General features: G+C 72.1%; 53 protein-coding genes and 2 pseudogenes (2 of these 55 cut by a window edge). 28 read left to right on the top strand and 27 right to left on the bottom strand.

The genetic code is table 11. The annotated features are described in order from the left end of the window. Positions 1–897, top strand: partial view of a UDP-N-acetylmuramoyl-L-alanyl-D-glutamate--2,6-diaminopimelate ligase gene (locus N7925_RS02425; protein ID WP_265597825.1) — the 3' portion only. It extends 579 nt beyond the left edge of the window; 897 of the gene's 1,476 nt are visible here — the last part of the coding sequence; its start codon lies beyond the left edge, outside the window; it ends in the stop codon at positions 895–897. A 227-nt stretch (positions 898–1,124) separates the two neighbouring features. Then, positions 1,125–2,675, top strand: a complete 1,551-nt coding sequence (locus N7925_RS02420; RefSeq protein WP_274342864.1) for a carboxylesterase/lipase family protein — start codon at positions 1,125–1,127, stop codon at positions 2,673–2,675. Between the two features lie 32 nt (positions 2,676–2,707). On the opposite strand, the gene N7925_RS02415 is transcribed toward N7925_RS02420, so the two are convergent. Continuing rightward, positions 2,708–3,526, bottom strand: coding sequence for an ABC transporter ATP-binding protein (locus N7925_RS02415; RefSeq protein ID WP_265597823.1), 819 nt, complete (start codon positions 3,524–3,526; stop codon positions 2,708–2,710). A 163-nt stretch (positions 3,527–3,689) separates the two neighbouring features. Further along, positions 3,690–4,052 carry a hypothetical protein gene (locus N7925_RS02410; RefSeq protein ID WP_274342863.1) on the bottom strand — a complete coding sequence of 121 codons (363 nt, stop codon included), beginning with the start codon at positions 4,050–4,052 and terminating at the stop codon, positions 3,690–3,692. Between the two features lie 110 nt (positions 4,053–4,162). Here N7925_RS02410 and sigJ point away from each other — a divergent pair, with 110 nt between their 5' ends. After that, a complete protein-coding gene (sigJ, locus tag N7925_RS02405; RefSeq protein WP_274346383.1) occupies positions 4,163–5,062 on the top strand; it encodes an RNA polymerase sigma factor SigJ in 900 nt (299 codons plus the stop codon). A gap of 9 nt (positions 5,063–5,071) precedes the next feature. On the opposite strand, the gene N7925_RS02400 is transcribed toward sigJ, so the two are convergent. Beyond that, on the bottom strand, positions 5,072–5,647 hold the full coding sequence (locus N7925_RS02400; RefSeq protein WP_274342862.1) for a GNAT family N-acetyltransferase: 576 nt from the start codon (positions 5,645–5,647) through the stop codon (positions 5,072–5,074). Positions 5,648–5,743: 96 nt separating this feature from the next. Continuing rightward, positions 5,744–6,784 (bottom strand): SCO7460 family lipoprotein, encoded by a 1,041-nt coding sequence (locus N7925_RS02395; RefSeq protein WP_274342861.1) that lies wholly within the window; start codon positions 6,782–6,784, stop codon positions 5,744–5,746. A 274-nt stretch (positions 6,785–7,058) separates the two neighbouring features. Here N7925_RS02395 and N7925_RS02390 point away from each other — a divergent pair, with 274 nt between their 5' ends. The 3 genes from N7925_RS02390 (at position 7,059) to N7925_RS02380 (ending at position 10,807) form a co-directional block, all read left to right on the top strand. Further along, entirely contained in the window at positions 7,059–8,204 is a 1,146-nt protein-coding gene (locus N7925_RS02390) for a S1 family peptidase (protein WP_265597820.1), read from the top strand. Between the two features lie 405 nt (positions 8,205–8,609). Further along, positions 8,610–9,734, top strand: coding sequence for a DUF1996 domain-containing protein (locus tag N7925_RS02385; protein WP_274342860.1), 1,125 nt, complete (start codon positions 8,610–8,612; stop codon positions 9,732–9,734). 311 nt (positions 9,735–10,045) lie between these two features. Continuing rightward, positions 10,046–10,807 (top strand): isocitrate lyase/PEP mutase family protein, encoded by a 762-nt coding sequence (locus N7925_RS02380; protein ID WP_274342859.1) that lies wholly within the window; start codon positions 10,046–10,048, stop codon positions 10,805–10,807. 541 nt (positions 10,808–11,348) lie between these two features. On the opposite strand, the gene N7925_RS02375 is transcribed toward N7925_RS02380, so the two are convergent. The 4 genes from N7925_RS02375 to N7925_RS02360 are packed head-to-tail and all read right to left on the bottom strand — an operon-like array spanning position 11,349 to position 15,976. Next, the gene (locus N7925_RS02375) at positions 11,349–12,707 is read right to left on the bottom strand and encodes a GH1 family beta-glucosidase (RefSeq protein ID WP_274342858.1); all 1,359 of its coding nucleotides are present in this window, start codon (positions 12,705–12,707) and stop codon (positions 11,349–11,351) included. Between the two features lie 47 nt (positions 12,708–12,754). Next, on the bottom strand, positions 12,755–13,648 hold the full coding sequence (locus tag N7925_RS02370) for a carbohydrate ABC transporter permease (protein WP_274342857.1): 894 nt from the start codon (positions 13,646–13,648) through the stop codon (positions 12,755–12,757). After that, a complete protein-coding gene (locus N7925_RS02365) occupies positions 13,641–14,654 on the bottom strand; it encodes a carbohydrate ABC transporter permease (RefSeq protein WP_265597815.1) in 1,014 nt (337 codons plus the stop codon). The genes N7925_RS02370 and N7925_RS02365 overlap by 8 nt, the downstream gene beginning before the upstream one ends. An 11-nt stretch (positions 14,655–14,665) precedes the next feature. Continuing rightward, the gene (locus N7925_RS02360) at positions 14,666–15,976 is read right to left on the bottom strand and encodes an ABC transporter substrate-binding protein (RefSeq protein ID WP_274342856.1); all 1,311 of its coding nucleotides are present in this window, start codon (positions 15,974–15,976) and stop codon (positions 14,666–14,668) included. A gap of 142 nt (positions 15,977–16,118) precedes the next feature. On the opposite strand from N7925_RS02360, the gene N7925_RS02355 reads away from it, so the two are divergent. Further along, positions 16,119–17,453 (top strand): ROK family transcriptional regulator, encoded by a 1,335-nt coding sequence (locus N7925_RS02355; protein ID WP_265597813.1) that lies wholly within the window; start codon positions 16,119–16,121, stop codon positions 17,451–17,453. Between the two features lie 179 nt (positions 17,454–17,632). Here the strand turns inward: N7925_RS02355 and N7925_RS02350 are convergent, their stop codons facing one another. Together N7925_RS02350 and N7925_RS02345 are read right to left on the bottom strand one after the other, a co-directional pair. Next, positions 17,633–17,803 (bottom strand): hypothetical protein, encoded by a 171-nt coding sequence (locus N7925_RS02350; RefSeq protein WP_274342855.1) that lies wholly within the window; start codon positions 17,801–17,803, stop codon positions 17,633–17,635. Positions 17,804–17,865: 62 nt separating this feature from the next. After that, a complete protein-coding gene (locus N7925_RS02345) occupies positions 17,866–19,020 on the bottom strand; it encodes a LacI family DNA-binding transcriptional regulator (protein WP_274342854.1) in 1,155 nt (384 codons plus the stop codon). Between the two features lie 263 nt (positions 19,021–19,283). On the opposite strand from N7925_RS02345, the gene N7925_RS02340 reads away from it, so the two are divergent. Continuing rightward, positions 19,284–20,651 (top strand): transglycosylase family protein, encoded by a 1,368-nt coding sequence (locus tag N7925_RS02340; RefSeq protein WP_265597810.1) that lies wholly within the window; start codon positions 19,284–19,286, stop codon positions 20,649–20,651. Here the strand turns inward: N7925_RS02340 and N7925_RS02335 are convergent. Beyond that, a complete protein-coding gene (locus N7925_RS02335) occupies positions 20,621–21,703 on the bottom strand; it encodes a DMT family transporter (protein ID WP_274342853.1) in 1,083 nt (360 codons plus the stop codon). The genes N7925_RS02340 and N7925_RS02335 overlap by 31 nt on opposite strands. Positions 21,704–21,935: 232 nt before the next feature. Here N7925_RS02335 and N7925_RS02330 point away from each other — a divergent pair, with 232 nt between their 5' ends. Beyond that, the gene (locus N7925_RS02330; protein WP_274342852.1) at positions 21,936–22,640 is read left to right on the top strand and encodes a (2Fe-2S)-binding protein; all 705 of its coding nucleotides are present in this window, start codon (positions 21,936–21,938) and stop codon (positions 22,638–22,640) included. A 28-nt stretch (positions 22,641–22,668) separates the two neighbouring features. Here the strand turns inward: N7925_RS02330 and N7925_RS02325 are convergent, their stop codons facing one another. Both N7925_RS02325 and N7925_RS02320 read right to left on the bottom strand, forming a co-directional pair. Further along, positions 22,669–23,031, bottom strand: coding sequence for an STAS domain-containing protein (locus N7925_RS02325; RefSeq protein WP_265603724.1), 363 nt, complete (start codon positions 23,029–23,031; stop codon positions 22,669–22,671). A gap of 222 nt (positions 23,032–23,253) precedes the next feature. Further along, positions 23,254–23,769, bottom strand: coding sequence for a MarR family winged helix-turn-helix transcriptional regulator (locus N7925_RS02320; RefSeq protein ID WP_265597808.1), 516 nt, complete (start codon positions 23,767–23,769; stop codon positions 23,254–23,256). Between the two features lie 86 nt (positions 23,770–23,855). On the opposite strand from N7925_RS02320, the gene N7925_RS02315 reads away from it, so the two are divergent. Beyond that, positions 23,856–25,037 (top strand): PP2C family protein-serine/threonine phosphatase, encoded by a 1,182-nt coding sequence (locus N7925_RS02315; protein WP_265597807.1) that lies wholly within the window; start codon positions 23,856–23,858, stop codon positions 25,035–25,037. Positions 25,038–25,222: 185 nt separating this feature from the next. Continuing rightward, positions 25,223–25,633 (top strand): RidA family protein, encoded by a 411-nt coding sequence (locus tag N7925_RS02310; RefSeq protein WP_274342851.1) that lies wholly within the window; start codon positions 25,223–25,225, stop codon positions 25,631–25,633. Between the two features lie 28 nt (positions 25,634–25,661). Here N7925_RS02310 and N7925_RS02305 read toward each other — a convergent pair whose 3' ends face one another. The 5 genes from N7925_RS02305 to N7925_RS02285 form a co-directional block, all read right to left on the bottom strand. Further along, positions 25,662–26,117 (bottom strand): ATP-binding protein, encoded by a 456-nt coding sequence (locus N7925_RS02305; RefSeq protein ID WP_265603723.1) that lies wholly within the window; start codon positions 26,115–26,117, stop codon positions 25,662–25,664. A gap of 96 nt (positions 26,118–26,213) precedes the next feature. After that, positions 26,214–26,657: a response regulator gene (locus tag N7925_RS02300; protein ID WP_069736306.1), complete on the bottom strand. Its 444-nt coding sequence runs from the start codon at positions 26,655–26,657 to the stop codon at positions 26,214–26,216. Continuing rightward, complete coding sequence (locus tag N7925_RS02295) at positions 26,654–28,273, bottom strand: sensor histidine kinase (RefSeq protein WP_265597805.1); 1,620 nt, start codon at positions 28,271–28,273, stop codon at positions 26,654–26,656. Before N7925_RS02295 ends, N7925_RS02300 begins: the two co-directional genes overlap by 4 nt. Position 28,274: 1 nt before the next feature. Then, positions 28,275–29,510, bottom strand: a complete 1,236-nt coding sequence (locus N7925_RS02290; protein ID WP_265603722.1) for a PP2C family protein-serine/threonine phosphatase — start codon at positions 29,508–29,510, stop codon at positions 28,275–28,277. Positions 29,511–29,626: 116 nt separating this feature from the next. Continuing rightward, entirely contained in the window at positions 29,627–30,523 is an 897-nt protein-coding gene (locus tag N7925_RS02285) for an RNA polymerase sigma factor SigF (RefSeq protein WP_265597804.1), read from the bottom strand. 278 nt (positions 30,524–30,801) lie between these two features. On the opposite strand from N7925_RS02285, the gene N7925_RS02280 reads away from it, so the two are divergent. Then, positions 30,802–32,286: an SDR family NAD(P)-dependent oxidoreductase gene (locus N7925_RS02280; RefSeq protein ID WP_265597803.1), complete on the top strand. Its 1,485-nt coding sequence runs from the start codon at positions 30,802–30,804 to the stop codon at positions 32,284–32,286. A gap of 357 nt (positions 32,287–32,643) precedes the next feature. After that, positions 32,644–32,820 (top strand): hypothetical protein, encoded by a 177-nt coding sequence (locus N7925_RS02275; RefSeq protein ID WP_164610478.1) that lies wholly within the window; start codon positions 32,644–32,646, stop codon positions 32,818–32,820. Between the two features lie 4 nt (positions 32,821–32,824). Here N7925_RS02275 and N7925_RS02270 read toward each other — a convergent pair whose 3' ends face one another. The 3 genes from N7925_RS02270 to N7925_RS02260 are packed head-to-tail and all read right to left on the bottom strand — an operon-like array spanning position 32,825 to position 35,704. Then, positions 32,825–34,279, bottom strand: a complete 1,455-nt coding sequence (locus tag N7925_RS02270; RefSeq protein ID WP_274342850.1) for a lipase maturation factor family protein — start codon at positions 34,277–34,279, stop codon at positions 32,825–32,827. 55 nt (positions 34,280–34,334) lie between these two features. After that, entirely contained in the window at positions 34,335–34,847 is a 513-nt protein-coding gene (locus tag N7925_RS02265) for a DUF1990 family protein (RefSeq protein WP_274342849.1), read from the bottom strand. After that, positions 34,844–35,704 (bottom strand): YndJ family protein, encoded by an 861-nt coding sequence (locus tag N7925_RS02260; protein ID WP_274342848.1) that lies wholly within the window; start codon positions 35,702–35,704, stop codon positions 34,844–34,846. The genes N7925_RS02265 and N7925_RS02260 overlap by 4 nt, the downstream gene beginning before the upstream one ends. Positions 35,705–35,881: 177 nt before the next feature. Between N7925_RS02260 and N7925_RS02255 the strand changes: the two genes are divergently transcribed. The 8 genes and pseudogenes from N7925_RS02255 to N7925_RS02220 all read left to right on the top strand — a co-directional run bounded on the left by N7925_RS02255 (position 35,882) and on the right by N7925_RS02220 (position 45,127). After that, the gene (locus N7925_RS02255; RefSeq protein WP_274342847.1) at positions 35,882–37,009 is read left to right on the top strand and encodes a DUF6777 domain-containing protein; all 1,128 of its coding nucleotides are present in this window, start codon (positions 35,882–35,884) and stop codon (positions 37,007–37,009) included. Between the two features lie 126 nt (positions 37,010–37,135). Beyond that, positions 37,136–39,199, top strand: coding sequence for a SpoIIE family protein phosphatase (locus tag N7925_RS02250; RefSeq protein ID WP_265597798.1), 2,064 nt, complete (start codon positions 37,136–37,138; stop codon positions 39,197–39,199). Between the two features lie 101 nt (positions 39,200–39,300). Then, a pseudogene (locus N7925_RS02245) lies at positions 39,301–40,260 on the top strand (WS/DGAT domain-containing protein); the annotation flags it as partial. 36 nt (positions 40,261–40,296) lie between these two features. After that, the gene (locus N7925_RS02240; protein ID WP_274342846.1) at positions 40,297–41,157 is read left to right on the top strand and encodes an Fpg/Nei family DNA glycosylase; all 861 of its coding nucleotides are present in this window, start codon (positions 40,297–40,299) and stop codon (positions 41,155–41,157) included. Between the two features lie 100 nt (positions 41,158–41,257). Continuing rightward, the gene (locus tag N7925_RS02235; RefSeq protein WP_265597795.1) at positions 41,258–42,010 is read left to right on the top strand and encodes a LytR/AlgR family response regulator transcription factor; all 753 of its coding nucleotides are present in this window, start codon (positions 41,258–41,260) and stop codon (positions 42,008–42,010) included. Between the two features lie 62 nt (positions 42,011–42,072). Then, positions 42,073–42,435: a hypothetical protein gene (locus N7925_RS02230; RefSeq protein WP_215110290.1), complete on the top strand. Its 363-nt coding sequence runs from the start codon at positions 42,073–42,075 to the stop codon at positions 42,433–42,435. Continuing rightward, a complete protein-coding gene (locus N7925_RS02225) occupies positions 42,432–43,937 on the top strand; it encodes a sodium/solute symporter (protein WP_274342845.1) in 1,506 nt (501 codons plus the stop codon). Before N7925_RS02230 ends, N7925_RS02225 begins: the two co-directional genes overlap by 4 nt. After that, positions 43,934–45,127 (top strand): sensor histidine kinase, encoded by a 1,194-nt coding sequence (locus N7925_RS02220; protein ID WP_265597793.1) that lies wholly within the window; start codon positions 43,934–43,936, stop codon positions 45,125–45,127. The genes N7925_RS02225 and N7925_RS02220 overlap by 4 nt, the downstream gene beginning before the upstream one ends. A 9-nt stretch (positions 45,128–45,136) precedes the next feature. Here N7925_RS02220 and N7925_RS02215 read toward each other — a convergent pair whose 3' ends face one another. Further along, positions 45,137–45,637 (bottom strand): hypothetical protein, encoded by a 501-nt coding sequence (locus tag N7925_RS02215; RefSeq protein ID WP_265597792.1) that lies wholly within the window; start codon positions 45,635–45,637, stop codon positions 45,137–45,139. A 112-nt stretch (positions 45,638–45,749) separates the two neighbouring features. On the opposite strand from N7925_RS02215, the gene N7925_RS02210 reads away from it, so the two are divergent. Continuing rightward, positions 45,750–45,947 carry a zf-HC2 domain-containing protein gene (locus N7925_RS02210; protein WP_265597791.1) on the top strand — a complete coding sequence of 66 codons (198 nt, stop codon included), beginning with the start codon at positions 45,750–45,752 and terminating at the stop codon, positions 45,945–45,947. On the opposite strand, the gene N7925_RS02205 is transcribed toward N7925_RS02210, so the two are convergent. Further along, on the bottom strand, positions 45,881–46,453 hold the full coding sequence (locus tag N7925_RS02205; RefSeq protein ID WP_265597790.1) for a sigma-70 family RNA polymerase sigma factor: 573 nt from the start codon (positions 46,451–46,453) through the stop codon (positions 45,881–45,883). The genes N7925_RS02210 and N7925_RS02205 overlap by 67 nt on opposite strands. A gap of 268 nt (positions 46,454–46,721) precedes the next feature. On the opposite strand from N7925_RS02205, the gene N7925_RS02200 reads away from it, so the two are divergent. Next, on the top strand, positions 46,722–47,921 hold the full coding sequence (locus tag N7925_RS02200) for a CapA family protein (RefSeq protein ID WP_274342844.1): 1,200 nt from the start codon (positions 46,722–46,724) through the stop codon (positions 47,919–47,921). A gap of 7 nt (positions 47,922–47,928) precedes the next feature. On the opposite strand, the gene N7925_RS02195 is transcribed toward N7925_RS02200, so the two are convergent. Next, positions 47,929–48,390: a universal stress protein gene (locus N7925_RS02195; protein ID WP_265597788.1), complete on the bottom strand. Its 462-nt coding sequence runs from the start codon at positions 48,388–48,390 to the stop codon at positions 47,929–47,931. 152 nt (positions 48,391–48,542) lie between these two features. Between N7925_RS02195 and N7925_RS02190 the strand changes: the two genes are divergently transcribed. Next, positions 48,543–49,394 carry a polysaccharide deacetylase family protein gene (locus N7925_RS02190; protein ID WP_274342843.1) on the top strand — a complete coding sequence of 284 codons (852 nt, stop codon included), beginning with the start codon at positions 48,543–48,545 and terminating at the stop codon, positions 49,392–49,394. Between the two features lie 92 nt (positions 49,395–49,486). Here N7925_RS02190 and N7925_RS02185 read toward each other — a convergent pair whose 3' ends face one another. Next, on the bottom strand, positions 49,487–50,149 hold the full coding sequence (locus tag N7925_RS02185) for a class F sortase (protein WP_018955699.1): 663 nt from the start codon (positions 50,147–50,149) through the stop codon (positions 49,487–49,489). Positions 50,150–50,486: 337 nt separating this feature from the next. On the opposite strand from N7925_RS02185, the gene N7925_RS02180 reads away from it, so the two are divergent. Further along, a complete protein-coding gene (locus tag N7925_RS02180; protein ID WP_265597786.1) occupies positions 50,487–50,969 on the top strand; it encodes a hypothetical protein in 483 nt (160 codons plus the stop codon). 91 nt (positions 50,970–51,060) lie between these two features. On the opposite strand, the gene N7925_RS02175 is transcribed toward N7925_RS02180, so the two are convergent. Together N7925_RS02175 and N7925_RS02170 are read right to left on the bottom strand one after the other, a co-directional pair. Next, entirely contained in the window at positions 51,061–51,618 is a 558-nt protein-coding gene (locus N7925_RS02175; protein ID WP_265597785.1) for a hypothetical protein, read from the bottom strand. Between the two features lie 175 nt (positions 51,619–51,793). Further along, on the bottom strand, positions 51,794–52,558 hold the full coding sequence (locus N7925_RS02170) for a bestrophin-like domain (protein ID WP_274342842.1): 765 nt from the start codon (positions 52,556–52,558) through the stop codon (positions 51,794–51,796). Between the two features lie 813 nt (positions 52,559–53,371). Here N7925_RS02170 and N7925_RS02165 point away from each other — a divergent pair. The 3 genes and pseudogenes from N7925_RS02165 to N7925_RS02155 form a co-directional block, all read left to right on the top strand. Further along, a pseudogene (locus tag N7925_RS02165) lies at positions 53,372–53,964 on the top strand (SCO0930 family lipoprotein); the annotation flags it as partial. Positions 53,965–54,215: 251 nt separating this feature from the next. Further along, positions 54,216–55,034 (top strand): SAM-dependent methyltransferase, encoded by an 819-nt coding sequence (locus N7925_RS02160; RefSeq protein WP_274342841.1) that lies wholly within the window; start codon positions 54,216–54,218, stop codon positions 55,032–55,034. Further along, positions 55,031–55,607, top strand: the beginning of a protein-coding gene (locus N7925_RS02155; RefSeq protein WP_265597782.1) for a putative bifunctional diguanylate cyclase/phosphodiesterase. The gene runs 1,598 nt beyond the window's last position; the window shows 577 of its 2,175 coding nt (coding positions 1–577); its start codon is at positions 55,031–55,033; its stop codon lies off the right edge, out of view. Before N7925_RS02160 ends, N7925_RS02155 begins: the two co-directional genes overlap by 4 nt.

The following is a 55,607-nucleotide window of genomic DNA, read 5'->3' as shown; positions in this document are numbered from 1 at the left end:
CTGACGCACCGGCTGGACCGTACGTTCATCGATGTCGGCGTCTTCACGAACCTGACCCAGGACCACCTCGACGACCACGGCACCATGGAGAACTACCGGGACGCCAAGCTCCGCCTCTTCCAGGGGCTGTGCCGGCGCGCCGTGGTCAACGCCGACGACCCGGTGGGCGCCGGGATCCGGGAGCTGATGCCCGACGCCGTGACCACGTACGCGCTGGACGGCGACGCGGACTACCGCGCGAGCGATCTCACCGTGGACGCCTCGGGCACCCGGTTCACGCTGCACCACGGCGGCCGCAAGTACCCGGCGGCGATCCCCTCGCCAGGCCGGTTCTCGGTCTCCAACGCGCTGGCCACGGTGGCGGCCTGCCACCTCCTCGGCCACGGTCTGGCCGGGCTGGTCGACGCGCTGGAGCGGATGCCGCAGATCCCCGGCCGTTTCGAACGCCTCCACACCCCCGGCGGCGCCTCGGTGATCGTGGACTACGCCCACTCGCCGGACTCCCTCAGCAAGGTCCTCACCACGATCCGGGGCTTCGCCCGGGCCCGCGTCATCACCGTCTTCGGCTGTGGCGGCGACCGCGACACCACCAAGCGCGCCGAGATGGGCGCCATCGCGGGCGCCCACTCCGACCTGTGCTTCCTCACCTCCGACAATCCCCGTTACGAGGACCCTGAGGCCATCCTCGACGAGATCGCCCCCGGCATCGCGTCGACCGGAACGCCGTTCGAGCGGATCACCGACCGCCGCCTGGCCATCGCCGCGGCGCTCGCGGAGGCGGGGCCGGCGGACATCGTGCTCATCGCCGGCAAGGGCAGCGAACCGCACCAGAGCATCCGGGGCGAACTGCTGCCGTTCAGCGACATGGCCACCGTGCGCGAACTGATCGCCGGATAGGCGGACAGGCGCGCACGCGGGCGGAGCCGCAGGCGAGCAGACGCGTACGCGGGCAGAGGCGCACACACGTGCAGGCGGGCGGGAGACGCGGGAGACCGGGAGGCCAGCAGACCGGGAGACCGGGAGACGGGGCCGAGATCAATCCGGTGGTGGTGGCGCCTGGGGTCCGGCATGCTGACCCGGCCGCGCCGAACGCCGGACGGGGCAGCAACGGGGGAGTGGGAGCCGTGGACGTCTTCACGACGAAGTCCGGCAGGGTACGGGGGCGCCGCGCCGCCCGGGACCACGCCATCGTCGCCGTACTCGGACTCCCCTACGCGGCACCGCCGTTCGGCGCCCGCCGGTTCCGGGAGCCGCAGCCGGCGGAACCCTGGGACGGCGTGCGGGAGTGCACCGCCTTCGGACCGGTGGCCCCCCAGTCGGCCGAACTGCCGGGCGCGCCGGGTTGGTCGCCCGGTGACGAGGACATCCTCACGCTCAACATCTGGACGCCCGCCGACGGGCCGGGCGACCTGCCCGTGCTGGTCTGGATCCATGGCGGCGCCTACGTCTTCGGGTCCTCGGCCCAGCCCGACTTCGACGGCACCGCGCTGGCGGGCCGGGGGCTCGTCGTCGTCACCCTCAACAGCCGCCTCGGCTTCGAGGGGTTCGGCCAGGTGCCGGAACCTCCGGACGCCCCCAGCGGCATGCCCGGGCTCGACAGCGGCGCCACGGCCTTCCCCGGCAACCGGGGCCTCCTCGACCAGATCGCCGCCCTGGAATGGGTCCGGGACAACATTTCCGCGTTCGGCGGCTCGCCCGACCGGGTCACCCTGGCCGGACAGTCGTCGGGCGCCACCTCCGCTGCCTGTCTGACGGTGGCCGACCGGGCACGCGGCCTGTTCCGCCGTGCCGTCCTGCACAGCGCCGTCAACGCCTTCGCCACGGTGGAGCAGGCGGCCCGCACCACCGCCGAGGTCGCGGCGGCGGCCGGGGTGCCCGCCACACGTGCCGGGCTGCTCGCCGCCCCGCCCGAGGCCCTCGTGGCCGCGACGGACCGGGTCTGCGAGCGGTACGCACAGGACCCCGGCTCGGGGCGGCGCCACTACGACCCGGCGATCTTCGGCCCGGTCGCCGACGGCGTCCTCCTGACCGCCGACCCGCTGGAGGCACTGGCGACCGGAGCGGGCGGCGTGGTGGAGCTGCTGGTCTGCCACACCACGGAGGAGTACTGGCTCCTGGACGCGGTCGGCAGCAGCGCGAAGGTCACATCGGAGGAGCGACTGGCCGTCTTCGCCGCCGACTTCGGGCTTCCTCCGTCGCTCGTCGAGGGCCACCGGGAGCTCCTGCCGGACGCGCCGGTCCTCGATGTCTACCTGACCCTCTCTTCCGGCCTCCTGTTCGCCGAGTACAGCGCCCGCCTCGCCGAGGCCCACGCCCTGGCCGGTGGCCGGGCCTTCCTCGCCCGTTTCGACCGCCGCCGGGACCGCGCGGGGCGGCGGGTGCGCGCCTGGCACAGCGCGGACATTCCGTTCGCCTTCGGCAACCTCCACGAGGAGAGCGTCCACTTCCTCGTCGGCGGCCCGCCCGGACCGGCCGACGAGGAACTCTCCCGGCGCATGACCCGTGCCTGGGCCGGGTTCGCCGCCCATGGCGATCCGGGCTGGCCGCCCCTCGACGGGCCCGCCGGGAGCGGGGCGACGGTACGGGTCTGGCGTACGGCGGCGGAAGAACCCGCGGGGGAGCACGGTTACCGCGATCTGTGGCGTACGGCCGGACTGCCGTTGCTGGAGCCCTGAGGCCCCCTTCCCGCAGCGACCCGGCTTCCCCCCTACCCGAAGCCGCCCGAGCGGGCCAGCCAGCGGCCCGCGTGCCGTGACACCTCGATGGGGCGGCCGAAACAGGCGGTCATGCGCTCCTGGGTGAGGACGTCCTCGACCGCCCCCGCGGCGAGGACGCGGCCCTCACGCAGGAGCAGGGCGTGACCGATCGCCGGGGAGAGCTCCTCCACGTGGTGCGTGACGGTCACCGTCGACAACTCCGGCCGGTGCACGGCGAGATGACGCATGGTGTCGACGAGGTCCTCGCGCGAGGGCAGATCGAGTGCGTTGAACGGCTCGTCGAGCAGCAACAGGGCCGGATCCGCCATGAGGGCGCGGGCGATGAGGATCCGGGCGCGCTGTCCGCCCGAACAGACGCCGTACGGGCGATCGGCGAGCTCCTTGATGTGGAGTTCGGCGAGCAGTCCGTGGGCACGCTCGCGCACCTCGTCGTCGTACGACTTCCACAGCGGCTGGACGGTGCCGGAGTGGCCGGTGAGGACGGTGGCGTGACCGGTCAGGTCCCCCGGGACGCGCTGGGAGGTGGAGACATGGCCGATGCGGGTGCGCAGCTCCCGCACGTCGACGCGGCCGAGCCGGTGGCCGAGGACGTCGACCGTGCCGGTGGTGGGGAAGGCGGTGGCGCCGACGAGCCGCAGGACGCTGGTCTTGCCCGCCCCGTTGGGGCCGAGCAGCGCCCAGTGCTCGCCCGCACGGACGGTCCAGCCGACGCTGTCGAGGATGACCTGGCCGGTGGTGTGGCGGCGCATGCTCACGCCGTCGAGGGCGACGACGATACGCCCGTGACTGTTGCCGGTGTTCCCGTCCATGCCGTCGTCCGGCCCCTTCGCGTCGGTGATTACCGCGTCTGCCGTTCGGAGGGTAGCTGTAGTCGGCATTTATCCGCGTGGGTGACTGCATCGCGAACACGGACCGGTCCTGACCGGTCCTGACCGGTCTGACCGCCCTCCCCGTGTCCCGTCGCGACGGGCCTCAGCGGCGGGCCAGGGCGAGCAGGCTCAGCCCGAACATCAGGACCCCCAGGGGGAGATGGACCGACGGCAGGTGCGCGATGCCGACCGCGACCTGGACCGAGGCCAGGACCAGGAAGCCGGACGCGTACAGGATCGGCCGGGGCGGGCCGCCCCCCGGCTTCCAGGCCAGCACCGCCGCGAGTACGTACAGCATCGACGCCCCGTACATCACGCGCGCGCCGACGCTGTGCAGCGTCTCCCCGTAGGACGAGGTCATCAGCAGTCCGGAGGAGACCGCTTGAAGGAAGATCGTCAGAGTCTGCAGGGCGATCGCGATCCGCAGGAACGGGAACGCGCGCCGTGTCGGCACCCAAGTGGCCATGCCATGCCCCTTTTCCGCCCGTGGGCAGTCGATCGATAAGGTCTCACCAACCCGACGACACGGGCCGGCGAAAGGTAAGGCGAGGGGGCCGGAGCATGGTGGTCCGGAGCATGGGGGCGGCGGGTACGGGCGCCGGGGGGACGGCCGGTGAGCGCGGCCGACTGATCAATGTGGCCTACCGGTTGCTCGGATCGCTCGCCGAGTCCGAGGACGCCGTGCAGGAGGCCTTCGCACGCTGGTACACACTGCCGCGGAGCCGCCGGGACGAGATCGTGTCGCCCGGCGCCTGGTTGACGACCGTGACCGGCCGCATCTGCCTGGACGTGCTCGGCTCGGCGCGGGTCCGGCGCGAACGCTACGTCGGCGCGTGGCTGCCCGATCCCCTGCCCGACCCCGTCGAGCGCGGCGGCGGCCGGGGCTCCGACCCCGCGGACCGGATGGTCCTGGACGAGTCGGTGACCATGGCCTTCCTCGTGGTCCTGGAGACGATGACCCCCGCCGAGCGCGTCTCGTTCGTCCTGCACGATGTCTTCCGCTACCCCTTCGCGGAGATCGCCGACGTACTCGGCCGGACCCCCGCCGCCTGCAAGCAGCTCGCGTCCTCCGCCCGGCGACGAGTGTCCGACGCCCGGACTCCGGTGGCGGCGGACGCGCGGACCGACGTGGTGCGGCGGGTCAAGGAGGCCTGGGAGAACAAGGACATCGCGGCCCTCGTCGGCCTCCTCGACCCGTCCGCCGTGATGACCGCCGACGGCGGCGGTCTGGTCGGTGCCGCCCTGCGCCCGATCGAGGGAGACGCGCGCATCGCCTCGTACATGGTCGCCATCGCCGACCGGGCCCCGGGGCTGGAACTCCTGGAGCGGTCGGTCAACGGTGCGCCGGGCCTGGTGGCCCTGCGGGGCGGTGTCGTCCTGACCGTGGCCTCGTTCGACGTGACCGAAGGCCGCGTCGCCCGGATCTGGGTGGTCCGCAACCCGGAGAAGCTGCGGCCGTGGGTGCCGCGGGGGTGACGATCGCCGTTACCCGCGCAGGTCGAGCCGCATCAGGACGCGGGGATGGCCGGCCAGAACCGAGGTGGTGTCGGCGGCGTGGGTGAACCCGGCGCGCTCGAAGTTTTTCCGGATCCCGGGGTACGCCATCGTCAGATCGACCTTGGCGTCACCGCTGTCGAGCGGGTACGCCTCGACCGCCGGCGCACCGTGGGCGCGGGCGAACTCGACCGCACCGGCGATCAGCTCGTGCGAGATCCCCTTTCCGCGGTGGCTGGGGCGAACCCGGATGCACCACAGGGACCAGACCGGCAGGTCGTCGACGTGCGGGATCTTTCGGCTGCGGGCGAAGGAAGTGTCCGAGCGCGGTGCCACGGCGGCCCAGCCCACCGGCTCGTCGGCGTCGTAGGCGAGCACCCCCGGCGGGGGCTCCGCACGGCACAGCCCGGCGGCATACTCACCGCGCGCGGGACCGCGGAGCTCGGTGTCGAGCGTGGACGGAATCCGGTAGCTCAGGCACCAACAGACGTGGGCCTTCGGTGACTTCGGACCGACCAGGGTGCGAACATCTTCGAACACCGAGGCCGGGCGAAATGCGATGGTCATGGCGCCACGATCCCACGACACACCCGGCGACGCCCGCAGGGAACCGCGCTCGCCCGCGCCGGGAGCGAGCAGTCGGGGCCTCGGGTCGCCCCGTCCTCAGTACGGCGGCAGTCGCAGCATCCCGGTGCCCTCGCGTACGTCGTGCACGAGCCGGATCTTCCCCACCAAAGTGCCGTGCTCGTCCGTGGTCACCAGGGCCGCGTCGTCGCTGTTGACGCACTGCCCGCGCGCGTCCGGTTCGGGGCAGAACAGGACGTAGCCGGTCTGCCGGTCGACGCGGCCCGGCTCCAGCCGCCAGATCCACTGGTAGGTGCTCATGACCACCCGGGGGTAGGTGGCGCGCAGTTGCTCCTTCAGCGCGTTCTGCACGGTGTCGCCGAACTTCTGGCGCTCCCGGAACGGGCGGACGACCCGGGCGCTGCCGGTCGTGTCGACCCGGCCCGCCCCGATCTCGTAACTCGCCGAGAAATAGGCGTGCTCGGTGAGCGAGGCCAGGAGGTCCGGCCGGGTCAGCCGCATCACGGTGGGCCACGACTCCCGGCCCCGGTCACGCCGGTCGGCGACGGAGGGGGAGACCACGTTCACGTAGGACCCCTGAGCCTTCGCCAACGTGCTGTCGGCCCCGCTCGCCGTGACCCAGCGCTGGACGCACTCCCCGATCTCGCCGAGCACCTTCGCGACGGTGGCGTTCGTCAGCTCGGCCACGACGTAGGGCGGGGTGCCGGTCGGGCCCAGGGCGACGACCTCGTAACCGCAAGCGTCGAAGGCGTCCCTGAGCGTACGGAAGTCCTCGGCCTGCTGCCGCCCGCGCTTCACGGCTTCGGCGAGGACGCCCGCGCAGTCCTTGCGGTCGCACGTGCCCTCGTCCGCCGCGTCCGTGTCGATGCGGAGCCGGACCACGGCGTCGCGGTCGTCGGTCACCGCGAACGTGACCTCCGAGCCGCCGGAGCCCGGGAAGAGCGTGCGTGCTCCGATCGCCTCGAGCTGCCCCGGGAAGTGCTTATCGGCCAGTTCCTCCGCCACCCGGCGGTCGTCATCGGTGTCGACCACTCCGCACGCGCCCAACATCAGGACCAGGGAACCCGCCAGCGTGCCGGTCAGCGCGGCTCTCCACCGTCTGCGGCGTGATCCGGTCATGATCAGCTCCTCCATCTGGCCCCGCCCTCCGTTCCTGTGACAGTAGGACGAGTGCCTGCGGGCCGGATGAGTACGCCTACTCAGCCCGGTGTGCGGCGTCCTCGCGCACCTCTTCCGACCCATCGTCTCCATTGGCATGGACCTGACTATCGAACTCCGCTACAGTCCGGGACGGCGCATCTGAGAGCGCTCTCAAACAGCATGATCGGTATGCGCTCCCGGATGCCTCCCGTTCCATCCCCACGTCGCTGGAACAACAGGAAGGGTCACTCCCTTGAGACACGCAACCGTGCTGCGGACCGGTCTGTCCGCACTCCTGCTCCTCGGTGCCTGGGCCGCCGCCGGCCCGTCGTCAGCCTCCGCCGCCCCCGCCGACTCCGCGGAGGCCCCCGCTTCCGCGGCCCTGCTCACCGCGATGCAGCGCGACTTCGGCCTCACCGAGGGCGAGGCCGTCGCGAGGCTCGCCGACGAGAAGGCGGCCACCGCCCTGGAGCCGAAGGCTCAACGCGCCGCGGGCTCCGCCTTCGGCGGGTCCTGGTTCGACGCGAGGACCGGCAAGCTGGTCGTCGCCGTCACGAACGCCGAGAAGGCCGATGCCGTACGAGCCGCCGGCGCCGACGCCCGGCTCGTCGAGCACTCGGCGAAGAGGCTCGACGCGGCGAAGGCCCGCATCGACGCCCTGTCCGCCCCGTCCGGCGTGAGCAGCTGGCACGTCGACCCGGCGACCAGCAGCGTCGTCGTGAACGTCGTCGCGTCCGAGCAGGGTGACAACGATGTCCGGTCCTTCGTCGCCCAGGCCCGCGAGGCCGGCCCCGTGACCGTGGAGACGACCGCCGAGGCGCCGCAGACCTTCGCCGCGGGAACGGTCGGAGGCGACCCGTACTACACGGGCAACGTCCGCTGCTCGATCGGCTTCTCCGTCCACGGCGGCTTCGTCACCGCCGGGCACTGCGGCGGCGCGGGCCAGTCCGTGCGCGGCTGGGACGGCTCGGCCATCGGCAACTTCCAGGGCTCGTCCTTCCCCGGCAACGACTACGCCTGGGTGAACGTGGCCAACGGCTGGTGGACCGTGCCGGTCGTCCTCGGCTGGGGCACCGTCTCCGACCAGCTGGTCCGGGGCTCGAACGAGGCGCCGATCGGCGCGTCCATCTGCCGCTCCGGCTCCACCACGCGCTGGCACTGCGGCAGGGTCCTCGCCAAGAACGAGACCGTCAACTACAGCCAGGGCGCCGTGCACCAGATGACCAAGACGAGCGTCTGCGCCGAGGGAGGCGACTCCGGCGGGTCGTTCATCAGCGGCGACCAGGCCCAGGGCGTCACCTCCGGCGGCTGGGGCAACTGCTCCGGCGGCGGGGAGACCTGGTACCAGCCGGTCAACGAGATCCTCAACCGGTACGGGCTGACCCTGCACACCGCGTGATCCGGGGGAGCCGTCCCGCCGCCCTCCCCGGCGGAGCGGCTCCCGCCGACGGGTGAGGGCGCCCGGCCGTGAGCGTTCCGGGCGGCCGGATCCCGCCGACTCAGCGCATGCCCCCTGTGAGCGGCCCCGCCGACGTGCGGGGCCGCTTCCGTGTGAGGGCCCGCCGGGAGAGCGTTTTCCCGATGCCCAACAGCCTTTGCCCGACGCATCGTTCACCAGCTATTGACACCCTCTCGACAGCGGCGCAACACTGACACCGCTTCGGAGAGCGCTCTCCCAGATTCTGCGGTCCGTCGGCCTCGTGACGCGCAGGGCGGAGTCTCTTCCCGGCTGCACCGTCCAGCTCACCCTTTCCCCCCACCGTGCACCCGATGTGCAGGGATGAAGAGCGGCATGGAGGTTCCTATGGTGACAAGACTCAACAGAACGTCCCGAACGTCCCTGGTGTCCGCCCTGATCGTGGCGACCGCCCTGGCGTTGGTCGCGCTCGGGCTCACCGCGATCACGAACGCCGGGGCGACCGCCGCCGAGGCGGCCCCGCCCGCGTCCGACAAGCCCGCGGCGGCCTCGCACGTCATGCAGGGCCACAGGATGGCGCCGGCGAAGCCCGTCGCGTTCGGGGACGACCCCGACGGCGACGGCTACATTCCGGCGGATCCGCCGGTCACAGGAGTGGAGCCGTCCGACGAGATCCCGCCGCACCGCTACTTCCACGAGTTCCAGGCCAACTGCTCGGTCAGCCACACCGCTCCGGACGACCCGATCGTCTACCCGGGCCAGGCCGGCGCGTCGCACGACCACACGTTCATGGGCAACGACACCACGAACGCGAACAGCACCACCGCGTCCCTGAGCGCGGGCGGAACCGCCTGCCTCGCGCCCGGCGACCGGTCCGCCTACTGGATGCCGACCCTTTACAACGGGAACGAGGAGATCCGCCCGGTCGGCCCCCAGACCATCTACTACAAGGCCGGAGTGACCGACTACCGCACCGTGCGGCCTTTCCCCGAGGGACTGCGGTTCGTCGTCGGCAGCCCCACGCAGAGCGCCCAGGAGTTCCGCGACCACCCCGGCATGGTCGAGGGGTACGAGTGCGGGGAGAGCTACCACAACTACGACTTCCCGGCCGCCTGCCCGACCAGCCGGGACACCCAGCTCAACCTGCGCATGCAGGCGCCCAGTTGCTGGGACGGCAAGCACCTGGACACCCCTGACCACAAGGCCCACATGGCCTATCCGATCGTGATGGGGGCCAACCAGGACGTCTGCCCGACGAGCCACCCGGTCGCCCTGCCGATGATCGAGTTCAAGATGGCGTGGCCGGTCAACGGTGACATGTCGCGGGTGAGACTGGCCAGCGGCACCGGTCACTCCTTCCACTACGACTTCTTCAACGCCTGGGACGACGCCACGCTCGACGCCCTGGTCGACCACTGCATCGTCGGTGCTCTCCAGTGCAACGCCCGTGGCTACGACGAGAACAACCCGGGTGAGGGAGCGGTTCTGGACGAGAACTACGAACTGCCCTGACCCTGCCCGCCGCGTCTCCCTCGTGGGTGCGCCGCGCCCATGAGGGAGAGCGCTCTCCAAGGGTCGCGGTCAATCCACGGCTTCGACCTGTCCGGCTTCCCCGGCACCCCGTGGGGCTCCTCGCTCTACGAGTACGGCGTCTACCGGAGCTGATCCGGCAGGGCCAGGTAGCCCTCCGCGCCGTCCCGTCCCCGCTGCCGGCGCGGAGGGAGCCCGCTGCGGCCACGGGCACCCGTGACCGCAGCGGGCTCCTCGCGTTCGCACGTTCGGCCGCGGCCCGTCCGCACGTCGCGCGGGGTAGCGTGCTCGGCATGGACCTTCGTACCACCGTTGAGCGCGCTCAACGCCTCAAGCAACTGCACGCCGAGCACAGGCCCCTCGTGCTGCCGACCGTCTGGGACGCCTGGTCGGCGCGGACAGCTGCCGACGCCGGGTTCCCCGCGCTGACGGTCGGCAGCCATCCGCTCGCCGATTCCCGGGGGGCCGCGGACCAGGAGGGGCAGACCTTCGAGGAGGTGCTCTCCGCCGTCAGGCTGATCATCGCGGCGGTCGACGTCCCCGTCTCCGTGGACCTGGAGGCCGGCTACGGACAGCAGCCCGCCGATCTCGTCGCCGGTCTCATCGAGGTCGGCGGCGTCGGCCTCAACATCGAGGACACCGTCCACGCGGAGGGCGGACGTGTACGGAGCACGCAGGAGCACGCGGCCTACGTCGCCGGCCTGCGCGCGGCGGCCGACGCGGCGGGAGTCCCGGTCTGGATCAACGGGCGCACCGACCTGTTCCTGCACGCGGAGGATGCCTCCGCCGTTCTCGACGAGGCCATCGAGCGGCTGCGGGCCCTGGAGCAGGCGGGCGCCGACAGCGTCTACCCGGTGCGCATCCAGGACGACGACGAACTGCTCGCGGCGGTGACGGCCGCCGTCTCCGTGCCGGTGAACTCCACGGCCCATCCGGTCAAGCACGATCTCGAGCGCTTCCGCCGCCTCGGCGTCGGCCGGATCACCTACGGCCCGCTGCTGCAATTCGCGATGACGGACGCGATGAAGGACATGCTGGGGCCGTGGGCCCCCTAGGGCGTGTTTCGAAAGTCCCGCCTGCTCGGCGACGCCTGGCACGCACGCTCGCCGCGTTGTCGGGATCACCCCGATACATCCAGTATCGGGGCGACCCTCCGCCTTGCGATCGCACGCACCAGACGCCGCCGAGCCCGCCCTCCGGGCGGACGGCGCTACTTTCGAAACACGCCCTAAGGGCCCTCGCGTCATTCCCGGTGGATCAGCGCGCGGCGTCGGACGCGGAGCGTCGCAAGGCGGAGGGACGTCCGCATGCCGGATGTACGGGGGCGTTCCGGCACGCGGCGAGGTGCCGTAGTTGTCGTCGCGCATCTCCCGGACCGCCTCCGGGGCCCGCACAGTCGGCTGGGCGTTGGACCGCGAAGCGATCGCATTCCTCGGCAGGTCAGTGCAGCGTGGCTCTGGTTCCGCAACAACCTTTCGGCCTGTCCGCACCCTCGTCCTGATGCCGTCCTGATTCCGTCCCGGGACGGAACGCCTCCGGCCGCGGCGAGGGATTCGCCGCGGCCGGAGGGGGCCGGCAGGAGCCGGTGGGGGAGGGTCAGACGGCCGCCCGGCCGCGCCGCTCCGTGTGCTTCCGGACCAGCTCCGCGTACCGGTGGCCGCTGCTCTTGACCGTACGGCGCTGGGTCGCGTAGTCCACGTGGACCAGACCGAACCGCTTGTCGTAGCCGTACGCCCACTCGAAGTTGTCCATCAGCGACCAGGCGAAGTACCCGGCCAGCGGGGCTCCCCTGTCGACCGCGCGGGCGCAGGCGGCGAGGTGCTCCTCCAGGTACCGGACGCGCTCCGGGTCGTGGACCGAGCCGTCCGCCGCGACGACGTCCTCGTACGCCGAGCCGTTCTCGGTGACGTAGATCCGCTGGACGCCGTACTCCTCGGTCAGGCGCAGCAGCAGTCGCTCCAGGCCCTCCGCGTGGACCTCCCAGTCCATGTGCGTGAGCCGCGCGCCGGGGACGGAGACCTGCTTGGCGTGCGGTGCCGGCCCGTCGGGGTCGGCGGTGACGATCTGCCGGAAGTAGTAGTTGAGCCCCATCCAGTCCAGCGGTGCGGCGATCGTCTCCAGGTCGCCCGGCCGGACCGGGAGTTCGACCCCGTACAGCTCCACCATGTCCTGCGGGTAGCCGCGCCCCAGGATCGGGTCCAGCCACCAGCGGTTGATGTGGCCGTCGGCGCGGCGGGCCGCGGCGAGGTCGGGCCCGCTCGTGCTCGCGGGCTCGATCGGGCTGAGGTTGTTGACGATGCCGACCCGGGCGTCCGAGGAGGCCGCCCGGATCGCCCGCACGGCCAGACCGTGGCCCAGGTGCAGGTGGTAGGAGGCCCGCACGGCGGCGGTCAGGTCGGTGAGACCCGGCGCCATCCGGCCCTCCAGGTGACCGATCCAGGCCGAGCACAGCGGCTCGTTGAGCGTCGCCCAGTCCTTGACCCGGTCGCCCAGGCGCTCCACCACGTGGGAGGCGTACGCCGCGAAGTGCTCCGGGGTCTCCCGTACGGTCCAGCCGCCCCGGTCCTGGAGCGCCTGCGGCAGGTCCCAGTGGTAGAGGGTGGCGAACGGGGTGACCCCGGCCTCCAGGAGGCGGTCCACGAGCCGGTCGTAGAAGTCCAGGCCCGCCTTGTTGACCGGCCCGTCGCCGCCGGGCACGACGCGCGGCCAGGCGATCGAGAAGCGGTAGGCGTCCGCGCCGAGCTGCTTGATCAGGCCGATGTCCTCGGGGACCCGGTGGTAGTGGTCGCAGGCCACGTCGCCCGTGTCGCCGTTGTCGATCGTGCCGGGGGTGTGCGAGAACGTGTCCCAGATCGAGGGGGAGCGGCCGTCCTCGGCCACGGCTCCCTCGATCTGGTACGCGGCGGTGGCGACGCCCCAGGTGAAGTCCGCCGGGAGGGCGTTGAGGTCGGACACGTGCTGCCTTTCGGTCGGGGGCGACGGACGGCTCTCGCCGGGGGAGGTCACTTCACGGCTCCCGCGGTGAGACCGGCGACCAGATAGCGCTGGAGGAGCAGGAACCCGGCGACGATCGGGACGCTGACGACGAGGGACGCGGCCATGACCTGGTTCCAGTACACGTCGTTCTGCGTGGCGTAGCCCTGGAGGCCGACGGAGAGGGTCCGGGTGGCGTCGTTCGTCATGACGGAGGCGAAGAGGACCTCGCCCCAGGCCGTCATGAAGGAGTACACCGACACCGCCACGATTCCCGGGACGGCGGCCGGCACGACGACCTGGAAGAGAGCGCGGACGGGCCCGCAGCCGTCGACCAGGGCCGCTTCGTCGAGGTCCCGGGGGATGGAGTCGAAGTACCCGATCAGCATCCAGATGGAGAACGGCAGCGAGAACGTCAGGTAGGTGAGGATGAGCCCGCCGCGCGAGCCGTACAGCGCGACGCCGGTGCTGTTGCCGATGTTGACGAAGATGAGGAACAGCGGGAGCAGGAAGAGAATCCCCGGGAACATCTGCGTGGACAGCACCGTGACGGTGAAGACCCGCTTGCCCCGGAACCGGTAGCGGCTCACCGCGTAGGCGGAGAACACCGCGAGGGTCACCGACAGCACCGTCGCCGAGCCCGCCACGATCAGCGAGTTGACGAAGTACTTGGCGAGCGGAACGGTCTCCCAGATGTCGAAGTACGGCTGGATCGTCAGCGTGGACGGGATCCACTGGAACTTCCCCGACACGTCCTGGAGCGGCTTCAGCGAGCTGCTGACCATCACGTAGACGGGCAGCAGGACGAAGCCGGCGAGCAGGGTCAGGACGATGCGGCGGGTCCAGAGGAAGGACTGCGGCGCGGCCATCGGCGAGCGATCCCGCGACCGGGCGGTGCGGGTGGGCCGCGTGAGGCTAGACATCGGCGCCCTTCCTTCCACGCGAGGTGAGGAACAGGTAGACGGCGGTCACGACCAGGAGGAAGAGCAGCAGCAGGACCGACATCGCGGATCCGGTGCCGAAGTTCCAGGTGACGAACGACGACTGGTAGATGTGGATCGAGATCAGGTCCGCGCTCTCCGGGGCCGACTTCCCGAACAGGACGTACGGGGTGTTGAAGTCGTTGAACGTCCACAGGAAGAGCACGAGGACCAGCACCTGGTTGACCGGGCGCAGCGAGGGCAGCGTGATCCGGCGGATCTGCTGCCAGATGCCGGCGCCGTCGATCGAGGCGGCCTCGTACAGCTCGCGCGGGATGTTCTGGAGCCCGGCCATCAGCATGAGGAAGGCGAACGGCCAGCCCTTCCACACCGAGACGATGATCAGGGCGTAGATGCTGTTGTCACCGATCAGCCAGAACGACGGCTCGTCGGTGATGCCGAGCTGGTCGTGCAGGACGTGGTTGACCAGCCCGTTGTCCCGCTGGAACATGAACGCCCAGGTGATGACGGCCGCGTAGACCGGCAGGGCGTACGGGACGAGGAAGATCGCCCGCAGGATGCCCCGCCCCCGGAAGCTCTCCTGGAGGAGGATCGCCGCCGCGGTGCCGAACAGCCAGGCGAACCCGACCGAGAAGAACGTGAAGACGCAGGTCACGAAGAACGAGTGGAGCAGGGCCTCACCGATCGGCGCGTCGAAGTCGACGGCGATGCTGTAGTTGTCGAAGCCGATCCAGGGCGCCGCGCCCCAGTTGCTGATGAAGAACTGCGTGAGCTGCCGGAAGCTCATCACGATCCCGATGACCATCGGGATGATGTGGATGAGGAGTTCGAGCAGGACGGCGGGCAGGAGCAGGAGATAGGGCAGTCCGCCTTGGCGGATCCGGTCGGGGATGCGCGGCAGTCTCCTGCGCGCACCCCCGGTGCCCCGACTCGTACCCTTGCCGGTCGACTTGTCGACCTCGGGGTTCGTGGTGACGGTGGCGGTCATGGATCAGGGCCTCACTGCTGCATCGTCTGCTGGGCCTTTTCCAGGCGCGCCTTGACGGAATCGGTGGTCACCGGGCGTCCGGCGGCGGCGTCCGCCCACAGCTCCTTGACCGCGGTGCCCACGGCCGTCTCGAACTGCGACTCGTTCGGGACCTGGGGGAGCGGGGCGGCGCTGGTGGCGAGGGTGTCGCGCAGAACCTTGAGGTCGGGGGCCCCGAAGGCTTCGTCGGCCTGGGCGGCCTTGACCGGCGGGATCGAGCCGTAGGTCTTGTTGAGCAGCTTCTGCTCGGCGTCGCTCGTCATGAACTTCACGAACTTCTTCGCGCCGTCGATGTTCTTGGTGTTCTTGAAGACGGCCATGTTGATGCCCGCGACCATGGAGTTGGTCTGCTTGCCCGCGCCCGGGACGCCCGAGGGGACCGGCACCGGGGCCGCGCCCCAGTCCTCGGGCTTCATGCCCTGGGCGGCGAAGGTGGAGGCGGCGGCCTGCCACAGCACCATCGCCGTTTTCCCCTTGGCGAAGTCGGTGAGCGACTGGTTCTGGGCGTACTCCGCGTTGCCCGGAGCGATGATCTTGTCCTCGGCCATGAGGTCGATGTACTGCTTCACCGCCGCGACCGCACCGTCGGAGGTGAAGGTCGCCCTGCCGTCCTTGTCGAAGAAGTCGGCGCCGTGCTGCTGGGCCAGGACGAAGGTCTGGTGGATGTTGTTGGAGAGGTTGCCGCCCTCGGCGCCCAGCCCCCACTTGCCGTCCTTGGATATCTTCTTGCCGGCCGCGACCAGCTCGTCCCAGGTGGCCGGGGGCTTCTCGACGCCCGCCTCGGCGAACATCTTCTTGTTGTAGTAGAGGGCGTACGCCAGTGAGTACAGCGGCACCGCGGCGGGCGGCTCGCCCTCCTTGCCGGCCGAGGCGACCGCCGAGTCGACGAAGCGGTCCCGGCCGCCGATCGCCTCGAAGTTCTTCTCGTCCCACGGCAGGAGCGCGCCGGTCGCCTGGAGCGAGGCCGACCAGGTGTTGCCGATGTTCAGCACGTCCGGGCCCTGGCCGGAGCTGGTGGCGGCGAGGATCCGGTTCAGCAGGTCGGCCCACGGCACGACCTCCAGCTTCACCTTGATCCCGGTCTCCTTCTCGAACTTCTTCAGCTCGGGAGTGAGGATCTCCTTGTCGGCCTCGATGCTGGGGCCCTGGTTGGACGCCCAGTAGGTGAGGGTCTTCGGCGACTCGTTGCTGCCGCCCGAGGTCGTCCCGCCGCCGCAGCCGGTGGCGACTACGGCGATGGCGAGGGCGAGGGTGGCGGCGCTTGCGGCTCTGACATGACGCATGAGAGGTGGCCCCTTTCCGGGGATGGCTGCGTTCGGAAACCGAACGGCCTCCATGACTTAATTTATGCCGTGATTTAAGAGGTGAAAGAAGGTCGCGTCAAGGTCTGGGACCGGGGTATGTTCCTGGACGGGAAGGAGCAACATGGCCGAGCGCAACAGACGGACCGTGCGTGACCTGCGAAGGGGCAATCGGGCGAGGGTATTGCAACGGTTGTATTTCGACGGACCGCTGAGCCGTCAGGAGCTCGGACCGGTCACCGGCCTGAGTTCGGGATCCGTCAGCAACGTCGTCGCGGAGCTCTCCGCCGAGGGCCTGCTGGAGGAGGCCGGCGTCGTCGACTCGGACGGTGGCCGCCCCCGTACGCTGCTGCGCGTCGCCCCGGACGGCGGACTGCTCGTCGGCATCGACATCGGCGAGACCCGGGTCCGTGTCGAGCTGTTCGACCTCTCCCTCACCGAACTGGCCCGCACCGAGAGGCTGCTGGCCCAGCACGGCTACGACGTCGACCGCATCGTCGCCCACGTCCGCACCGGCGTAGCGGACGTGCTGCGCGACGCGGGCGCCGACCCGAGCCGGCTGCTCGGCATCGGCATCGGGGTCCCCGGCATCATCGAGCGCGACGGACCCGAAGGGCCCGACGGCACGCGCGGCGCGGTGGTCCACGGCCAGACCATCGGCTGGCGCGCGGTCCCCTTCGAGCAGCTGCTGCGCGAAGCGGTCGACGTCCCGCCCGAGGTGCCGCTGTTCATCGACAACGGCGCCAAGACGCTCGGCCAGGCCGAGATGTGGTTCGGCGGCGGCCGGGGCGCGGGCGCCGCCGCCATCGCCCTCATCGGCTCGGGCGTGGGCGCCTGCGTCGACCGCGGCGACATCCTCGACGAGGACCGCACGAGCCTCGCCCTCGAATGGGGCCACACCACCGTCCAGTTGCGCGGCCGCCGGTGCCGCTGCGGCTCCATCGGCTGCCTGGAGGCGTACGCGGGCGCGGAAGCCCTGCGCGAGCGCTGGCGCGAGGCGGGCGGCCCGCTGCCCGAGGACGCCGACGACGAGACGGCGCTCGCCGCCCTGCTCGCCGCCGCCTACCCGGGAGGCGACGGTCCCACCCCGGACCCGGTGGCGCTCTCGCTGCTCGACGAGACGGCCGAATGCCTCGGCGCGGCCCTCGCCGACCTGATCAACCTCTTCCTGCCCGAGCGGATCCTCATCGGCGGCTGGGCGGGTCTGCTCATCGGCCCCCGTCTGCTGCCCGACATCCGCCGGTACGCGAACGAGTACGCCCTGCGCCACGCGGCGGCCCGCACCACCATCGAGATGGGCCGCCTCGGCCCGGACGCGGTCACCGTGGGCGCCGCGACGCTCCCGCTCGCCGACTTCCTCACCCGGGGCGGCAGCCGCCCCGGGCCGGGCGGCTCCGGCGCGCCGCCCCGTACGCCCGTCCAGGCGGTCCGGGAACGCCACCGCACCCCGATGGGCTGAGCGCGGGATGTCCGCGTGACGCGTCCCCCGCCCGCGGGCCGGCCAACGTGTCGCCCGGCACGTGGGCGGCGTCGCCGCCGCGCCTCAGCGGGCCGTGTCCCGCGCGGGGCCGGGGCTCCCGGCCCACCGTGATCCGCCGGACGACGCGGGCCCCGGTCAGCCCGGTCTCCGCGGCGACCTCAGGCAGGACGGCCGGCTCCGGATCCGCCCGGCGCGACGCCGCCCGTCGGCACCTGGGTGCCGGCCTCGGGACAGTCCGCATGGTCGAACACCAGCAGGGCCGGGCAGGGGTGACGCCGGATCACCTGGGCGGCGATCCTGAGACGAGGCCCGGTCGGGGGTGAGGTCATACGGGCATCCTCGCCCATGTCCGCGCACCCCCGCCCGCCGGGCCCGGGGGGCTCCACCCGGATCAGGCCGAGCCCCGCACCACCAGCTCCGGTTCGAAGATCACGGAGGTCACCGGAGCGCCCGGCCGGGCCAGCCGGTCCAGCAGGAGGCGCGTCATCTCGGCGGCCATCCCCTCCACCGGCTGGCGGACCGTGGTCAGCGGCGGGCGGCAGGCCAGGGCCGCGCTGCTGTCGTCGAAGCCCACCACCGCCACGTCCCCCGGAATCGAGCGGCCGTGCTCCCGCAGGACGTGGCAGGCCCCCAGGGCCATCAGGTCGTTGGCGGCGAAGACTCCGTCCAGGTCCGGATGGTCCGCCAGCAGCCGCTCCATCGCCGTCTCGCCGCTCTCCTGGGTGAACCGGCCCTCGACAACGGGGACGTACGGGTGCCCGTGGCGTGCCATGGTGTCCCGGAAACCCGTCAGGCGGGCCTGGCCCGCCGGCACGTCCAGCGGGCCGCTGATCGTCGCGATCCGGCGGCAGCCCCGGTCCAGGAGATGCTCGGCCGCCAGCCGCGCGCCGTCCTGGTGCGCGAGGTCGACATAGCTCACCGGGACCGTCCGCGACGGGCGCGCGTACAGGACGGCCGCCAGGCCGGCGTCCGCGAGCAACCCGGGCAGCGGGTCCTCGGCGTGCGTCGAGACGACCAGGGCCCCGTCCGCGCTGCCCTGCCTCAGGTACGCCACCACCTCCTCGCGCGCCCGTGAGGTCTCCGCGAACATCAGCACCGGGTGCATCCCGCGCGGACGCAGGTAGTCGACCACCCCGGTCACCACCCGGCCGAAGAACGGGTCGGCGAACACCTGCGCGGTGAACGAGCCCGAACTCCCGCCGCTGCCCTCGTCCTTCCCGGAGACCCGGCCTCCGGGAAGGACGTCGGCGCGGCCCCCCTCCCCGGACGCTGCGGTGCCGGAGTCGCTCCGGGCCGCCTCCGGCTCGACGCCCGCGCCCGACACCACCAGGGCGATGGCGTCCGCCCGTCGGGTCACCAGGGACCTGGCCGCCCGGTTGGGCGTGTAGCCCGTCACGGAGACCGCCTGACGCACGGCCTCCTGGATCACCGGGTCCACATTGCGCACCCCGTTGACGACCCGGGAGACGGTGGCGCGCGAGACGCCGGCCGCCCGCGCCACGTCCTCCAGGGTGGGCGCTCCGGCCGAGCGCGAATCATCCGTCATGGGCGCCTTTATAGCACTCGCGGAGAGCGCTCTCCTTCGATCTGGTCCAGGCGGGGCGAGGTGAGGAGTCCGACCCGGGGAGGAGCGGAGGGGAGGAGCGTGTGGGGGCGGAGCGGAAGTAGAGGACGGCCGGGCGGCCGGGCTGCCGGGGGTCGGAATCCGGCCATGGACCGGCCGAGTATCACGTTTTGCTTGTGATCAGTCACTGTGCGGACCTACGTTGCCCCTTGCGACATGACCCGAAGCCAGTGGGGGAGCCACGTATGGCCGCGAACGGACGGCACCGCAGATACCAGCCGAGCCGGATCAACCGTGCCTCGCTCACGGTGACGGCGAGCGGCGCGGGCATCGCGCTTCCGCTCATCACCGCGGCGTCGGCGGGGGCCGCACCGGTCGAGGTCTGGGAGAAGGTCGCCGCCTGCGAGTCCAGCGGCAATTGGGACGTCAACACGGGCAACGGCTACTACGGAGGCCTGCAGTTCAGCGGCTCCACCTGGTCGGCCTTCGGCGGCACGCAGTACGCGCCGCGCGCCGACCTCGCCACCCGGGACCAGCAGATCGCCGTCGCCGAGAAGGTGCTTGACGGCCAGGGCCCCGGCGCCTGGCCCACCTGTTCCGTACGCGCGGGGCTCACCCGGGGCGGGGACGCGCCCGGGGCCGCCCCGGAGGCGGAGACCGACACGCAGAGCGCGGGAAGCCGGCCGGTCAGGGCCGCGGCGCCGCAGAGCGCGCCGCCCCGGCAGCCGGTGACCCGTCCCGTCGAGGCGACGCCCACCCATGTGCCGGGCAAGCGCGACGCGTACACCGTCGCGAGTGGCGACTCCCTCTCCGGGATCGCGTCCGCGCAGCGGGTGCGCGGCGGCTGGCAGGGCCTCTACGCGGCCAACCGCACCGTCGTCGGGGGCGACCCGGACCTCATCTTCCCCGGGCAGCGGTTGAGCCTCGACCAGAGCCGGGCGTCGAAGGCGGGGGAGGGGAAGAGCCCCGGACAGCCCGCGCGGAAGGCCGCCCCGAAGCCCCCGGCGGCGACGCCCGAGGCGAAGAAGGCGGATCAGCGCAAGGCGGAACCCAAGAAGGAAGCACCCGCGCAGGCCGCGCCCAAGAAGGAAGCCCCGAAACAGCGGGCCCCTGAGAAGACGGCCCCGAAGCAGCAGGCGCCGAAGAAGGAAGCGCCGAAGAAGGAAGCGCCGAAGAAGGAGCGCCCCGCTCCGGAGCGTGCCGTGAAGCACTCCGGTTTCAGCGCCCCGGTCTCCGCCGGCACCGGCACCCCCTACCGGCAGGCCGGCGGCTGGTCCAGCGGCTATCACACCGGCGTGGACTTCCCCGTGCCCACCGGGACATCGGTGAAGTCGGTGGCCCCGGGCCGCGTCGTCTCGGCCGGCTGGGCCGGAGCGTACGGCTACGAGGTCGTCATCCGGCACAGCGACGGCAAGTACAGCCAGTACGCCCACCTCTCCGCGCTCCACGTGCGTGCGGGGCAGTCGGTCTCCGGTGGGCAGCGCATCGCCCGCTCCGGCTCCACGGGCAACAGCACAGGCCCGCACCTGCACTTCGAGATCCGCACGGGCCCCGGCTACGGCTCGGACGTCGACCCGCTCGCCTACCTCCGGGCAGGCGGCGTCAGGGTCTGAAACGTTCGGTCGGAGCGGGAGCGGCGCAGGGTGGCTCCACCGCGCCGCCGCTGCTCCGCGAGCGGACCGGGCGGGCCGAACTCCAGCTGCGGCACCGCCTGCCCCGGCGCCAGGGGCGACGGCAGCTGCGTCATGGGCAGCTGCCCCGACGCCGGGTCCGGCACGGCCGGTGACGGCGAGGGGGGAGCCTCGGCCCCCGCTTCCGTACCCGGCTCCGGGGCGTGCTCCTTGCCCAGCCGCTCCCGCGTCAGCATGATCAGGCCGCCGGCGGCCAGCGCCCCGCAGGAGAGGGCCAGGACGGTGCCCGGGACGCCGAGGCGGAAGTGCTCGCCGAACAGCGTGAGGCCGATCGCGGCGGCCACCACCGGGTTGACCACCGTCACCGTCGCGAGCGGAGCGGTGAGCCCCGCGCCCCGGTAGGCGGCCTGCGAAAGGAACAGGCCCGCCGCCGCGAGCCCGGCGATCACCAGCAGCGGGAGCGCGCCCGAACGCAGCGAACCGGACGTCCACTCCACGGCCACGGTCTTGGTGAACACCGAGGCCATGCCGAACGCCGCGCCCGCGCCCGTGGCCAGGACGATGCTGCGCAGGACCGGCCGGCGCAGCGTACGGGCGAGCACGACGAGCGCGCCGACGGCCCCGAACGTCACCGAGGCCAGCAGCGCCTGCTCGGGACCGTTCAGGGTGTGCGGCTCGGCGTTGCCCGTGAGCGCCAACAGTCCGCCGAGCCCGGCCGTCGCCATCAGGGCGCCGCGCCAGGCCGTCGCCCCCGCCCTCCGCCCGACGAACAGGGCCGCCATCGGCAGGGCGAAGACGATCGTCAGCGCGCCGAGCGGCTGGACCAGGCTGAGCGGACCGTACGCGAGCGCCACCACATGCAGGACCGCACCGGTCCCGTTGAGGAGGACGGCGGCCCACCACACGCCGTTGCGCAGCAGGGCCTGCCACGCGTTGTCACCGGTCGCGGCCACGCGCTCCTGGACGATCGCCCCGGCCGCGTAGGCGACCGCGGAGACCAGTGACAGCAGCACGGACAACGCAAGGGAACTCATGTACACCACGATGTCCCGTCCGGGGCCCCGCGTCGTCGTCCTTGAGACTGCACTTCGGCCTACTGCCCCAGTAGTACGCCCGACGGACCGACGTCCTCCTCCCGACGGTAGTCCTCTCGTCCCCGGACGTCAGAAGTTGTCGCCAGGCGGATACGGTGAGCCGCGAGAGCGACACCGCCGGTGGCCGTACGGCAGGTCACGGAAGCGGGCCGGGAACCGAGGGGAGCAGGGCGTGGACCTTGTGCTACTGGCGTCGGTCGGGGGATTCTTCGCGCTGCGGACCACTCCGGTGCCGGGCGGTGGACACCGGCCGCTGGAGGAGCTGTACGCGGGGGACGGCGGCCCGCTCGCCGCGCGTGTCGACAAGGTCGCGGCACGCCTCGCGGCCCCCGAGCGCAGGGTCGCCGCCTCCATCGCCCATCTCGGTCTCGCCGCCCGGCTCTGGTCCCTCGCGCTGGGCCCGGCCGCGCTCTTCGGGCGGATCCCCGCCCTGACGCCCGAGACCCTCCACTGGGACCCGTCGGCAGGCTCGCCGGACGACCTGTGGCTCGCCGGGACGGCCGAGCTGCCCGGTACGGCGGCCCGGATCCGCGAGGAGGTCCAGTACGGGCATCTGGACCCGCTGTCCGAGGCGTTCCGCCGCGACGGTGCCATCTCGCCGCAGCTGCTGCGGGGCAACGCGGGGTCGGCGCTCGCCGGAGCCGTGCGCGAACTCGTCGCCTTCGCGCGGGCCCACGACCGGCCGGACGTGGCCGCACGAGCCCGCGCGCTGGCGGCCGAGCTCTTCGACGACGAGGCGCTGCGCCACACCGGGGCCCCGCACGGTCCGGCGTTCCGGCGGCGCAGCTGCTGCCTGTACTGGCGCTGCCCGGGCGGCGGGCTGTGCGGGGACTGTGTGTTCGACCGGGCGCCCGGGCAGCGGGCCGAGGGGCGGTAGCCGTCCCTCGGCCCCCGACCGGGGGCCGTCAGGAAGGCAGTACGGCGTCGACGGCGGCGTCCACCGACGGCAGGACGGGCAGGGCGCTGTCGAGGCCGATCATGTCGATCAGGCGGCGCATGAACGGGGACGGGGCGGCCAGCCGCAGCCGGTCGCCCAGCGCGGTGTGTCCCTGGAGGAGCACGTTCACCGTCGTCGAGTCCGCGAAACCGACGCCGGAGAGGTCCACGACGACCGGGCCGGAGCCGTCGCCGACCGCCGAGGTCAGGGCGAGGTCCAACGGTGCGACGCTGTCGATATCGAGGTCACCCGACACGGTCAGGACCAGAGCGTCCCGCTCCTGCCGGGCGGTGATTCTGACGGCTCTGTCTTCGTTGGGCGATGAAAGCACGGAAGGCACCTCGGGCGGATCGGAGGGGACGGAGAGCCGTGTTGCCGGACGGGTCGACATGGTTCCGTCCCTGGTCGGGGCGGGGTACGGGGTAACGATAGAAGTAACAGTTGCCATTTGACAACATTCTCCATTGGGTAACAATCTGATCCCCGACGGTTGCTCGGCCGGCCTGTCGAAGGCTTGAGAACCGATGGATGCGGAAGCAGGAGCTGGATGGAGCTAGGCGCTGTCCGCGACATCATCGCGGAGTGGGGAGGCGGCCGTATCCCTTTGCGGGGAAAGGCGCTCCGAAGCGGCGGCGTGGAACGCCGCGAGACCTTCGGCGAGGGAGGCCAGGGCGGCGGGATCCATCCGTTCCAGCACGGCGTTCAGTTCGCCGGCCCGCAGGGCCCGGTACTCTTCCAGAAGGGTGCGACCGCGCAGACTCAGCCGCAGTTCCACTTCGCGGCGGCTGGTCGGGCTGGGCGCCCGCTGGACGAGCCCCATCGCCTCCATCCGGTCGCAGAGCCTGCTGACGGACGGGGCACGCGAGCCCAGGGCTTCCCCCAGCGCCCGCAGATTGGTGCCTTCCTGCTTCTCGATCACGAGCAGGGCCCGAAGCTGGGAGGGCGACACCGTTCCCGAGGCGGCGGATTCCTGGCCCCGGCCCCACAGGACCTCCAGCAGCTCCGAGGCGGCGACGGCGTCGGCGGACGCCTGTTCGCGACTGCTCGGGCGAAATCCTCGGTGGGGCATTCAGCCACTGTGTCACCCGGCAGGCCCGCTTGTCAGCCCGGCCCCGGCCCCTACTACGTAACAGGACGAAGAATGCGCGAGAGACCGTGAACAGACGAACGGACATCGAGGCCGCCGTACGGGCCGCAGCGCCGCACGCCCTGCTGGCCACCCTGCGCACCAAGCTCAGCAGCGCCTACGGGGCCCTCGCGGTCGAGCTCCACCTCGCCGACTACGGTCTGCGGGTCCTCAAGTCCCTGGACCGGCCCGACGACGAGAACGAGCCGTTGTCCCTCCACAACAGCCCCGAGGGCCGGGCGTTCGGCAGCCAGGAGCCCCGCGAACAGCAGGTCCGGCACGACGACGCCGTCGACCACCACCTGCCCGTGACCGTACGCGGCGAACGGCTCGGCATCCTCACCGTCCGGCTGCCCCAGGCGCTGTCCACCCCGGAGCTGGTCGGCGAGCTGGCCCACATGGCGGACCTGCTGGGCCATGAGATCCTCGTCGCCGAACGGGACACCGACCTGTACCAGCGCGCCCGGCGCACCACCCGCCTCACCCTTGCCGCCGAGATGCAGTGGCAGCTGCTGCCCGCCCGCGCCTGCACCGCTGCCGAGTTCGCGATCGGGGCCCAGCTGGAGCCCGCGTACGCCATCCACGGGGACAACTTCGACTGGGCCGCCGACGCCGACGAGCTGACCCTCGCGGTGACCAACGGCATGGGCGAGGGCATACAGGCCTCCCTCCTCACCAATCTCGCCGTCAACGCCCTGCGCAACGCCCGCCGGGCCGGCATCGGCATCGCGGACCAGGCGGCCCTGGCCGACCAGGCCCTCTACGACCAGCACCGCGGCGCGTCCCACGTCTCCACCCTGCTGCTCCGCTTCGAGCTGGCGACCGGACGGGTCGGCGTCGTCGACGCGGGATCGCCGCAGCTGTGGATGCAGCGCGGCCGGGAGGTCCGCCGGATCGAACTGGAAGCACAGCTGCCGCTCGGGATGTTCGAGGAGTCGCAGTACACGGTCCAGGAGTTCCACGTGGAGCCCGGCGACCGGCTGCTGCTGCTCAGCGACGGCGTCTACGAGGCGGTGTCCCCGCTCGGCGAGGCGTACGGGGAACGCGCGCTGGCCCGCGCCATCCAGTCGACACGGCTGCTCCCGGCCGCCACCGTGCCGCGCGCGATTCTCGGCGAACTGGCGGAGTACCGGGGAACGGAGACGCTCGACGACGCACTGGTGCTGTGCCTGGACTGGTTCGGCCGGCCCGGGGACCGGGTCGTGGCCTGAGCGTCGGGGGCGTGGCGCTCAGGCCTGAACCGCTGGGTCACCATCAGGTTCCCCCGTCACCTAAAAGTGCGTTCTTCCATGTCAGCGGCGACTCTCCTACCGTTCCCAGTAACCACGAGTGACCGGGAATCGGCCGGTCCGGTGGCAAGAGGGGGCACAGCCCCCAGGACGAGGAGGCGGGCAGCATGGCCATCACCCTGGTGAACCCGAGCGGACTGCCGGAGATCGGCGCCTACCGGCAGGTGTCGGTCGCGACCGGATCGAAGCTGGTCTTCGTCGCCGGGCAGGTCGCCTGGGACGCGAAGGGCGCCACCGTCGGCGAGGGCGACCTCGCCGCGCAGGTCGAGCAGGCTTACGTGAACATCGGCACTGCCCTCGCCGCGGTCGGCGGCACCTTCGACGACGTGGCGAAGCTGACCGTGTACGTCGTGGACTGGACGCCCGAGAAGATGCCCGCGTTCCTGGAGGGTGTGGACCGGGCCGCCGCGAGGCTGGGCACCACGCCCCGAGCGCCCGGCACCCTGCTGGGCGTCGCGGCCCTGGACATCCCCGAACACCTGGTGGAGGTCGAGGCCACCGCAGTGCTCGACGCCTGAGGGACGCCGGCCGGTCTTGCGGTGCTGCTCAGGTGCTGAGCTGGAACTCCGCCCGGATCCGCTTGCCCACCGGCACCCGCTCGGCCGTGAGCCGGTCGCACAGGGCCACCACGATCTCCATGCCGTGACCGCCGAGGCGGGACGGGTCCGGGGCGTACAGCACGGGCATCGCGGTGCTGCTGTCGTACACCGTGACGCTGATGAGCCGCGCGTTGCCCTCCAGCTCCAGCAGGTAGGGGCCGTGGCTGTAGCGGTCGGCGTTGGTCACCAGCTCGCTCACGGCCAGCATCAGGTCGCTGCGCGTGTGCTCGCCGATCAGGGCGAGGCACTCCACCTGGAGTCGGGTCAGGAAGCGGTCGGCGAGCGCACGGGCCAGCGCGATGCAGCCCGGCTCGCCGTCGAAGACCTCGGCGCAGAGCAGTACCTCGGCGGTAGCCAGCCCCTGACCCGGGTCTTCCGGTGGGGAGGTGACCTGTTCGTTCATGTGCTCCAGCCAAGGCGCCGCAGTGAGGTCGGAGACCTTTTCCGCCATGCGTCTACCCCTGGCGAACGATCCCACTCCAGGAGATCCGGACCGATCCTACGCACGTCCGGGCAGCCGCACCACGGTCACGAAGAACTCGTCGATCTGGCGCACCGCGGCGATGAACTGGTCGAGGTCCACCGGCTTCGTCACGTACGCGTTGGCGTGGAGTTTGTAGCTGCGCAGGATGTCCTCCTCGGCCGAGGACGTGGTGAGCACGACCACGGGGATGAGGGAGAGTTCCGGGTCGCCCTTGATCTGTTCCAGCACCTGCCGGCCGTCGTACCTGGGCAGGTTCAGGTCCAGCAGCACCAGGTCCGGGCGGGGGGCCTCGGTGTACTCGCCGCGTCGGTAGAGGAAGTCCAGCGCCTCCTGTCCGTCGCGCACGACGTGCAGGGTGTTGCGGATCTTGTTGTCCTCGAAGGCCTCACGGGTCATCAGCTCGTCGCCGGGGTCGTCCTCGACGAGCAGGACCTCGATGGGCTGGACAGGGGTGTTCACGAAGGATCTCCCGGCTGGCTGGTGAGCAGGGCGGGAGCGAGCAGCTCCGCCGTGGTGTGCGTGGGCGCCTCGGGCGCCACCGGCAGGGTGAAGTGGATGCGGGTGCCTTCGCCCGGTTCGGGCTCCAGCCAGATCCGGCCACCGTGGAACTCGACGATCTTCCGGCAGAGCGCGAGGCCGATGCCCGTGCCCTCGTACTCGTCACGGGCGTGCAGCCGCTGGAAGATGACGAACACCTTGTCCGCGAACTCGGGCGCGATCCCGATCCCGTTGTCCGACACCGTCAGATGCCAGTCCGCGTCCTCGCGTACGCAGGCGACCGAGATCCGGCACGGGACGCCCTCCCGGCGGAACTTCACCGCGTTGCCGACGAGGTTCTGCCAGACCATGGTGAGGGCGGTCGCGTCCCCGAGCAGTTCGGGCAGGGACTCCGGCCGCTCGACCACCGCCCCCGACTCCTCGATCGCGAGGGTCACATTGGCCAGGGCACGGTCCAGGGCCCGGTCCAGATCGACCGGCTTCCAGCTCTCCTGCACCCGGCCCACCCGCGAGAACGTCAGCAGGTCGTTGATGAGCACCTGCATTCGCTTGGCGCCGTCCACCGCGAAGGCGATGTACTGCTTGCCCCGCTCGTCGAGCTCCTCGCCGTACCGCTTCTCCAGGAGCTGGCAGAAGGACGCGACCTTGCGCAACGGCTCCTGGAGGTCGTGCGAGGCGACGTACGCGAACTGCTCCAGCTCCGCATTGGAACGACGCAGCTCCTGGGTCTGCTCCGCCAGCAGGGCCTCGCGGTCCTGCGCCTCGGCCAGCTCGTCGGCAAGCCGCCGCCGCATGTCCTCCACCGCCCAGGCCACGGCCTGCACGTCGGACGGCCCCTTGATCTCGATCCGCGTTCCGAAGGCCCCCGCCCTGACACGGTCGGACGCGGCGCGCAGCCGGTTCAGCGGGACACCCACCACCCGGTGGAGCAGCAGGCTCAGCGCCGCCACGGTAGCCACGAAGACGGTGACCAGCACGATCCCCACCCGGTCGCGGGTGGTGCGCGCCGCGCCGAGGTCGCTGCGCGCCTGGTCGCGGGCCTCGGCGAGATGCCCCTGCTGGGCGCCGTACGCCTGCCGCAGCTGGTCGAAGTCCGCCTTGCTGCGCTGCAACTGGGCCGAGGTGACGGCCTCGCTGGGCCCCTGCTCCCGGACCGTCGCGATCAGCGGCTCGGCCTTGCTCCGCCGCCACTTCTCGGCGGCGGAGGCGATGGCGTCGAGGTCGTCGGCGTACCGGCTGCCGGGCCCCACCAGCCGCCGGACCTGTGCGAGGCGCTCCTGCTCGGCTGCCTTCCCCGCCTCGTACGGGTCGAGAAAGGAGTCGTCGCCGGTCAGCGCGAAGCCCCTGATCCCGGTCTCCTGGTCGAGCAGGGAGTTCTGGAGCTGGAAGGACGCGGATCTGGCGGGCTGGATGCGGTCCACCAGCTCGGTCGTGCGGTCGGAGATCCGGGTCATCACCAGCCCGCCGATCACCAGACAGGCGCAGACCACCACGATGAATCCGCCGAGTATGAGATGGACCCAGTTCTGCACCGCCAGCCGCGAGGCGAGGCCGCCCGGCGCGGGGTTCTTCGTCATGTCACCGCTCATCGGATTCCGATCCCCAGCCCAGATGCAGCACGGCCACGTCGTCCGCCAGGCCGCCGTAAGGGGCGGCTCCGTCCGCGGCCCCCGCGACCAGGGCGTCGACGAACGCGCGCGCCGGCAGGTGTCCGTTGGCCCGTGCCATCGCGAGCAGCCCTTCCTCGCCGAGGCGGCTGTCGGGGCCGTCCCGCCCCTCGAAGAGCCCGTCCGTGAAGAGTACGAGACCCGCACCGGGCGTCAGCGGGATGTCGACCGTCGGCCACCGGCCGGCCCCGGGCAGCAGCCCGAGCGCCATGCCGCCCTCGGGCTCCACCCAGGTCACGTCCGTGCCCTCGCGCAGCAGCAGGCCGGGGTGACCGGCCCGCAGGACCTGCGCGTGCCGCTGCCCGGGCGGGAACGCCAGCGAGGTGACGGTGGCGAAGACGTGCGAGTCCGAGCGCTCGGCGACCAGGATCTCCTCCAGCAGGGCTATCTGCTCGGGGTGGGACGTACCGCAGAGCACGGCGGTGCGCCAGGCCACCCGCAGACACACGCCGAGCGCGGCCTCGGCGGCCCCGTGCCCGGAGACATCGCCGATCACCGCGTGCACCGTGCCGTCCGCGGTCTGCACGACGTCGTAGAAGTCACCGCTCAACAGCCCGTGGACCCGCCCCGGCTCGTAGCGGGCGCGCGCCCGGAAGCGGTCGTCCCGCAGCAGGGGGACCGGCAGCAGCCCGCGCTCCAGCCGGGCGTTCTCCTGGGCGGTCAGCCGGTTGGCGCGCAGCGCGGCGGCGGCCCGTTCCACTTCCTTGCGCTGGAGGGCGTAGCGGATCGCGCGCGAGAGCACCTCCGGGCCCAGGCGGCCCTTGACCAGGTAGTCCTGGGCGCCACCGGCGACCGCGCGGAGGCCGGTGCCGGACTCCTCCAGACCGGTGAGGACGACGATCGCGGCGTCGCTGTCGGACTCCAGGATCTGGCGCACGGCGTCCAAGCCGTGGACGTCGGGAAGGTGCAGGTCCAAAAGCACGCACACCGGGGTGGTGGCCACGCTCAGGAAGGCGCGCGCCTCGGCCAGGGTCTTGCACCAGGTGAGGGCGGAATCCAGCTCGCTGTCGGTGAGCATCTCCTCGACGAGCAGCGCGTCACCCGCGTCGTCCTCCACGAGCAGGATCGACGCGTTCAGACTCCACAGCGGGCCCTCGGGGTGGTGCGAGCCCCCGACCTGCTGGGAGGGAATCCCGGAGATGCCCACAGGAATCGGCGCTGTGCCGATGGGCGACTCGGTCAACCCTCCACCTCCTCGTCCGACGGCGCGGTTCGTCCGGCCTGATCGTCAGGAAGCATAATCGAGCGAGGGGACCCGCAGCGTCATGCCTCGACGCTCATGCCCTTGCGCAGCTGCTGGACGATCCTGCTGAGCAGCCGCGACACGTGCATCTGGGACACGCCCAGCTCCGCGCCGATCTGCGACTGCGTCATCTCCGCCCCGAAGCGCATCTGCACGATCCGGCGCTCCCGGTCGTCGAGCCGGTCCAGCAGCGGGGCCAGGGTGTGCAGGTTCTCGACGGTCTCCATGCCCGGGTCGGCCTCGCCGAGGACATCGGCGTACGCCCGCTGCTCCTGGCCCGAGTCGCTGTCCGCGGAGGGGGTGTCGAGGGAGCCGGCCGAGTAGCCGTTGGCGGCCACGAGCCCCTCGATGATCTCCTCCTCGGGGAGGTCGAGGTGGGCGGCCAGTTCCTTGACGGTGGGGTCTCGGTCGAGCTCCGCGGAGAGCTGCTCCTTCGCCTTGGCGAGATCCACCCGCAGCTCCTGGAGCCGCCGCGGTACATGCACGGACCAGGTGGTGTCGCGGAAGAAGCGCTTGATCTCCCCGACGATGTAGGGCACGGCGAAGGTCGCGAACTCGACCTCGCGGGACAGGTCGAACCGGTCGATCGCCTTGATCAGGCCGATCGTGCCGACCTGGATGATGTCCTCGGTGTCGTCGCCGCCGCGGTTGCGGAACCGGGAGGCGGCGAAGCGCACCAGGGAGAGATTCATCTCGATCAGGGTGTTGCGCGCGTACTGGTGCTCATGGGTGCCCTCCTCCAGGACCTGGAGCCGGTCGAAGAAGATCTTCGACAGGGCCCGTGCGTCCCGCGGGGCGATCTTTCCGGCGTCCTCGACCCAGGGCAGCTCTCCGGTGGTGACGTCCGCCGTCCGCGCACCGGTCTCGCTGTCGCTCAGCGTCGTCGTTCCGGTGGCTCGCGCTGACATCGCCGTCATGGTGTCGCCCTCCCTGCTGCCCAATGTGTCGGACGGTCGCCTGCCCGGTCCTCGCGAAGTCATGCGTCCCCGCTTCCGCTTATTTTCGGAGAGTTTTCCAGCGCCCCTCATCGGAGGCCTCATCCGCGCCCCTCCGCCGGGGCTTGCTCGTACGCCGCTCGTACGCCGCCCGTACGTCTCTCGAACAGAGCAGTGGCCCGCGCATGGCAAACTTGGGCGGGGTGTTTCGGCCTGCGGTGATCCACGATCCGCGGCGAGAAGATGACAGAGGAACGGCAATGACGGTGACAGAGGACAGCCCGGAGCTCGCTCCCGGAATCGAGGAGTTCGGTCCCGGTATCGACCCGGAGCGGCTGGCCGTCTGCCTGAGCGTGCTCGACGAGCTCGACCGGATCGAGGTGGACCACCCGGACGCCATCGCGGTCCGCCGCGCCACCGCCGGGATCTACCGCACCGTGAAGCAGCGCCGCCGCCAGGAGCGCCGCGCCGCGAAGACCGCCCACGACCGGGCCGTCACCGAGGCCACGGCGACCGGATCGGCCGAGCGCATCGACGACGAGACGCAGGGCGTGCTGCCCTCCTCCTCCGCCCAGGCCGAGATCGCGGGCATCCTCCAGCGGCCCCGGTCCTGCTACATCTGCAAGACGCGGTACGTCGAGGTCGACGCGTTCTACCACCAGCTCTGCCAGTCGTGCGCCGAGGAGAACCGCTCCCGCCGCGACGCCCGCACCGATCTGACCGGACGCCGGGCGCTGCTCACCGGCGGCCGGGCGAAGATCGGCATGTACATCGCGCTGCGGCTGTTGCGCGACGGCGCGCACACCACCATCACCACCCGCTTCCCCAACGACGCGATCCGCCGCTTCAAGGCGATGGAGGACAGCGACGAGTGGATCCACCGGCTGAAGATCGTCGGCATCGACCTCCGCGACCCGGCCCAGGTCGTCGCGCTGGCCGACTCGGTCGCCGCCGAGGGCCCGCTGGACATCCTGATCAACAACGCGGCCCAGACCGTGCGCCGCTCCCCGGGCGCCTACAGCGAGCTGGTCAACGCCGAGTCGGCCCCGCTGCCCGCGGGCGAACTGCCCGTCGCCGAGGTCATCGGCACCTTTGGCAGCGGCACGGTCGACCGGGTCGCGGCCCTGCCCGCCGCCCGCAAGGAACGGCTCAGCGCCCAGGAGGTCACGGACCTCGCCCTGGTCACCGGTTCCGCCTCGCCGGCCCGGATCGCCGCGGGCACCGCGATCGACGCCGGCGGCCTCGTCCCCGACCTGCACGACACCAACAGCTGGGTCCAGACGGTCGAGGATGTCGAGCCGATCGAGCTCCTCGAAGTCCAGCTCTGCAACTCCACCGCGCCGTTCATCCTGATCAGTCGGCTGCGCCCGGCGATGGCGGCGACCGCCGCGACCCACGCGTACGTGGTCAACGTCTCGGCGATGGAGGGCGTCTTCAGCCGCGGCTACAAGGGCGCCGGCCACCCGCACACCAACATGGCCAAGGCCGCGCTCAACATGCTGACGCGCACCAGCGCCCAGGAGATGTTCGAGAAGGACGGCATCCTGATGACGGCCGTGGACACCGGCTGGATCACCGACGAGCGCCCGCACCCGGACAAGATGCGCCTCGCCGAGGAGGGCTTCCACGCCCCCCTCGACCTGGTCGACGGCGCGGCCCGGGTCTACGACCCGATCGTGCGCGGTGAGGGCGGCGAGGCCCTCTACGGCTGCTTCCTCAAGGACTACGCCCCCGCCAACTGGTAACCCGAACGGCTCAACCGGCCCGTCGGCCCCGTGCGACGGCCGAAAACCCGGCCCAGGGTGTTCCCGGGCCGGGTTTTCGCTGTACCCGGTGGCCGAAAGTGACCTACCGCACACGTTCTATCGAGCGCGGTGGTGCTCATTTGGTTAGGCTGAGGCGAACGGACGTCATCGAGGAGCCCACGAAGGTTCCCCGACCGTCCTGGGACATGGTCGGAAACCCGGCCGCTGTTCCGCCCCGAACCGGCGCCACCGCGACCGACATATCCCAACCCCTGCCCCGCGCGGGGCGGTCGCGCCCCGGCATCGCCGTCGGGGCGACGGCGACGCCCCGGGCGACGCGACACGAAGGAGTGCGCGGTGACGACACCGGAACTGACCGAGCGCGAAATGCGCCCCGCCGAACGGAACGCGGGGCGGCCCGGCCGCCCCGAGAAGCTGCGGAACATCGAGGTCTGGGCCAGGTCCGCCCCGATCCGGCTCGCCGGATACGAGGACGACCTCGCCGAACCGCACATCCTGCCCGGCATCGACTGACCGCTCAGCGCCTCCCGCGGCCCGTCTCCCCGCTCTCCCGCTCCGGCGGCAGCGGCCGGGAGACGGGCCGCAGGAATTCCCGGACATAGGTGCGGTGCCACCAGCATCCGGTGGCCCGCAGCTCCCGGAGCCCGGTGAACCGGTAGCGGAACACCCGGGCTCGCACCTGCCGGGGCGGTCCGTCGGGGAACGGATTGTGCCCGAGCAGCCGGAGTGTGTCCCGGTCGCCGTCGAGCAGCCGATCGGCGAAGGGCCCGAACCAGGGGCGGGCGTACGCGGGGGAGAGTGCAGCGAACCACATCATCCAGTCGAGCCGCAGATGGTACGGGGCGAACAGGCGTGGCAGCCGCCGCGGATCGCCGGGCTTGCCGCGGAAGCCGTACTCCCGCCACTCGGCCCCCTCGCGCCCCACCGGATCGGCGCTGCCCTCCACCACGACCTCCAGCCGCATCCGGCTGATGGAGCCGAACGCCCCGTAGGTGTTGACCAGGTGCAGGGGATCGTAGGACCGGTTCATCGCCTGCCGCCGCGAGAGCAGATTGCGCACCGGGCGGTAGCTGAGCACGAGGACCAGGGTGGTCACCGCGATGACCACCACCTCGTACCAGAGGGGCGGCGCGGCCTGGGCGGGCGGCGGCCCGGCCAGGGGGGTCCAGTCGATCGCGGAGAGCGCCAGAGCGATGGTGAGCCAGTTCAGCCAGGCGAAGTTCCCCGACAGGACCAGCCAGAGCTGGGTGAGGACCATCAGACCGGCCGCCGCGCTCGCCACCGGCTGCGGGGTGAACAGCAGGAAGGGCACCAACAGCTGGGTGAGGTGGTTGGCGGCGGTCTCCACCCGGTGCACGGGCCTCGGCAGATGGTGGAAGAACCAGCTCAGCGGCCCCGGCATCGGCTGCGTCTCGTGGTGGTGGTCCAGGCAGGTCAGCTTCCGCCAGCACGCGTCCCCGCGCATCTTGATCAGCCCCGCGCCGAATTCCACCCGGAAGAGCAGCCACCGCAGCAGCCACAGCACCAGCACCGGCGCGGCCGTGTCCCCGGTGCCGAGAAAGACGGCCAGGAACCCCGTCTCCAGCAGCAGCGACTCCCAGCCGAATCCGTACCAGACCTGCCCCACCTGGACGATCGACAGATACAGCACCCACGGCAGCGCCCAGACCAGCATGCCGCCGCCCAGGGGCAGCAGCCCGTCGAGACCGGCGATCAGGGCCACCGAGACGGCGCAGCCGCTCCAGGCGACGCCGGCGAAGAAGCGGTCCGAGTAGTGCAGCCGGAAGAGCCCCGGGGCGGCCCGCCAGGGCGTGCGCCGCAGCAGCTCGGGGACGGGCAGCATGCCGCGCTCGCCGATCAGCGCCCGGAACTGGAGCGCGGCGGAGAGGAAGGCGACCAGATAGACCACGGCCAGAGCCCGCTGGAAGATCAGCCGGCTCAGCCAGTAGCCGTCCGCGGTGAACCAGTCCATCCCTGTCAGTATCGGCCAGGGCGCGGCCCGGGGCCCTGCGGGTCGTGGCGGGGGGTCAGCTCGTGGCGACGATCCGGCGCAGAGTGCGGCCGAGCCTGCGGGCGTACCAGTGCTGCACGAGGGGCACGAGCGGTCCGCCGAGCCGGGCGTACCAGGACGCCGGGCGCGAGAACGCCAGCACCGTGAACCACACCGTGCCGTCGTGCGCGAGATCCACCACGAAGCACTCCTCGCCGCGCTCCGGATGCCCGGCGAGGGTGCCGTAACCGAAGCCGGTGCGGCCGTCCTCCCCGTACGCCGTCCAGATGACCTCGCAGGGGGCTGTGAAGCGCAGCGGCCCGATCCCGAGGGAGACCCGGACGCTCCCGCCCGGCTCCGCGCGCCGCCCCGGGGCCTCCACCCGCGCGCCCGAGGCGCGGTGCATCCGCCATTCGGTCACCGCCGCTCCGGCGGTGGCGAAGTCCGCCGCGCCCCGGCCGATCCGGGTGCGGTGGTGGAGGTGGTGGTAACCCCGGGGGAGCGGGCCGAGGCGGGTCGCGCCGACCTCCGGGTAGGTGAGGGTGCTCATGCGGTCCTGCCTCCGGTGCGGTCGGGTCCTGCGGGGCGGTCGGGTTCCTCGGTGCGGATGCGCCGCCAGGCCAGCAGCGAGCAGAGCGCGAAGCCCAGCGCGTTGCCCAGGCCATGGGTGGCGGCCATCCAGGTCAGGGTGGGGTGGGGCAGTCCGGTCGCCTCGCCGAGCGCCCAGCTCAGTGCGAGCAGCATCGTCGCCACCAGGACGGCGGCGGAGGCGAGCAGGAGGAGCCTGGTCGTCCGGTCCCGGCCGCCGGCGCGCCCCAGGCGCCAGGTCAGCAGGCCGACCGTCCACATGCCGGCGGTGAGGACCAAGGCCCCGGCGAGCTCGGCCCAGTCGCCGATGAAGTATCCGACGAGGACGAGCAGGGTGCCCAGCGGCACGCTCAGCGCGGCGAAGCGGCCCGCCGGGCCGTCGGAGACCCGGCAGACCAGCCCGGCGATCAGGGCGGCGGCGAATCCGGCGAAGTGGAAGTGCGGCACGGTCAGGGCCAGGATGCCGAGGTCGAACCCGAACAGCTCGTGCCCCGACCGTTCGGCGACCAGGGCGACCGCGGCGACGGCCGGGGTGACCAGCGCAGTGAGCAGCGCGATCCCCGCCGGGTCGAGGTCCCGGCCGCGGACCGCCCGCCGCGGGGCGTGCAGGGCGAGCAGGACGGCTCCGAGCGCGTAGCAGCAGGCGAGCGCCGTGGCCGCGGTGGAGCGCGGCAGCCAGAGGGCGACGGTGCCCGGCACGGCGAACAGGGGCCAGAGCCGCCGGATCCGGTCCAGCTCCCGCCGTTCGGTCAGCCGCAGCCCCGCCGGCACGACGACGAGCATGCCCAGCATCACGATGGCGTTGACCAGTGCGGACATGACTTCCCCTTGCTGAACGACTCGCTTTGAACGTGTTCAAGTTCTGTGAGTGAGAGTAGAGGGTTTATTGAACGTGTTCAAGATGGGGCGCGGCCGACTGTCCGCTTGCGGGACCGTCCTCGGTGCGGCACAGATGGTGACACCCATCCGTTCCCCAGGGACAGGCAGGAGAGCTCTGTGCGCTCACCCAGACGTAACCGGCGTACCGCGCTCGCCGCGCTGTCCGCCGGAGTGCTGTTCGCCGTCGCCGGCTGCGGAGGCGGCGACGACCGTACGGCGAAGGGCACCACGGGCACCGCGGAGGCCAAGGACGTCCTCCTCCAGCCGCTCGCCTCCCCCGGCCCCGGCCCGTTCACCGTTTCCACGGCGCTGGCGACGGCCTCCCCGCCCTCCGCCGGTGCGCCGGACGCCGAACCGACCTCCACCACCCGGACGGTCCATCCGGTCTCCGGAGCCGTACCGGGGCTCTACGGCGGCACCCGGTCGGTCGCCGCCTGCGACGTCGAACAGCAGGCCTCCCTCCTGGCCGACGACGAGGACAAGGCGCGCGCCTTCGCCGACGCCTCCGGCATCGAGGCCGTGCAGATCCCGGGCTACCTGAAGTCCCTCACGCCGGTCGTCCTGCGCGCCGACGCCCAGGTCACCAATCACGGCTACAGCGCCGGCTCGGCCACCGCCTTCCAGGCCGTGCTCCAGGCGGGCACCGCCGTCCTGGTCGACAGCCGGGGGATGCCCCGCGTCCGCTGCGCCTGCGGCAACCCGCTGGCCCCGCCCGTGGTCGCCGACGGAAAGGCCGCCCACCGGGGGGAGCGCTGGCCCGGCTACGACCCCGCGCGCATCGTGGCCGTCGAGCCCGGCGTCAAGGCGGCCACGAGCCTGATCATCGTGAACGCCGCCGACAACAGCTGGATCGAGCGGGCCATGGGCGACAGCGGCGGCCGCGACCGCACCCCGGACGACCCGCCACCCTACGAGCCGGACGCCGACCTGCTCTTCCCGTCGCCGGGCCGTCCCTCAGAGTCCGCGCCCCCGGACACCGCCCCGTCCGAGCCGCCCCCCTCCGAGCCGGCGGAGCCCACGGATCCCGGACCGCCGGAGCCGTCCGACGACTTCGGTGACACGCCGCCCGAGGAGCCGTGGGAGTACGAGGAGGAGGGCGACCCGGACGTCGCGCCGGAGCCGACGCAGGTCTTCCCCGCCGAGCCGGACGAGCCGGCGGTGCCCGACGGCCCCTTTGAGCCGGAAGCGCCCGTGGAGCCGGACGAGCCCATGGAGGCGGGCCTCGACGACGTGTTCGCCGGCTGACCGGACCGGATGTCAGGGGCTGAGTGCCCTGTCCGCGGAACCCGTACGGCGCCAACGTCGGCCCCGTACGGAACCGTCGACGAATCGGACGAGAAGAATCGGATAAATGGTGGCAGAGTGGCCCACATGGATGATCGGGTAGCGGGTGCCCTGTCACTCCCCGACGACTGGCCCGCCCACCCGGACCTCAGCCTCGCCCTGAACCGTATGGGCAGCTTCGACTGGGATCTCGACACCGGCCTCATGCACATGGACCGGGCCGCCCTCGGTGTGTTCGACCTGACCGCGGACGAGTACGACGGCCGGCCGGCCTCGCTGGCGCCGCGCGTGCCGACGGACGAGGCCCAGCGTCTGGACGGGATGGTCTCGCACGCCCTGAAGAGCGGGCGCACCGAGTACGGCGCCTATTTCCGCATCCAGCGCCGCGACGGCACGCTGCGCTGGACCCACACCCAGGGCTTCGTCCGCCGGGACGGCACCGGCCGCCCGCACCGCATCATCGGGATCGTCCGCGACGCCACCCAGGAACTGGCCGACTCCACCGCCCGGCGCGAGCTGGACGAGGACCGCCGCCGGCGCACCAGCCTGGTCGAGGGCACCACCGCCGCGCTGGCCCACGCCCGTACCGTCAAGGACGTCATCGCCGTCCTCAAGAACTCCCAGGGGCTCGCCCACCTCGGAGCCACCAGCCTCGTCATGGGTCTGCTGGAGTCCGGCCGCATCCACCTCGTGGCCGACGGCCCCGAGGGCGCGTACGTCCCCGGCACCCGGTACACCCGGGTGGACGAGCAGTACCCGATGAGCGAAGTGGTGCGCACCCTGACCCCCCGCTTCATCGAGTCCGCCGACGACTTCGCCACCTCCTACCCGATCCTGTGGAGGAACATCAGCCACCTCGGGATCACCTCCGCCGCCTACATGCCGCTGATCGCGCAGGCCCGCCCGATCGGCGCACTCGGCCTCCTCTACCGGGACAAGGGGGGCTTCACCGCCGACGAACGCAACCTGCTGATGGCGCTCGGCACCTCGATCGCCCAGAGCCTCCAGCGCGCGATGCTCTACGAACAGGACCACGACCTCGCCGAGGGCCTCCAGCAGGCGATGCTGCCGCGCCGGATCCCGGCCGTGCCCGGGGCGCAGGTCGCCGTCCGCTATCGCTCGGCCCGCCTCGGCCGGGACATCGGCGGCGACTGGTACGACCTGATCCCGCTGCCCGGCGGCCGGGTCGGCGCCGTCATCGGGGACGTCCAGGGGCACGACACCCACGCGGCCGCCGTCATGGGGCAGCTCAGGATCGTCCTGCGCGCGTACGCCGCCGAGGGGCACAGCCCCGCCACGGTCATGGCGCGTGCCTCCGTCTTCCTCCACGAACTGGACACCGACCGCTTCGCCACCTGCACCTACGCCGAGGTCGACCTCACCACCGGCGTCGTCCAACTGGTCCGCGCCGGACACGTCGACCCGCTGGTGCGGGACGTGGACGGGAGCTGCCGCAGGATGCCGTCCGAGGGCGGGCTGCCGCTCGGCCTCTCGGCGGAGTTCGGCCGACTGGAGTACCCGGTCGGCACGGTCGAACTGGATCCCGGCCAGACGATGGTCCTGTTCACCGACGGCCTCGTCGAGCTGCCGGGCCTCGACCTCGACGAAGGCATGCAACACCTCACCGCCCTCGTCACCAACGGCCCCCAGGACCTGCAGAAGCTGGCCGACCAGCTCTGCGACGCCGTCGACGAGCGCGGCGGCCAGGACGACGTCGCGGTCCTGCTGCTGCGCCGCCGGGCCGCGCACGCCCCGCAGCCGGGCGGTCGCCTCCAGCAGCACGTCGCCCAGAACGACCCCGAGGCGCTGAGTTCGTCCCGGCACATGATCCGGGCCGCGGTCCGGGCCTGGGGAGCGAAGGACCGGGCCGACGAGATCGAACTCGCGGCCGACGAACTGATCACCAACGCCCTCATGCACACCGACGGCGGCGCCGTCGTGACGATCCGGGTGCTCGCCGGAACCGAGCGGCGGCTGCGCGTCGACGTCGAGGACCGCTCCAGCGCACTGCCCCGGCGCCGCGACGCGGGGGAGTCGGGAGTGTCGGGACGCGGCCTGATGCTGGTCGACCGGCTGGCCGACGTCTGGGGCGTGGAATCCCGTGGCAGCGGCAAATGCGTGTGGTGCGAGTTCCTCATTCCGGCCCGCTGAACCGCCCACCGCGACGTAACAGTACGTAACATGTCTGTACTTGACCGTAACCGACCGCAAACGATTGACTGCGGAGGACCGGCCGCACCCGGCCCTGCCGCCACCACGCCCTGGCCGACGGGATGCGGGCGGTCGCCATCGGGGCCGGGATCTTCGACGAGATCGCCGCCGTCACCAGCGCCCGCCCCGCTGCCCGGGGCCGCCCCGCCGTCCCGCCCCGCTCCTGGCTGCCCGACCCCCGGGAGATGGCGGGCATGGCCCTCGGCCGGATCGGCGAGGTCGGCCGGGCGCTCGGCGTGGGGGCCTCCGTCGTCCGCGCGGGCCGCCTCGACCTGCGCTCCACGACCGCCTTCACCGCACCCTCCAGCGGCACCCGCCGCCTGGCCACCGCCGACCTCGACGCCGGGGACCTCCAGCGGATCCGGCGCGCCGAGGGCGGCACCGCCAACGACATCCTCCTCGCCGTCGTCGCCGGTGCGCTGCGCCGCTGGATGGCCGGGCGCGGTGAACCGCTGTCCGCCGCCGACCCGCGCGCCCTGGTCCCCGTCTCCCGCCGCCGGCCCGGTGGCCACTCCACCACCGGCAACCGGCTCTCCGCCTATCTGCTCGACCTGCCGGTCGCCGAGGCCGACCCGCGCGGGCGGCTCCGGGCGGTCCGGACGGCGATGGACCGCAACAAGGCGGCCGGTCCCCTGAAGGGCGCCGGAGCCGTCGCCGTACTGGCCGACCAACTGCCCCCGCTGGCCCACCGGTTCGGCGCGCCACTGGCGGCCAACGCCGCCCGTATGCTCTTCGACGTGCTGGTCACCAGCGTGCCGCTGCCCCGCTCCGCGCTCTCGCTGGGCGGCTGCCCGTTGACCGCCCTCTACCCCATGGCCCCGCTGGCCCGGGGCCAGTCCCTGGCGGTCGCCCTGACCACCTACGGCGGCCGGGTGCACGTGGGACTGGTTGCCGACGGCAAGGCGCTGCCCGACCTCGACCGGCTCGCCGCCGCGGTCGAGGAGGAGTTCACGGAGCTGGGCGCCGCCATCACCGGCACGGACCGCGCACCGTTGTCCTGACAGGCAGCCGCCCACCGGCTGCGGCACTCTGGAGCCATGCCCGAACTGCCCGAAGTCGAAGCCCTGCGGGTCTTCCTCGACGACCACCTCGTCGGCAAGGAGATCGCCCGCGTCCTCCCGCTGGCGATCAGCGTCCTGAAGACGTACGACCCGCCGCTGACCGCCCTGGAGGGCACGGCCGTCACCTCGGTCACCCGCCACGGCAAGTTCCTCGACATCGAGGCGGATGGCCTCCACCTGTGCACCCACCTGGCCCGGGCCGGCTGGCTCCGCTGGAAGGACTCCTTCCCGGCCGCCCCGCCCCGCCCCGGCAAGGGACCCCTCGCCCTGCGCCTGATCACCGTCGACGACGACGGCTTCGACCTGACCGAGATGGGCACCAGGAAACGCCTCTCCGTCCACCTCGTCCACGACCCCGTGGACGTCCCCGGAATCGCCCGCCTCGGCCCCGACCCCCTCGCCGACGCCTTCGACCGCGACGCGTTCGCCGCGCTGCTCGCCGGTGAGCGCCGCCAGATCAAGGGCGCACTGCGCGACCAGTCACTCATCGCGGGCATCGGCAACGCCTACAGCGACGAGATCCTGCACGTCGCGAAGATGTCCCCGTTCAAACGGACCGCCGACCTCGACGAGGACGACATCACCCGCCTCTACACCGCGCTGCGCACCACGCTCAAGGACGCCGTGACCCGCTCCAGCGGGGTGGAGGCCGGAAAGCTCAAGTCCGAGAAGAAGACCGGGATGCGGGTCCACGGGCGCACCGGGGAGGCCTGCCCGGTCTGCGGGGACACCATCCTGGAGGTCTCCTTCAGCGACTCCTCGCTGCAGTACTGCCCCACCTGCCAGACCGGCGGGAAGCCGCTCGCGGACCGCAGGCTCTCCAAGTTCCTGAAGTGAGTCCGTGAGTCCGTGGTGCCGCGGTACGGGTACAACCCGGGATTCGTTCACGCCCCGGCCCCGGCCCTGATCCGCCCCGCACCCCCTAAACTCCGGCCTCATGCTGCGCGTACTCGCCGTCGACGACGAACAACCCGCCCTGGAGGAACTCCTCTACCTCCTGCGCGCCGACCCCCGTGTCCGCAGCGCCGAGGGCGCCACCGGCGCGACCGAGGCACTGCGCCGCATCGGTGGCGCGGTGGACGCGGGCCCCGACGATCCGTCGGCGATCGACGTGGTCTTCCTCGACATCCACATGGCCGGTCTCACCGGCCTCGACGTCGCCCAGCTCCTCGCCGGCTTCGCCGCGCCGCCGCTCATCGTCTTCGTCACCGCGCACGAGGGCTTCGCCGTCCACGCCTTCGACCTCAAGGCCGTCGACTACGTCCTGAAACCGGTCCGCCGCGAGCGCCTCGCCGAAGCCGTCCGACGGGTCGCCGAGCAGGTGGGGGACCGGTCCGCACCCGTCCACGACAGCGCGGGCGACCAGATCCCGGTCGAGCTGGGCGGCGTCATCCGTTTCATCCCCATCGACGAGATCGCGTACGCCGAGGCGCAGGGCGACTACGCCCGCCTCCATACCGCCACCGGCAGCCACCTCGTCCGCATCCCGCTCACCACCCTGGAGGAGCGGTGGCGCTCCCGGGGCTTCGTCCGGATCCACCGCCGCCACCTCGTGGCGCTCGGCCGGATCGACGAGCTGCGCCTGGACGCGGGCAGCATGAGCGTGCGCATCGGGGAGGCGGAGCTGGCCGTCAGCCGCCGCCACACCCGTGCCCTGCGCGACCTCCTGATGCGCCCGGGCAGCCGCTGACCTGGGGGGTTCTTCGCCGAACCCTTCCCAGCACGGCCCGCCGACGCCTACACTCCGAGCCCATGTCCGCAGAGCCATCGCCCCGGCGTGAAGTGGTCACGGGGGAGCCGCGGCGGGTGCGCCCGCTGCCCCGTTACCGCACCCAGTCGGAGATCGACGAGCAGACCGCCCTCGGCGGCGCCTATGTGCGATCGCTGATGCGCGGCCAACTGCGCGCCGGGCTCACCGTGTTCGGCGTCCTCGCCCTCGTCGCGGGCACCCTGCCGCTCCTCTTCGCCGCGCTGGACAGCTCCGCCCTCGTCTGGGCGGTGCTCGGCTTCGCCACCTACCCGCCGCTCACCCTGGCCGCCTGGTGGTACGTCCGCAGGGCGGAGCGCAACGAACGCGACTTCGCCCGGCTGGTGGAGGGCCGCCCCGCCCCGTGAGCACCCCCGATCACATGGCGTCCTGGGTGGCGGTCGCCCTCGTCGTCCTCGCCACCGTCCTCGTCGGCGGCTTCGGCCTGCGCATCTCCCGTACGACCTCCGACTTCTACGTCGCCTCGCGCACCGTGCGGCCCCGCCTCAACGCCGCCGCGATCAGCGGCGAATACCTCTCCGCCGCCTCCTTCCTCGGCGTCGCCGGGCTCGTCCTCGTCCACGGCCCCGACATGCTCTGGTACCCGGTCGGCTACACCGCCGGATACCTGGTGCTCCTGGTCTTCGTCGCCGCCCCGCTGCGCCGCTCGGGGGCGTACACCCTGCCGGACTTCGCCGAGGGACGGCTCGAATCACGGCAGGTCCGCCGACTGGTCAGCGCCCTCGTCGTCGGCGCGGGCTGGCTCTACCTCGTGCCCCAGCTCCAGGGCGCCGGACTCACCCTCAAGATCCTCACGGGCGCTCCGGGGTGGCTCGGCGACGTCCTCGTCGCCACCGTCGTGACCGCCGCCGTCGCCGCCGGTGGCATGCGCTCCATCACCTTCGTCCAGGTCTTCCAGTACTGGCTGAAACTCACCGCGCTCCTGGTCCCCGCCCTCTTCCTGGTGCTCGCCTGGCAGGGCGACGGCCGCCCCCGGGTCAGCTTCGACGAACAGCTCGCCGTCTTCCGCGCCGACCATCCGCTGTACGCCACCTACGGGCTGATCGTGGCGACCTTCCTCGGCACCATGGGTCTGCCGCACGTCGTCGTCCGCTTCTACACCAGCCCCAACGGCCGCGACGCCCGCCGCACCACCGTCGCCGTCCTCGCCCTGGTCGGCCTCTTCTACCTGCTGCCGCCGATCTACGGAGCCCTCGGCCGGCTCTACACGCCCGAACTGCGGTACGGCGGAGACGCGGACGCCGCCGTCCTCCTGCTGCCCGCCCGCGTCATCGGCGGACTCGGCGGCGACCTCCTCGGGGCGCTGATCGCCGGCGGGGCGTTCGCCGCCTTCCTGTCCACCGCCTCCGGGCTCACCATGGCCGTCGCCGGAGTCATCACCCAGGACGTCCTGCCCTCGCGCGGGGTCCGCCACTTCCGACTCGCCACCGTCCTGGCCATCGCCGTACCGCTCGCCGGTTCCCTGCTGGTGAGCCGGGTACCGGTGGCCGACGCGGTGGGCATGGCCTTCGCCGTCTCCGCCTCCTCCTTCTGCCCGCTGCTCGTCCTCGGCATCTGGTGGCGGCGGCTCACCCCGCCCGGGGCCGTCGCGGGGCTCCTGCTGGGCGGCGGCTCCGCCCTCGTCGCGGTGGCCATCACCGTCAGCGGAGCCGTACGCCCGCCGGGCTGGCCGCACGCCCTGCTCGCCTGGCCCGCCGTCTGGTCCGTCCCCGTGGGATTCCTCGCGATGATCCTCGTCTCGCTCGCCACCCCGGGGCGGATACCCCCGGGCACCAACGCCGCCATGACCCGCTTCCACCTCCCCGAGGCACTCTCCTCGGCGCGGTCCGCCGCGGGGCGGGAACGATGACCGGGGCCGCGATCGCCGTTCTCGTCGTGGTGCCGGCCCTGCTGCTGCTCGGCACCGGATATCTGGTGGGCCGCCGCACCGCCCGACCGCTGCGCCCCAGCGACGTCGGCACGCCCGTCGAGCACGCCACGTTCGAGACCCTGCACACCGCGTCGCTGGCCGCCCCGCCACTGCGGGCCGGCCTCACCGAGGAGAGCGCCCGGCGCGCCGCCCGCCGGCTGCGCTCCCTGCTCGGCACCGACGCCCTCTGCCTCACCGACCGGGACCGGGTGCTGGTCTGGGACGGCGCCGGGCACCACCACGGCAAGGACGTCATGGAGCACCTGAAGCTGCTCCTGGACAACGGCCGCCGCACCGCCTTCGACAGCGGCTGCGCCGACCTCGACTGCCCGCTGCGCTGGGCCGTCGCCGTTCCGCTCACCGTCGAGAACCGGGTCCTGGGCGCGCTGGTCGCCTACGCCCCGCGCGAGTCGGCGGTGCTGGCCCGGGCGGCGGGGGAGGTGGCCCGCTGGGTCTGCGTCCAGCTGGAGCTGGCCGAGCTGGACCGCTCCCGCACCCAGCTCATCGAGGCGGAGATCAAGGCCCTGCGGGCGCAGATCTCCCCGCACTTCATCTTCAACTCACTCGCCGCCATCGCCTCGTTCGTCCGGACAGACCCCGAACAGGCCCGCGAACTGCTTCTGGAGTTCGCCGACTTCACCCGCTACTCGTTCCGCAGGCACGGGGAGTTCACCACGCTGGCGGACGAACTGCACTCCATCGACCAGTATCTGGCCCTCGTCCGCGCCCGCTTCGGCGAACGCCTCGCCGTGACCCTCCAGGTCGCCCCCGAGGTGCTGCCCGTCGCACTGCCGTTCCTGTGCCTCCAGCCGCTGGTGGAGAACGCCGTCAAGCACGGCCTGGAAGGCGCGGTCACCCGCAGCCGCATCACCATCAGCGCCCTGGACGCCGGCTCCGAGGCCGAGGTGGTCATCGAGGACGACGGAACGGGCATGGACCCCGAACGGCTGCGGCAGATCCTGCGCGGCGAGGGCGGCGCCTCCACCGGCATCGGCCTGCTCAACGTGGACGAGCGGCTGCGTCAGGTCTACGGCGACGACTACGGCCTGGTCATCGAGACCGGCGTCGGGGCAGGCATGAAGATCACGCTGCGGCTGCCCAAGTACCGTGCCGGGGTGCACGGTTCCTGAAGCAGGGGATCAGCACAGGCGGACGGCCAGATGTCCCAGCGGCAGCCCCAACTGCCAGGCGGGCGTCCAGACGCGGACCTCCTGGTTGTCGGTCTCCCAGCACCCGGGGCCGATCGCGTCGAGGTCCGCCGCGAGCAGTTCGGTCTCCTCCAGCCACCGCCAGGCCGCCCGCGCCAACGCCAGATCGGGGTCGCCGGGCCCGGTGTTCCGTCCCGCCTCCGCCAGCCGCTCGCAGACCCAGGCGCGCCAGGTGCACTCGTACGCCGTGAGGAGCCGCAGCTCGTCGACCCGCGGTCCGGGCAGGGCCCGGGGAGCGGGAGCGTCCCGGGGGACTCCGCACAGGAAGATCGTCAGCGCGAGGGCTTCGCGCCCCGCCCGGAACTCCAGGGTCGTCGGTTCCATCAGATCGCCGGTCCGTAACAGGTCGTCGGCGAGATACTCGGTGGACAGCCAGGTCATCGGTACCCGGAGCCCGTTCCCACCGGTCCCATCCGTATCCTCGGGACGCATCCCGTCTCGCCTCTTTCCTTGCTCGGTGCCGGGCTTCACGCAGCATTGAACCGGGGGCGGGCGCCCCGCGTGGGCAGAAGGGGAGGATCGCCCAGGAGATGCGAGGCAGTGAATGAGTGTCGACCCCGGCGACGACCCGCATGTGCGCCTGCTGCTGGGCGCGTACGTCCTGGACGCCCTGGACGCCGAGGAGACCCGCAGGGTCGCCCGCCACCTCCGGGGCTGTGACGGCTGCGTCGGGGTCTACGTGGAGATGGCCGAGGCCTCCGCCCTGCTGGCGCTGCTCAACGCGGAGGACCTGCGGGAGTAGCCGGGCAGCGTCCGCGCGAGGACCCGCAGGGCGTAGTACGAGCGGGACTTGACGGTCCCCGCGGGGATGCCGAGCGCCTCGGCCGTCTCGCCGACGCTCAGCCCGCGGAAGTAGATCTGCACCAGCACCGCACGGTGCTCGGGGCTGAGGGTGCGGACCGCCTCCCGGACGTCCAGGGCGCGGACGGCCGAGTCCGCGGTGTCCAGGGCGTCCGGGGTGCTTGCCAGCACGGTGTCGCTGACCTCGACGGGACGGGCCTGCCGGGAGCGCCGCGCGTCGATGGCGAGGCGGCGCCCCACGGTGAACAGCCACGGCCGCATCGACGCGTAGGGCGCGTCGAAGGCCTCGGGGTGCTGCCAGGCGCGCACCAGGGTCTCCTGCACCAGGTCCTCGGCCCGCTGCCGGTCCCCGAAGGTCAGGCCGAGGAGGAAGTGGAACAGCGCGGGGCCGTGTTCCCGCTGCAACTCGGCAAGGGTCCGCTCATCGGTCGTCGTGGTGGTCTTCATGAACGCCCTCTCCCGCCGCGGCCCCTGGCGGCCTCGTTGCCGACTTGGCGTATACGAACGCATTCGGCGGCGCGGGAACAGGCGGTGCGCCGAGGCGTGCGACGAGCGGTCGCTCAGTGCGGCGAATGGTGCGGTGAACGGTCGAGGGGCCGTCGGGGTCGGCCGGTACGACCAGTTCAGCTAGGTATGCGGCAATGCTCCTTGCCTATCCGGTATGAATATCTGTGTAGTCGGATGGTCGTAATCATCCGAACATGGAGTCGAGCAGATGACGCAGCGCATCCGACCGGGCACCGTGGCCGCCATCGCCCTTCTGCTCGCCGCGGCCACCGGCTGCACCGGGCAGCAGCCCACGGCCCCCGCGCCGAACGGACACCCCGCCGCGGCCCGGGGGGCCGGCGGCCAGGACGCCGAGGGGCCCCGCCCGTTCACGCTCCTCGCCGCGGGCGACATCCTGCCGCACTCCTCCGTGATCGACCGGGCCGCCGCCGACGCGGGCGGCGCCGGCTACGACTTCGCCCCGATGCTGGCAGGCGTCGCCCCGGTCGTCTCCGCCGCGGACCTGGCGTTCTGCCACATGGAGACGGTGTACGGCGAGGAGGGCGGCCCCTACACCGGCTACCCGAGCTTCAAGTCGCCTCCCGAGGTCGCCACCGCCCTGCGCGCCACCGGGTTCGACTCCTGCTCCACGGCCTCCAACCACACCCTCGACGACGGGGCCGAGGGGGTCTCGCGCACGCTCGGAGCCCTGGACGAAGCGGGCATCCGGCACGCCGGTTCCGCCCGCACCGCCGCCGAGGCCGCCCGGCCCACGATCCTGCCCGCCGGGCCGGGGAAGGGCGCGGCCAAGGTCGCCCACCTCGCGTACACCTACGGCACCAACGACATCCCGGTCCCCGCCGACCGGCCCTGGACGGTCAACGTGACCGACGAGCGCAGGATCATCGAGGAGGCCAGGGCGGCCCGGCGGGCCGGCGCCGACGTCGTCGTCCTCTCCGCCCACTGGGGCACCGAATGGCAGGACGAGCCCGACGCGACCCAGTTGGAGCTGGCCCGGCGGCTCACCGCGTCCGCCGACGGGGGCCGCCCCGACATCGACCTGATCATCGGCACCCATGCCCATGTGCCGCAGGCGTACGAGAAGGTCAACGGCACCTGGGTCGTCTACGGGATGGGCGACCAGATCGCCGGAGCGATGATCAACTACGAGGGCGTCCAGGACCCGCGCGGAAACCAGAGCTCGATGGGCCGCTTCACCTTCGCGCCGCCCGCGAAGTCCGGCGAGCGCTGGACGGTGAAGAAGGCGGAGTTCGTCCCGCAGTGGTACGACACCGGCACCGGACGCGCCGTCAACCTCAACGCCTCCCTCGACGACGGGGCCGAGCACCTGCGTGAGGTCCGCGACCGCATCCGTACCGTCGTCCTCGGGCGCGGAGCGGAGGCCGACGGGCTCCTCATGGGCAGGTGAACCCTTCTCACGGCACCACGGTGACCGGCCAGCGCCCCGCCTTCACCAGGCGCACGGCCACCGAACCGACGAAGCGGTGCCCGGCCGACTCCGACGCCCCGACCACCACCGCGTCCGCCTTCAGCTCGTCGGCCGCCGTCACCAGCCCGTTGTACGGGTCGCCCCGGAAGGTGTGGAACTCCCAGCGCATGTCCCACGCGTCACTGAAGCGCTCGGTCGCCGCGCGGATCTCGGAGACCAGGTCATCCGCGACCTCGCCCGTGGTGTCGCTCACCGGCACGCCCAGCGCCGCGCCCGCGGTGATGACGGGCTGGACGTACACCAGGGCCAGCATCGCGTTCTGCCGACGGGCCAGTCCGGCGGCGTAGGCCGCCGCGCGCATCGACGAGTCGGAGCCGTCGAGCCCCGCGACGATCACCTTGGGGCCGTCCGTGCCGCGTTCGAACCGGTGAGGCTGCTGCTCTGTCACGGCTCCGAGGCTATCGGCTCGTCCCGGAGGGGAGGCTTCGGGACGCCGCCCGAGGCGAATGAAGATGAACATACTGCGTCGATCGTGTACAAAACGGACGATGCTCGGTGTCGGCGGCGGGAGCGGACGTCCGGCCGTGCGAGCAGTTGGCCATGAGAAGTGATCACACCGGACCCGAGCGCCGCACCCTGTTGAGGGTCGCCCTCGGCCTCGGAACCGCCACCGCCGTGCACCTGATCGCCGCCGATCCGGCCTCGGCGCCCGGTCGCTCCGCGCCCACCGCGGACACCCCGCCCGCCGCGGCCGCGGGACCTCCGGGACACGTCCGGGGCCGGCCCTCCCCGTACCGCCTCCAACCCATGACGGCGCATACGCCGCCCCGGTACAGACCGGCCAGGCCGCCCGTTCGCGTCCGGCCCTTCGAGCACCTCCCCGAGATCGGTCACTCGATGGTCCTGAGCTTCGACGACGGACCCGACCCGCTCTACACCCCGGACATCCTGGCCACCCTGCGCGAGCACCGGGTCCGCGCGATGTTCTTCGTCTGCGGAGAGATGGCCGACGGAAACCCGGACCTGCTGCGCGAGATGGCCGACGACGGGCATGTGGTGGGCAACCACTCCTGGTCGCACCCGCTCATCCCGAAGCTCTCCCGCCCCGCGATCCGCGACGAACTGGGGCGCACCAGCGAGGTGGTGGACCGGGCGCTCGGGGCCCCGCCGGCCTGGTACCGCGCGCCCTACGGCGCGTGGAACCGCAACTCCTTCGAGATCGGAGCCGAGTTGGGCATGGAGCCCATGGCCTGGACCGTGGACACGCTCGACTGGAAGACGCCGGGCACCGGCCGAATCGTCCGCCGGGTGCTGGACGGAGCGGCGCCCGGCGTCGTCGTCCTCTCGCACGACGCGGGCGGCGACCGCTCGCAGAGCGTCGCGGCCCTGCGCCGCTATCTTCCCCGGCTGCTGGACTCCGGCTACCGCATCACGGTGCCGCGCCGCCTCTGAGCCGGGGAACGCGTCCACGCGCGACGGTGCCCCCGGCGGCCTCGTGAACCCGAGGCCGCCGGGGGCACCGGCCGTGGTGGGGCGCGCCGCTGTCAGCGGGTGTCGACGAGCCGGGCGAAGACCACCACGTTGCCGTCGTAGCCGCCCGCCTTGGAGTAGCCCCCGCCGCAGGTGATGACCCGCAGCTCCGCGTGGCCGGTGTCGCCGTAGACCCGGGGGCCGGGGAAGTCGTTCTTGGAGAAGACCTCCACCCCGTACACCTCGAAGATCCCGACCCGGCCGTCGTAGCGGGCGACCTCGACCCGGTGCCCCTTCTGGAGCGAGCCGAGGCCGTAGAAGACCGCGGGCCCGGACATGTTGTCGACGTGGCCGACGACCACGGCGGTGCCGCGCTGGCCGGGGGCGATGCCGTTCTGGTACCAGCCGGCGAGGTTGGGGTCCTCGGCGGGCGGGGCGTCGATCCATCCGTTGGCGTCCAGATTGACGTCGATGACCGGGGCGTCGACGTCGATGGACGGGACCTTCACCCGGGAGGCCGGGGCGTACGGCAGCGGCTGCACCGCCTCGCCCTCCACCGGCGGCCCCGCGGTGTCCTTGCCCAGGTCCAGCGAGGCGGCCGCCGCGGGCTGCGGGGGGCCCGCCTCCCCGAACTCCGTGCCGTTGCGCATGAGGGCGAGGCCGCTGAGCAGCACCAGGGCGACCGCACCCCATGGCACACGTCTGGTCCGCTCGGCGCCAGCGTAGTCCCGGCCCATGGTTCTCCCTTCGTCGCGACGCTGTGAACGCTAAGGGCGTCGGGTCCGGGCGGCGATCAGAGAGGGGCGAACGGGTGGCGGCGGGGTCGGGCCCCCTGCCGGGCCCTGCCGGATGCCTGCCCATCGGAGTAATGAGCAGATAAAAGTTCTGACGGGCTGTGACCTGCGGCTCCGTCAGTTTCGCGGGTTTTCGTACGGCGTGTCGCGTCACCGGGGTGGAGCAACGCCGAAGTGCGAGCCGCCGGTCCGCTGGTGAGTGTTCGTCATGGGAGGCGTTTTCGTCGATCCAGCCCGGGGGACGAGCCCCCGGGGGCGTTTCCCGCTGGAGGTTCACACGATGCGTGTCTCACGCGCTCTCGCGGTCACCGCGACCGCTTTCGCGGCCGTCGGGCTGGCGGCCCCCATGGCCGCCGCCACCAACGGCCCGGTCAACGTCGCCGTCAACCCCCACTCCGTCCACCAGGGCGGCACGCTCAAGATCACCGCGCAGGGCTGCGGTCACGGCGGCAAGGTCTGGTCGAACGCGTTCCCGACGACCACCCTCTCGCCGGGTGACGGCACCAACTACGCCCATGCCCGGGTCCGGAACAACACCACGCCGGGTCAGTACCACCTCTCCGTGAAGTGCAGCGACAACGACCGGATCGCGACGCACAAGTTCACCGTGCTCGCCGGCAACCCCTCACAGGGCGGGCTCGGCGGCTCGATGGGGCCGAGCTCCGTGGAGATGCAGGTCGGTGGCGGTCTGGTGGCCGCGGCGGCCGTCGGCGGCGCGGTCTTCCTCGTCCGGCGCCGGCGGACGAGCCATGCGGCGTTCTAAGGCGTCGAACCTCCCGCCCGGCCCGATACGCCCGTCGCCCCGAGTCCTGGACCAGGACCCGGGGCGACTGTCGTGCGCCGCATGCTCGCGGTCAGTGGCGGCGGTCGGCGGTGCGACGGCGCGCGAAGTAGAGGGCGCCCGAGGCCGCCACGGCCACCAGGGCCGCTCCGGCGGCGACCTCCACCGTGTCGGTGGAGCCGGAGCTTCCGCCGAGGCCGCCGCGCACGCCGCCCGGGATGAGCGCCGTCGAGCTGGCGGTCGGAACGGTGGTGGGCCTGGGGGTGGGGGTGCTCGTGGCGCCGCCGGTGATCGTCAGGTTGACGTTGCGGGAGGTGCCGGTGGAGCCGCACGCGAACGTCACCGCGTACACGGCCCCCCGGCGGGCGTCCGCGTCGATGGTGGCGGTGGCCGTCGTGGAGCCGCTCGGGATGGTGGTGGTGTCGAAGATGCCCGAGGAGACGGTCGTCTCGCCGGTGCAGCCGCCGGAGCCGAGGGTGACCCGGCCGCCCGGTGCGATGACCGACGGGGCGATCGTCGGATTGAACGTGCTGGTCGCCCCGTCCGGCGCGGCGTGGGCGGCGGACGGGGCCAGCAGCGTCAGGGCACTGGCGCCGAGCAGGGCGAGCGGTGCGACACGTATCGCGCGCATGGTGGATCCTCCGGGTTCCCCGAGGGGCAGCTGCGGAACCAATTTCCACATAGCAGGAAAAATGCACCTCGATGCCCGACACGCTAGGAGGGCTTCCCCCGGCCCGCGATCGGGGTCCGGCGAATGGGTCAGCGGTGTCCCCCGGCCGGCTCACCGGCCGGCCGAGGGCGCGGACTCAGCGCGCGGCCCCCGGGAACATGTCGAGGAACGGGTCCGCGGTGGCCGAGATCCCCCGGCCGAAGGGCGCGTCGAAGTCCCAGATCAGAAAGAGCAGGAAGGCGATCAACGCGCTGAACAGGCCGGCCAGGAGCAGTTCGCGGAACGTTCTGCGGATCTGGAGGGTGAAGATCAGCCCCACGGTCACCAGCGCCCCGATGATCAGCCCGAACCAGACCACCCCCGGCATCGTCGCCCCGGCGTTCTGCCCGCGTGTGCTGCGGGCGTCGTCCGCCGCCGCCACCTGGTCGACCAGCGGCTGGTAGGCCTGCCCCTCGTGATCGGTCCTGGGCACGTAGTCGGTGACGTCCGCCCGTACCTTGTCCAGCAACTGGGTGCCGCGCTCGGTGAGCGTGTTCCGGTCGGACATCACCTTCCACTCGTCGTGCACCACATGGTTGACGTAGGCGTTGACGTCCGCCCGGATGCGGTCGCGGACCTCCACCGGGTAGACGGAGGCGCGCGCCTGCACCTCGTGCAGCGCCTGCGCCTCGATGCGGACGGACTCCTGGGCGGCGCTGCGTCCCTCCCAGACCCCGGCGATGGCGAGCCCCAGGACGATCGCGTAGACCACGCCGATCATCATCGTCATGTACTCGATGACGTCGGGCGTCTCGGACGGGTCGTCGTCATCCCCGATCCGCCGGTTGTTCAGGACGGCGATGGTGAGGACGACCGCGCAGGCGGACGCCATGGCAATGCTCAGTACGAGCCATTCGGACATGCATCTCTCCTGGTCAGCGGGATGATCGCGGCCGCAGCACGGCAACGGCGAACACCGCCGGGGCGGTGATGAGCAGCGTCAGGGACACCAACGACGGTCCGCTCCGCGGCTGTTTGCGGGCCGGTTTGCGGTACGTCGGCAGCGCGACGGGCCGGGGGCGCGGTGGTTCGGTCCGCTCCGGGGGTTTCGGCGACGGCGACGGCGACGGCTTCGGTGGTGGCGCGGGCGCCGGTGGCGGGGGAGGAGGCGGCGGAGGTGGAGGGGGAGGAGGCGGCGGTTCCGCGACTACCGGTGGCGGCGGTTCCGCGACCACCGGTGGCGGTGGCGGTGGCGGTGGAGGTGGAGGTGGTGGTGGGGGCGGCGGGGGAGGAGGCGGTGGGGGTGGCGGCTTCGGTGGTGGTGGTGGCGGTGGTGGCTCGGAGACCGCGACGCAGTCCCCGCCGCCCGCCACGGCGACCGACGAACTGCCGTCTCCCTGCCCGATCGTGGCCACCGCGCAGCTGTCTGCGGTGGCGGGCAGCGGCACGGCTGTCAGCCAGAGAAGTGCGGCGACCGTCGTGAGCCGCGCGATGCGTGATCCGTACACGTCCGCGAGCATGATCCACGCTGCCGGGGAACACGCGACACCTGCCGGTGATTCGCCTGATCGTGCGGTTAATGGGCCATTCGTGTTTGTCCGGTGGACGTCGCGTCTCTGTCCGGTGGACGTCGCTCGCCGCACTCTTCTCGGCGTTCCTCCGAACGCGCCCCCGTCGGCGTCCCGGACCCAGGGCCATGAACGGCGCGGTCCCGCGCCGGCACCGGAAGGGGTACGAGCTGCTGGGGGAAGCGGCCCGCGCCGACGGCACCAGCCAACTCACCGTCGGCGGCCGGCCGGTGTACCGGTACGCGAAGACACCGCACCGGGCCGGCTCAACGGGCAGGCGTGGGCGGCGGCACCTGGTTCGCCGCTGCCCCCGACGGGAAGAAGGCCGCGAAGAACGCCGATGGCGCCGACGTGGGTCAATCCGCCGATCCCGCCGAATCCGCCGATCCCACCGTTCCCGCCGGCCTTTCGGTCCGCAAGGGTAGGGAACTCGGCGACATCGTCGTCGACGGACGCGATAGGACGGTTTACCGCTTCACCAAGGACTCGGCCCGGCCGATGAAGACCGCGTGCACGGGCGACTGCCTCAAGAAATGGCCGGTAGTGGCCCCCATGGCCAAAAATGCGGTGGATGGTGTGACGACGAAGTGATTCGTCACCTTCGACCGCCCCGACGGGGTCAAACAGCAGACCATCGACTGCTGGCCCCCTCTACACCTGCGCGGGCGACGCCAAGCCCGGCGACACCAACGAGCAGGGGGCGGGCGGCACCTGGAACGCCGTTTCCCCCGATTCTCAACTGGTCGGCACTTCCCGGTGATCGCGCCCGGTCGAACACCCCCAGGAGCCCCAAGTCGCCCCGAACCACCGGGAAGCGGCGTCCGGAGTGCCGGTCCGTCGCTGTTCGCATACGCGCAGCGACGGACCGGCCGCCGATGCCACCGGAGTGTGACCAATAACGGATCGCTAATTTCCGTTTCCACTCGCTCTCTTGGCGGCCGATCAGTAGCCTCTGGTCAACACTGACCATGAACATGGCCGGATCGCCGTGGCGACTTGTTGGAGACATCGATGGAGCGTCCCGCCTGGGCACCGCAGGGCATTGACATTTCGGTGCCAAGCGTGTCTCGCATGTACGACTTCTATCTGGGCGGATCGCACAATTTCGAGGTGGACCGGGAAGCCGCGCGCAAGGCCATGGAGTTCCTTCCGGGTCTTCCCAAGATCATGCAGGCCAATCGCGCCTTTATGCGCCGGGCCGTCCGCCACGCCGTCGACATCGGTATCGGCCAGTTCCTGGACATCGGCTCCGGCATACCGACCTTCGGCAACGTCCACGAGGTCGCCCAGGCCGCCGACCCCGGGGCCAAGGTGGCCTACGTCGACCACGACCCGGTCGCCGTCGCCCACAGCCGGGCCGTCCTGGAGGGCAACGACCGCGCGGCCATCGCCGCCGCCGACCTTCGCCGTCCCAAGGAGATCCTGACGAACCCGGAGATCACCGGACTGCTCGACCTGGACCGGCCGGTGGCGCTGCTGCTGGTCGCGGTCCTCCACTTCGTGGAGGACGCCGACGACCCGCGCGGCGCGGTCGCCGAGCTGCGCGAGTCACTGGCCCCCGGCAGCCTGATCGTCCTGACCCACGCCTCGTACGAGGGCATCCCGCTGCCCAAGGAGGAGGCGGCCGGCACGGTAGGCGTCTACCAGAACATCCGCAACCCGCTGATCATGCGCTCGCGCGAGGAGATCGGCCAGTTCTTCGAGGGCTACGAGATGGTCGAGCCGGGGCTCGTGTCGATGCCCGAATGGCGGCCCGACACCCCGCAGGCGCCGGAGCAGGAAGACCCGTACGCCTTCTCGGGCTTCGCAGGGGTTGGGCGCAAGGCGTGAGCACTCCCGCCCAGGCGTCCGGGGAACCGGACGCGGAACCCGACGGTCCGGAAGGCCGGCTGCGGAGATTCGCCAGAATCTGGAGCCGGGCCATCTTCCCCCTGACGGCCACCTCTCTCACCCGGCCGGAGTTCGAACAGCATCTGCTGCCCCTGGCACGCGAGCTGAACGGCATCCTGCACGCCCACCCCTTCGACGCCTCGCCCGCCCAGCGGATCGGCGAGGCCCTGATCGACGCGCACTGCACCGACCCGGACGCCCTCAGCTCCACGCTCGGCGTCGTCGACTCCTACCTCGTCCTGTACTGCGGCGGCCACGGACCCGGCGCGCTCTCCACCGAGGACGGCCGGGCCCGCTGCGCCCGGATCCAGCACACCCTCGCCGCCGGCTTCACCGGGGCCCTGCGCGAGCGCACGCTCGCCGAGCAGGAGGCCATCGCCCGCTCGGCGCTGACCGCCCGCTCGGACGCCGAACAGGCCCTGCACGCCACGGAGGCCCGGTTCCGCGCGGTCTTCAAGGACGCCGCCATCGGCATCGGCGTCGCCGACCTGGACGGCAACATCCTGGAGATCA

The organism is Streptomyces sp. CA-278952 (assembly GCF_028747205.1).
Classification (GTDB): domain Bacteria; phylum Actinomycetota; class Actinomycetes; order Streptomycetales; family Streptomycetaceae; genus Streptomyces.
This window is presented reverse-complemented; position numbering and strand designations above follow the sequence as displayed.

Bases quoted from the DNA above. Each gene is read 5' to 3' on its own strand.
- N7925_RS02360 (WP_274342856.1), bottom strand. From the start codon at position 15,976: ATGCGTCATGTCAGAGCCGCAAGCGCCGCCACCCTCGCCCTCGCCATC.
- N7925_RS02365 (WP_265597815.1), bottom strand. From the start codon at position 14,654: ATGACCGCCACCGTCACCACGAACCCCGAGGTCGACAAGTCGACCGGC.
- N7925_RS02210 (WP_265597791.1), top strand. From the start codon at position 45,750: ATGAGTGTCGACCCCGGCGACGACCCGCATGTGCGCCTGCTGCTGGGC.
- N7925_RS02295 (WP_265597805.1), bottom strand. From the start codon at position 28,273: ATGACGAAGAACCCCGCGCCGGGCGGCCTCGCCTCGCGGCTGGCGGTG.
- N7925_RS02200 (WP_274342844.1), top strand. From the start codon at position 46,722: ATGACGCAGCGCATCCGACCGGGCACCGTGGCCGCCATCGCCCTTCTG.
- N7925_RS02320 (WP_265597808.1), bottom strand. From the start codon at position 23,769: ATGCCCCACCGAGGATTTCGCCCGAGCAGTCGCGAACAGGCGTCCGCC.
- N7925_RS02250 (WP_265597798.1), top strand. From the start codon at position 37,136: ATGGATGATCGGGTAGCGGGTGCCCTGTCACTCCCCGACGACTGGCCC.
- N7925_RS02190 (WP_274342843.1), top strand. From the start codon at position 48,543: ATGAGAAGTGATCACACCGGACCCGAGCGCCGCACCCTGTTGAGGGTC.
- N7925_RS02220 (WP_265597793.1), top strand. From the start codon at position 43,934: ATGACCGGGGCCGCGATCGCCGTTCTCGTCGTGGTGCCGGCCCTGCTG.
- N7925_RS02185 (WP_018955699.1), bottom strand. From the start codon at position 50,149: ATGGGCCGGGACTACGCTGGCGCCGAGCGGACCAGACGTGTGCCATGG.
- N7925_RS02310 (WP_274342851.1), top strand. From the start codon at position 25,223: ATGGCCATCACCCTGGTGAACCCGAGCGGACTGCCGGAGATCGGCGCC.
- N7925_RS02385 (WP_274342860.1), top strand. From the start codon at position 8,610: ATGGTGACAAGACTCAACAGAACGTCCCGAACGTCCCTGGTGTCCGCC.
- N7925_RS02285 (WP_265597804.1), bottom strand. From the start codon at position 30,523: ATGACGGCGATGTCAGCGCGAGCCACCGGAACGACGACGCTGAGCGAC.
- N7925_RS02235 (WP_265597795.1), top strand. From the start codon at position 41,258: ATGCTGCGCGTACTCGCCGTCGACGACGAACAACCCGCCCTGGAGGAA.
- N7925_RS02355 (WP_265597813.1), top strand. From the start codon at position 16,119: ATGGCCGAGCGCAACAGACGGACCGTGCGTGACCTGCGAAGGGGCAAT.
- N7925_RS02180 (WP_265597786.1), top strand. From the start codon at position 50,487: ATGCGTGTCTCACGCGCTCTCGCGGTCACCGCGACCGCTTTCGCGGCC.
- N7925_RS02305 (WP_265603723.1), bottom strand. From the start codon at position 26,117: ATGAACGAACAGGTCACCTCCCCACCGGAAGACCCGGGTCAGGGGCTG.
- N7925_RS02395 (WP_274342861.1), bottom strand. From the start codon at position 6,784: ATGACCGGATCACGCCGCAGACGGTGGAGAGCCGCGCTGACCGGCACG.
- N7925_RS02260 (WP_274342848.1), bottom strand. From the start codon at position 35,704: ATGTCCGCACTGGTCAACGCCATCGTGATGCTGGGCATGCTCGTCGTC.
- N7925_RS02265 (WP_274342849.1), bottom strand. From the start codon at position 34,847: ATGAGCACCCTCACCTACCCGGAGGTCGGCGCGACCCGCCTCGGCCCG.
- N7925_RS02270 (WP_274342850.1), bottom strand. From the start codon at position 34,279: ATGGACTGGTTCACCGCGGACGGCTACTGGCTGAGCCGGCTGATCTTC.
- N7925_RS02205 (WP_265597790.1), bottom strand. From the start codon at position 46,453: ATGAAGACCACCACGACGACCGATGAGCGGACCCTTGCCGAGTTGCAG.
- N7925_RS02175 (WP_265597785.1), bottom strand. From the start codon at position 51,618: ATGCGCGCGATACGTGTCGCACCGCTCGCCCTGCTCGGCGCCAGTGCC.
- N7925_RS02410 (WP_274342863.1), bottom strand. From the start codon at position 4,052: ATGGCCACTTGGGTGCCGACACGGCGCGCGTTCCCGTTCCTGCGGATC.
- N7925_RS02380 (WP_274342859.1), top strand. From the start codon at position 10,046: ATGGACCTTCGTACCACCGTTGAGCGCGCTCAACGCCTCAAGCAACTG.
- N7925_RS02415 (WP_265597823.1), bottom strand. From the start codon at position 3,526: ATGGACGGGAACACCGGCAACAGTCACGGGCGTATCGTCGTCGCCCTC.
- sigJ (WP_274346383.1), top strand. From the start codon at position 4,163: ATGGGGGCGGCGGGTACGGGCGCCGGGGGGACGGCCGGTGAGCGCGGC.
- N7925_RS02160 (WP_274342841.1), top strand. From the start codon at position 54,216: ATGGAGCGTCCCGCCTGGGCACCGCAGGGCATTGACATTTCGGTGCCA.
- N7925_RS02340 (WP_265597810.1), top strand. From the start codon at position 19,284: ATGGCCGCGAACGGACGGCACCGCAGATACCAGCCGAGCCGGATCAAC.
- N7925_RS02345 (WP_274342854.1), bottom strand. From the start codon at position 19,020: ATGACGGATGATTCGCGCTCGGCCGGAGCGCCCACCCTGGAGGACGTG.
- N7925_RS02170 (WP_274342842.1), bottom strand. From the start codon at position 52,558: ATGTCCGAATGGCTCGTACTGAGCATTGCCATGGCGTCCGCCTGCGCG.
- N7925_RS02280 (WP_265597803.1), top strand. From the start codon at position 30,802: ATGACGGTGACAGAGGACAGCCCGGAGCTCGCTCCCGGAATCGAGGAG.
- N7925_RS02230 (WP_215110290.1), top strand. From the start codon at position 42,073: ATGTCCGCAGAGCCATCGCCCCGGCGTGAAGTGGTCACGGGGGAGCCG.
- N7925_RS02350 (WP_274342855.1), bottom strand. From the start codon at position 17,803: ATGACCTCACCCCCGACCGGGCCTCGTCTCAGGATCGCCGCCCAGGTG.
- N7925_RS02215 (WP_265597792.1), bottom strand. From the start codon at position 45,637: ATGCGTCCCGAGGATACGGATGGGACCGGTGGGAACGGGCTCCGGGTA.
- N7925_RS02335 (WP_274342853.1), bottom strand. From the start codon at position 21,703: ATGAGTTCCCTTGCGTTGTCCGTGCTGCTGTCACTGGTCTCCGCGGTC.
- N7925_RS02240 (WP_274342846.1), top strand. From the start codon at position 40,297: ATGCCCGAACTGCCCGAAGTCGAAGCCCTGCGGGTCTTCCTCGACGAC.
- N7925_RS02400 (WP_274342862.1), bottom strand. From the start codon at position 5,647: ATGACCATCGCATTTCGCCCGGCCTCGGTGTTCGAAGATGTTCGCACC.
- N7925_RS02370 (WP_274342857.1), bottom strand. From the start codon at position 13,648: ATGTCTAGCCTCACGCGGCCCACCCGCACCGCCCGGTCGCGGGATCGC.